General features: G+C 71.8%; 44 protein-coding genes, 2 tRNA genes, 1 other RNA gene and 3 pseudogenes (1 of these 50 only partly in view). 29 read left to right on the top strand and 21 right to left on the bottom strand.

Annotated elements, in window-relative coordinates; genetic code table 11:
- Positions 1–114: 114 nt before the first annotated feature.
- Positions 115–1,124, bottom strand: a pseudogene (locus ACZ7RU_RS09195) (IS5 family transposase).
- Between the two features lie 137 nt (positions 1,125–1,261).
- Here ACZ7RU_RS09195 and ACZ7RU_RS09190 point away from each other — a divergent pair.
- Complete coding sequence (locus ACZ7RU_RS09190) at positions 1,262–2,527, top strand: IS701 family transposase (RefSeq protein WP_470340214.1); 1,266 nt, start codon at positions 1,262–1,264, stop codon at positions 2,525–2,527.
- Positions 2,528–2,688: 161 nt separating this feature from the next.
- Here the strand turns inward: ACZ7RU_RS09190 and ACZ7RU_RS09185 are convergent, their stop codons facing one another.
- The gene (locus tag ACZ7RU_RS09185) at positions 2,689–3,144 is read right to left on the bottom strand and encodes a hypothetical protein (RefSeq protein ID WP_401113769.1); all 456 of its coding nucleotides are present in this window, start codon (positions 3,142–3,144) and stop codon (positions 2,689–2,691) included.
- A gap of 147 nt (positions 3,145–3,291) precedes the next feature.
- Between ACZ7RU_RS09185 and ACZ7RU_RS09180 the strand changes: the two genes are divergently transcribed.
- Together ACZ7RU_RS09180 and ACZ7RU_RS09175 are read left to right on the top strand one after the other, a co-directional pair.
- Positions 3,292–3,828 (top strand): helix-turn-helix domain-containing protein, encoded by a 537-nt coding sequence (locus ACZ7RU_RS09180; RefSeq protein WP_470340237.1) that lies wholly within the window; start codon positions 3,292–3,294, stop codon positions 3,826–3,828.
- Positions 3,829–4,128: 300 nt separating this feature from the next.
- Positions 4,129–4,503 (top strand): annotated as a pseudogene (locus ACZ7RU_RS09175) (transposase); the annotation flags it as partial.
- A gap of 170 nt (positions 4,504–4,673) precedes the next feature.
- Here ACZ7RU_RS09175 and ACZ7RU_RS09170 read toward each other — a convergent pair.
- Both ACZ7RU_RS09170 and ACZ7RU_RS09165 read right to left on the bottom strand, forming a co-directional pair.
- On the bottom strand, positions 4,674–5,624 hold the full coding sequence (locus ACZ7RU_RS09170) for a hypothetical protein (protein ID WP_470340213.1): 951 nt from the start codon (positions 5,622–5,624) through the stop codon (positions 4,674–4,676).
- 414 nt (positions 5,625–6,038) lie between these two features.
- Complete coding sequence (locus ACZ7RU_RS09165; protein ID WP_470340212.1) at positions 6,039–7,328, bottom strand: ParB N-terminal domain-containing protein; 1,290 nt, start codon at positions 7,326–7,328, stop codon at positions 6,039–6,041.
- 330 nt (positions 7,329–7,658) lie between these two features.
- Between ACZ7RU_RS09165 and ACZ7RU_RS09160 the strand changes: the two genes are divergently transcribed.
- From ACZ7RU_RS09160 to ACZ7RU_RS09150, 3 genes are all read left to right on the top strand, one after another.
- On the top strand, positions 7,659–8,903 hold the full coding sequence (locus ACZ7RU_RS09160; protein WP_470340211.1) for a hypothetical protein: 1,245 nt from the start codon (positions 7,659–7,661) through the stop codon (positions 8,901–8,903).
- Positions 8,903–10,231, top strand: a complete 1,329-nt coding sequence (locus ACZ7RU_RS09155) for a hypothetical protein (RefSeq protein ID WP_470340210.1) — start codon at positions 8,903–8,905, stop codon at positions 10,229–10,231. The genes ACZ7RU_RS09160 and ACZ7RU_RS09155 overlap by 1 nt, the downstream gene beginning before the upstream one ends.
- A gap of 109 nt (positions 10,232–10,340) precedes the next feature.
- Complete coding sequence (locus tag ACZ7RU_RS09150) at positions 10,341–10,709, top strand: hypothetical protein (protein ID WP_470340209.1); 369 nt, start codon at positions 10,341–10,343, stop codon at positions 10,707–10,709.
- 852 nt (positions 10,710–11,561) lie between these two features.
- Here the strand turns inward: ACZ7RU_RS09150 and ACZ7RU_RS09145 are convergent.
- A complete protein-coding gene (locus ACZ7RU_RS09145) occupies positions 11,562–12,005 on the bottom strand; it encodes an ImmA/IrrE family metallo-endopeptidase (RefSeq protein WP_470340208.1) in 444 nt (147 codons plus the stop codon).
- Positions 12,006–13,003: 998 nt separating this feature from the next.
- Between ACZ7RU_RS09145 and ACZ7RU_RS09140 the strand changes: the two are divergent.
- The 3 genes and pseudogenes from ACZ7RU_RS09140 to ACZ7RU_RS09130 all read left to right on the top strand — a co-directional run bounded on the left by ACZ7RU_RS09140 (position 13,004) and on the right by ACZ7RU_RS09130 (position 15,144).
- Positions 13,004–14,195 (top strand): annotated as a pseudogene (locus tag ACZ7RU_RS09140) (PP2C family protein-serine/threonine phosphatase).
- 156 nt (positions 14,196–14,351) lie between these two features.
- Positions 14,352–14,843 (top strand): DUF5994 family protein, encoded by a 492-nt coding sequence (locus ACZ7RU_RS09135; RefSeq protein ID WP_470340207.1) that lies wholly within the window; start codon positions 14,352–14,354, stop codon positions 14,841–14,843.
- 55 nt (positions 14,844–14,898) lie between these two features.
- On the top strand, positions 14,899–15,144 hold the full coding sequence (locus ACZ7RU_RS09130) for a hypothetical protein (RefSeq protein WP_470340206.1): 246 nt from the start codon (positions 14,899–14,901) through the stop codon (positions 15,142–15,144).
- Between the two features lie 86 nt (positions 15,145–15,230).
- On the opposite strand, the gene ACZ7RU_RS09125 is transcribed toward ACZ7RU_RS09130, so the two are convergent.
- Entirely contained in the window at positions 15,231–15,824 is a 594-nt protein-coding gene (locus tag ACZ7RU_RS09125) for a DUF5994 family protein (protein ID WP_470340205.1), read from the bottom strand.
- Between the two features lie 116 nt (positions 15,825–15,940).
- Positions 15,941–16,387, bottom strand: a complete 447-nt coding sequence (locus tag ACZ7RU_RS09120) for a DUF5994 family protein (RefSeq protein WP_470340236.1) — start codon at positions 16,385–16,387, stop codon at positions 15,941–15,943.
- A gap of 264 nt (positions 16,388–16,651) precedes the next feature.
- On the opposite strand from ACZ7RU_RS09120, the gene ACZ7RU_RS09115 reads away from it, so the two are divergent.
- Positions 16,652–17,077 (top strand): CBS domain-containing protein, encoded by a 426-nt coding sequence (locus ACZ7RU_RS09115; RefSeq protein WP_470340204.1) that lies wholly within the window; start codon positions 16,652–16,654, stop codon positions 17,075–17,077.
- A gap of 157 nt (positions 17,078–17,234) precedes the next feature.
- On the opposite strand, the gene ACZ7RU_RS09110 is transcribed toward ACZ7RU_RS09115, so the two are convergent.
- Positions 17,235–17,319: transfer RNA gene (locus tag ACZ7RU_RS09110), tRNA-Ser, on the bottom strand.
- A 107-nt stretch (positions 17,320–17,426) separates the two neighbouring features.
- Between ACZ7RU_RS09110 and ffs the strand changes: the two genes are divergently transcribed.
- The 10 genes from ffs (at position 17,427) to ACZ7RU_RS09060 (ending at position 27,479) form a co-directional block, all read left to right on the top strand.
- Positions 17,427–17,523: signal recognition particle sRNA small type (gene ffs / locus ACZ7RU_RS09105), an RNA gene on the top strand.
- A 66-nt stretch (positions 17,524–17,589) separates the two neighbouring features.
- The gene (locus tag ACZ7RU_RS09100) at positions 17,590–19,752 is read left to right on the top strand and encodes a DNA polymerase III subunit gamma and tau (protein ID WP_470340203.1); all 2,163 of its coding nucleotides are present in this window, start codon (positions 17,590–17,592) and stop codon (positions 19,750–19,752) included.
- Between the two features lie 159 nt (positions 19,753–19,911).
- A complete protein-coding gene (locus ACZ7RU_RS09095; RefSeq protein ID WP_387753174.1) occupies positions 19,912–20,250 on the top strand; it encodes a YbaB/EbfC family nucleoid-associated protein in 339 nt (112 codons plus the stop codon).
- A gap of 150 nt (positions 20,251–20,400) precedes the next feature.
- Positions 20,401–21,000, top strand: a complete 600-nt coding sequence (gene recR, locus ACZ7RU_RS09090) for a recombination mediator RecR (RefSeq protein WP_148644037.1) — start codon at positions 20,401–20,403, stop codon at positions 20,998–21,000.
- Positions 20,993–21,706, top strand: coding sequence for a DUF5063 domain-containing protein (locus ACZ7RU_RS09085; protein ID WP_470340202.1), 714 nt, complete (start codon positions 20,993–20,995; stop codon positions 21,704–21,706). Before recR ends, ACZ7RU_RS09085 begins: the two co-directional genes overlap by 8 nt.
- A gap of 396 nt (positions 21,707–22,102) precedes the next feature.
- Positions 22,103–23,383, top strand: a complete 1,281-nt coding sequence (locus ACZ7RU_RS09080; RefSeq protein WP_401105805.1) for an aspartate kinase — start codon at positions 22,103–22,105, stop codon at positions 23,381–23,383.
- Between the two features lie 60 nt (positions 23,384–23,443).
- Complete coding sequence (locus tag ACZ7RU_RS09075) at positions 23,444–24,520, top strand: aspartate-semialdehyde dehydrogenase (RefSeq protein ID WP_470340201.1); 1,077 nt, start codon at positions 23,444–23,446, stop codon at positions 24,518–24,520.
- Positions 24,521–24,810: 290 nt separating this feature from the next.
- Positions 24,811–25,356, top strand: a complete 546-nt coding sequence (locus tag ACZ7RU_RS09070) for a SigE family RNA polymerase sigma factor (protein WP_350517356.1) — start codon at positions 24,811–24,813, stop codon at positions 25,354–25,356.
- Positions 25,349–26,590, top strand: a complete 1,242-nt coding sequence (locus ACZ7RU_RS09065; protein ID WP_470340200.1) for a hypothetical protein — start codon at positions 25,349–25,351, stop codon at positions 26,588–26,590. The genes ACZ7RU_RS09070 and ACZ7RU_RS09065 overlap by 8 nt, the downstream gene beginning before the upstream one ends.
- 109 nt (positions 26,591–26,699) lie before the next feature.
- Complete coding sequence (locus ACZ7RU_RS09060) at positions 26,700–27,479, top strand: SURF1 family protein (RefSeq protein ID WP_470340199.1); 780 nt, start codon at positions 26,700–26,702, stop codon at positions 27,477–27,479.
- Between the two features lie 22 nt (positions 27,480–27,501).
- Here the strand turns inward: ACZ7RU_RS09060 and ACZ7RU_RS09055 are convergent, their stop codons facing one another.
- The 4 genes from ACZ7RU_RS09055 to ACZ7RU_RS09040 form a co-directional block, all read right to left on the bottom strand.
- Complete coding sequence (locus tag ACZ7RU_RS09055) at positions 27,502–28,104, bottom strand: hypothetical protein (protein WP_470340198.1); 603 nt, start codon at positions 28,102–28,104, stop codon at positions 27,502–27,504.
- Entirely contained in the window at positions 28,101–30,005 is a 1,905-nt protein-coding gene (locus tag ACZ7RU_RS09050) for a S9 family peptidase (RefSeq protein WP_470340197.1), read from the bottom strand. The genes ACZ7RU_RS09055 and ACZ7RU_RS09050 overlap by 4 nt, the downstream gene beginning before the upstream one ends.
- A gap of 142 nt (positions 30,006–30,147) precedes the next feature.
- Positions 30,148–31,593 (bottom strand): MFS transporter, encoded by a 1,446-nt coding sequence (locus ACZ7RU_RS09045; protein WP_470340196.1) that lies wholly within the window; start codon positions 31,591–31,593, stop codon positions 30,148–30,150.
- Positions 31,594–31,755: 162 nt separating this feature from the next.
- Entirely contained in the window at positions 31,756–32,133 is a 378-nt protein-coding gene (locus ACZ7RU_RS09040) for a nuclear transport factor 2 family protein (protein ID WP_470340195.1), read from the bottom strand.
- A 180-nt stretch (positions 32,134–32,313) separates the two neighbouring features.
- Here ACZ7RU_RS09040 and ACZ7RU_RS09035 point away from each other — a divergent pair, with 180 nt between their 5' ends.
- A complete protein-coding gene (locus ACZ7RU_RS09035; RefSeq protein WP_470340194.1) occupies positions 32,314–35,100 on the top strand; it encodes an ATP-binding protein in 2,787 nt (928 codons plus the stop codon).
- A gap of 186 nt (positions 35,101–35,286) precedes the next feature.
- Here ACZ7RU_RS09035 and ACZ7RU_RS09030 read toward each other — a convergent pair.
- From ACZ7RU_RS09030 to ACZ7RU_RS09015, 4 genes are all read right to left on the bottom strand, one after another.
- Positions 35,287–35,360: transfer RNA gene (locus ACZ7RU_RS09030), tRNA-Pro, on the bottom strand.
- 99 nt (positions 35,361–35,459) lie between these two features.
- On the bottom strand, positions 35,460–36,404 hold the full coding sequence (locus ACZ7RU_RS09025) for a metallophosphoesterase (RefSeq protein ID WP_470340193.1): 945 nt from the start codon (positions 36,402–36,404) through the stop codon (positions 35,460–35,462).
- On the bottom strand, positions 36,404–37,150 hold the full coding sequence (locus tag ACZ7RU_RS09020) for a CGNR zinc finger domain-containing protein (protein ID WP_470340192.1): 747 nt from the start codon (positions 37,148–37,150) through the stop codon (positions 36,404–36,406). Before ACZ7RU_RS09020 ends, ACZ7RU_RS09025 begins: the two co-directional genes overlap by 1 nt.
- A 149-nt stretch (positions 37,151–37,299) precedes the next feature.
- A complete protein-coding gene (locus ACZ7RU_RS09015) occupies positions 37,300–38,586 on the bottom strand; it encodes a helix-turn-helix domain-containing protein (protein ID WP_470340191.1) in 1,287 nt (428 codons plus the stop codon).
- A 759-nt stretch (positions 38,587–39,345) separates the two neighbouring features.
- On the opposite strand from ACZ7RU_RS09015, the gene ACZ7RU_RS09010 reads away from it, so the two are divergent.
- Positions 39,346–39,798 carry a GatB/YqeY domain-containing protein gene (locus tag ACZ7RU_RS09010; protein ID WP_470340190.1) on the top strand — a complete coding sequence of 151 codons (453 nt, stop codon included), beginning with the start codon at positions 39,346–39,348 and terminating at the stop codon, positions 39,796–39,798.
- Positions 39,799–39,975: 177 nt separating this feature from the next.
- On the opposite strand, the gene ACZ7RU_RS09005 is transcribed toward ACZ7RU_RS09010, so the two are convergent.
- The gene (locus tag ACZ7RU_RS09005; RefSeq protein WP_470340189.1) at positions 39,976–42,243 is read right to left on the bottom strand and encodes a transglycosylase domain-containing protein; all 2,268 of its coding nucleotides are present in this window, start codon (positions 42,241–42,243) and stop codon (positions 39,976–39,978) included.
- Between the two features lie 501 nt (positions 42,244–42,744).
- Here ACZ7RU_RS09005 and ACZ7RU_RS09000 point away from each other — a divergent pair.
- Complete coding sequence (locus tag ACZ7RU_RS09000; protein ID WP_030240986.1) at positions 42,745–43,068, top strand: WhiB family transcriptional regulator; 324 nt, start codon at positions 42,745–42,747, stop codon at positions 43,066–43,068.
- A 47-nt stretch (positions 43,069–43,115) separates the two neighbouring features.
- On the opposite strand, the gene bagB is transcribed toward ACZ7RU_RS09000, so the two are convergent.
- Both bagB and bagA read right to left on the bottom strand, forming a co-directional pair.
- Entirely contained in the window at positions 43,116–44,360 is a 1,245-nt protein-coding gene (gene bagB / locus ACZ7RU_RS08995) for an ATPase BagB (protein WP_470340188.1), read from the bottom strand.
- Entirely contained in the window at positions 44,357–45,430 is a 1,074-nt protein-coding gene (bagA, locus tag ACZ7RU_RS08990) for an ATPase BagA (protein ID WP_470340187.1), read from the bottom strand. Before bagA ends, bagB begins: the two co-directional genes overlap by 4 nt.
- Positions 45,431–45,642: 212 nt before the next feature.
- On the opposite strand from bagA, the gene ACZ7RU_RS08985 reads away from it, so the two are divergent.
- The 5 genes from ACZ7RU_RS08985 to ACZ7RU_RS08965 all read left to right on the top strand — a co-directional run bounded on the left by ACZ7RU_RS08985 (position 45,643) and on the right by ACZ7RU_RS08965 (position 48,376).
- Positions 45,643–45,801 carry a DUF4177 domain-containing protein gene (locus tag ACZ7RU_RS08985; RefSeq protein WP_094743074.1) on the top strand — a complete coding sequence of 53 codons (159 nt, stop codon included), beginning with the start codon at positions 45,643–45,645 and terminating at the stop codon, positions 45,799–45,801.
- On the top strand, positions 45,798–46,265 hold the full coding sequence (locus ACZ7RU_RS08980; protein WP_470340186.1) for a RidA family protein: 468 nt from the start codon (positions 45,798–45,800) through the stop codon (positions 46,263–46,265). Before ACZ7RU_RS08985 ends, ACZ7RU_RS08980 begins: the two co-directional genes overlap by 4 nt.
- A 116-nt stretch (positions 46,266–46,381) precedes the next feature.
- The gene (locus ACZ7RU_RS08975) at positions 46,382–47,248 is read left to right on the top strand and encodes an NUDIX hydrolase (protein WP_470340185.1); all 867 of its coding nucleotides are present in this window, start codon (positions 46,382–46,384) and stop codon (positions 47,246–47,248) included.
- A 121-nt stretch (positions 47,249–47,369) separates the two neighbouring features.
- On the top strand, positions 47,370–47,543 hold the full coding sequence (locus tag ACZ7RU_RS08970; protein WP_470340184.1) for a hypothetical protein: 174 nt from the start codon (positions 47,370–47,372) through the stop codon (positions 47,541–47,543).
- On the top strand, positions 47,540–48,376 hold the full coding sequence (locus ACZ7RU_RS08965; RefSeq protein WP_470340183.1) for an MBL fold metallo-hydrolase: 837 nt from the start codon (positions 47,540–47,542) through the stop codon (positions 48,374–48,376). The genes ACZ7RU_RS08970 and ACZ7RU_RS08965 overlap by 4 nt, the downstream gene beginning before the upstream one ends.
- Positions 48,377–48,488: 112 nt before the next feature.
- On the opposite strand, the gene ACZ7RU_RS08960 is transcribed toward ACZ7RU_RS08965, so the two are convergent.
- Entirely contained in the window at positions 48,489–49,163 is a 675-nt protein-coding gene (locus tag ACZ7RU_RS08960) for a Crp/Fnr family transcriptional regulator (RefSeq protein WP_030288117.1), read from the bottom strand.
- Between the two features lie 189 nt (positions 49,164–49,352).
- Positions 49,353–50,360: an ArsR/SmtB family transcription factor gene (locus ACZ7RU_RS08955; protein WP_470340182.1), complete on the bottom strand. Its 1,008-nt coding sequence runs from the start codon at positions 50,358–50,360 to the stop codon at positions 49,353–49,355.
- A gap of 133 nt (positions 50,361–50,493) precedes the next feature.
- On the opposite strand from ACZ7RU_RS08955, the gene ACZ7RU_RS08950 reads away from it, so the two are divergent.
- Positions 50,494–51,209, top strand: the 5' portion of a protein-coding gene (locus ACZ7RU_RS08950) for an isocitrate lyase/PEP mutase family protein (RefSeq protein WP_470340181.1). Its footprint extends 118 nt past the window's final position; the window shows 716 of its 834 coding nt (coding positions 1–716); it begins with the start codon at positions 50,494–50,496; its stop codon lies beyond the right edge, outside the window.

Here is a 51,209-nt window from a genome sequence, read left to right as displayed (position 1 = left end):
AGCTACCTCGCCGGCCTCCACCTCCGCGCCTCGATGATCTGGATCGACGACCTCCTGCGGACGACCGACTGATCACAACCTCACACAGGCCCTAGGAGCTGTTCGAGGTTCGGATCATGTGGTTGAGGTCAGGGACTTCAACCACATGATCGATCCGCGAAGGTGCAGGCCTGCCGTGTTGCTTTCCGGGCTCTTGTCGTACCGGGTCGCCAGGCCGCGCCAGGTCTTGATCTTCTGGAAGCATCGTTCGACGTGGTTGCGCCGTTTGTAGCGCTCGGGATCGAAGGTGACCGGCCGGCCGCCGGCGGAGCCCTTCCGTTTCCGGTTCGCCGCCTGGTCCGCCTTCTCCGGGATCACCGAGGTGATCCCGCGTCTGCGCAGGTAGGCGCGGTTTGCCTTCGAGGAGTAGGCCCTGTCGGCGGCCACCGCGTCAGGGCGGGTGCGCGGCCGACCGACCGGGCCGCGCACCCGGACGTTGTCGAGCACGGTTTGGAACTGCTGGCAGTCCGCCGCCTGGCCCGGAGTCAGGACGAACACCAGTGGCAGGCCTGCGGAGTCGGCAGCGGCATGGACCTTGCTGCTCAGTCCGCCTCGGGACCGGCCGAGTTCGGCCTTCTCGGCCCGGGCCTTGCGTCGACGGCGTGCCTGGGCACGAACCTGGCCGGGGTCGGAGGTGTCGTCCGGTCCCGCTGCCTCATCACCCTCAGCACGGCCTTCTGCCGTGGCAGTGGAACCCCCTTTTCCTCGGTCAGGGCCTGCTCAAGCGCGTCCAAGGTCTCCCCGGCGACCGCCAGTCCGGACGACTCGTGATGGGCCCGAACGATGGTCGAGTCGACGCTGACCAGTTCCAGCCCGACCTTCCCCCGCGAGGCGGCCTCCGCGATCAACGCCTCCATCAAGGCCTGGAAGAAGCCGGAGGCCACCCAGCTGCGGAACCGGGAGTAGACCGTCGTCCAGGAACCGTAGCGCTCGGGGATGTCCCGCCAGCCGCTGCCGGTGCGAAACCGCCACAGGACCCCGTTGAACTGGTCCCGGACCCGCCGCGGCAAGGGACCGGTGGCAGCCACCGGCACATGCGGTTCGATCAAGGCCCACTCGGCATCCGTCACGTCAAAACGCGCCACGACCCCGAGTTCTACCAGAGGCACCGGCCCACCTTCGAGCCATACCAAGATCCGAACCTTGAACAGCCCCTAGTAGGACTTGGTCAGGTATCTGCGGGGGTGGCGTGTCCTGCTGGAGCTCTGCGCGTTGATCGTGTGTGACACCTGGGGAGTTGGATCAGGTCCGGGAGGATCTGGTGGCGTTCACGGCGGAGATGTTCGAGGCGTTCACGCACACCGATCAGCACCGCTGGGGGCAGGCGTACGTGCGCGGGCTGCTGCTGGACGGGCGGCGCAAGTCGGTGGAGCCGATGGCGGCCCGGCTGGGCGGGGACGGCAACCGGCAGGCTCTGGCCCACTTCGTGACCTCCAGCCCGTGGAACCGGGCTCATGTGCGGGCGCGGCTCGCGTGGCGGATGCAGGAGGAGATCGATCCGACCGTGCTGGTCGTGGACGACACCGGGTTCCTCAAGGACGGTGACGCCTCCGCCTGCGTATCGCGGCAGTACACCGGAACCGCGGGCAAGGTCACCAACTGCCAGGTGGGAGTGTCGGTGCACCTGGCCCGCGACCACGCCTCCGTGCCGGTAAACTGGCGCCTGTTCCTGCCCAAATCCTGGGACCCGGTCTCGGATCTGGCGGACCCGGTCAGGGTCGCCCGACGGGAACGCTGCGGCATCCCCGCCGACATTGGCCACGTCGAGAAGTGGCAGCTCGCACTCGACATGATCGACGAGACCAGATCCTGGGGAGTGGACGTCCCCCTTGTCCTGGCCGACGCCGGCTACGGCGACAGCGCCGCGTTCCGGCTCGGCCTGAAGCAGCGAGGCCTGCGCTACGTGGTCGGGACCTCCAGCACGCCGACCGCCCATCCCGCCGGCGCCCGCCCGGTCACGCCTCCTTACAGCGGTACCGGGCGGCCGCCGGTGGCCAAGTACCCCGACCCGGCCCGCTCGGTCAAAGCCCTGGTCATCGAGGCCGGCCGGAGTGCGGCCCGGCCAGTGCAGTGGCGCGAAGGGTCCCGCCCCGGTACCGGACGCACCGGTTACAAGCGGATGTACTCGCGTTTCGTGGCCCTGCGGATCCGTCCGGCCGGACGGGAGATCCGCGACGCCACCCAGGGTGTGGAACTCGCCGAGTGCTGGGTGCTGGCCGAATGGCCCGCCAACGAATCCGAACCGGTCCAGTTCTGGCTCTCCGACCTGCCCACCGATACCCCGCTGACCACCCTGGTCCGGATGGCCAAACTGCGCTGGCGCATCGAACACGACTACCGCGAGATGAAGCAGGCCCTGGGTCTGGCCCACTTCGAGGGCCGCACTTTCAACGGCTGGCACCACCACGTCACCCTGGTCTCCCTCGCCCATGCCTTCTGCACCCTGCGCAGACTGGCCACCGCCCCCAAAGACGCGGCGCCGGCCTGAGTCTCTACCAAGTCGTCCGCGAGCTGCAGTTACTCCTCGCCACCTGGGCCGGCGCCTGCCCCACCTGTCACCGCGATATCACCGGACACAGTCGAACACCGGGGTCGCGGCCAGCGTTCGGGCGACTTCGGATATCCGACACAGGCCCCTGGAAACGGGTCCTACTGACTCCACGGATGCAGGGCACTCCAGGTGCCGCCTGCTGCCGCGAAGACGAGTTCCGATCCCTCAAAGACTTCCTCGGAACTCGCGGGCCGTGGGCCGTCAAAACGCTCGGCGCAAAGATCCACCTGCAACAGTCCATCGAAGTGCGTGAATAGCGGTGACTCGTAGAGCACCCAGCTGAACCCGACGCTCTCGTCGATGCGAAACCGCCGGACATCCACGAGATCCAGGCACACGGGCTCCCAGCGCAGCTCATCACTGACAACCCTGGCATCGATCACAAGCCTGACGACCCGTCCTCGTGCTGCCCGGGGACCGTATTCCTGATCAAGGATAACGCGCCGGAGACAGGAGTCACCGAACTCATAACGCGCCAGCAGGGACGCGATTCCGTCCTCGTCCAACGGATACGGCCCAAGCTTTCGCCCCGGAACTGGCGTGGTGAGCTCCACTGTCCTCCCTCATCGGTGCTGCAAGCCTAGGAGAGAGCCCGTACTCCAGCCTCATTGGGCCTCGAAGCGTCCCTCGTCTCGCATGTGGCGTGATCGAGACGGCTCGGGACACGCCACCATTCTGTCGACCTGACCAAGCCCTACTAACTGGCGGACGTTGGTTACACATGGGTCTCCGACCACGACGGAGATCTGCCATGCTCCCCTTCGCCGCCACAGCAGCAGGACCGCCAGACCCGGCGACGTCTCGCGGTCCTGCGACACACCGAGAAAGTCTCCGGGAACGTCTCGCTGACCTGCCGGTACTACGGGATCACCGGCCACTGTTTCTACAGGTGGCAGCGACGCCACCAGGAGGAGGGCATTGAGGGCCTGCGCGACCGCTTCAATGCACCGCACCACAGCCCAAACGCCACCGACGCCGACATCGTGAACAAGATCGTCTACCTGCGGCAGAACTACCACTTCGGCCCGATGAAGATCCAGATGTACCTCAAGCAGTACCACTACATCGACATCTGCCCGAGCAGCAGCTTGGCGACAAGGCCGCGAACGCGGTCCGCATTCTGGCCTTGGTCGCCGGCAGGACGTCGAGCCCGCCGACGACCCGGACGGCCGCGACGGACGCTGGCACATCACGCGTGGCACCATGTCGGACCGCATCGTCTGCACGGTCGACCCTGAAGCCCGACACGTCGACCAGAACCGTACCCGGTAGCAGGACGGCGACAAGGCCCACCTCGCCGTCGAAACCCGAGACGGGCCTGTTCACCGCTGTCACCCTCGCCCCGGGCAGTCGGCCGCGAGCACTGTGAAGCCGCCGTTGCACTGGACCTGCTCGCCGATGAGAGCAAGCCGGTGGGCGTGTTCGGCGACACTTCTACTCCACCGGACTGACCCGCCGGGCTCTGCGGGAGTTATGGCATCGACTGTTTCTCAAGCCCGTACCGCTGACGACCGCTGTGGTCAGCGAGTTCAGCCTTGATGACTCCGCTATCGGCACCACCAGCGGCACGGCGGCTTGCCCTTGCCGGGCACACCGTCCCGCAGTCCGTACCATCCGGACGGTACTTGCAGCGCAAGGCGGTCTTCATCGACCAGTGCATCGGCTGCCCGCTACGCGGGCAATACAGCCGGGCCAAGGTCAGCGGATCGTCACCGTCTGTCCCGACCACGGACCTCATGGCCGCGGCCCGCCGGGCCGCGAGCGACCCGAGCTGGCAACGCGCCTACCGCCGCTGGCGCCCATCGGTCGAATGCGCCATCGCCTGGCCCGTCGCCCACGGAAACCGGCGACTACGACATGTCGGCACCATCCCGAACGTCGCCTGGTTCCACCCTCGCACCGCCGCCCTCAACCTACGGACCCTGATCAACCTCAGGCCCACTCCCACTCAGGCCCACTCCCAACGGCGCCACCTGGCAAATCGGGGCTGTCGCCTGACGGCGGCAGCCCCGATCACACCAAGATCTTCATTCTGGAACCCAAGTCCGTCGCGGTCGGCCCGGACCTCTGGTGGTGGCCGTACTCAGCCGGTGCCGCTGCCCTTGAGCCATGTGTCACTGACGTCGAGCGTCTGCGGAACGACCTCCGGGTACCGGTCTGCGAGGTACTCCTGCTCGATCTCCTCGCCGGTTCGCCGATCCATGACTGTCTTCACGCCACCCATCTTCATCTTCTTTAGGGTGCCGATGGACTCGCCCGTGACGAGAGCGTTGAAGGCCTTGATGGCTTGGGCCGACTGCTGCACGCTGTCCCGGCTGATGACGCCGCGGTTCACGTTGATCATGGTGTTCGTGTAGAGGGCCCGGGGATCCTTGCCGACGAACTCTTGACTGGCCTCGCCGATGCCGTCGAAGAACTTGTTCGCGACGTGCTCCGGCCACTCCTCAGTGATGATCTTGTAGGCGACGACCAGCCCGGTGGCGCTGGCGTGACACTGCTTGCCCTTCCCTACCATGCGGATGATCAGGTCCTCCTCGATCGGCCACGTGAGTACCAGTTTCTGCAGCTTTTCCGCGGTCAGCCGGCCAGTGGTCCAGCGGGTCCAGTGGAGCTGCGCGCTGCGGTTGTCGAGGACCTTCAGGGCGGCCGCGTATACGTTGGAATTGGCCTGCTTCATCTCGGTGATCTGCGCGACGAAGTCCCCCGCGGTGCGGATGCGGCCGCCGTCGATGGCGGCGAATGTGTCCGGGTTGAGGTTGTACGTCACCTGGGCGGTCACCGTGGCACCGGTCTCGATGATCGCGGCGGCACGATGCTGCCCATCGATCAGGCAGCCGTGCCAGTCGAGCGCGAACCCCTGGTGCGTGGTGCGGTACTGGCCGCTACGCAGGATGTTCTTGAATTTGTCCACATTGGACCGCTTCAGGGGAACGCGGTTGCACGTCCTCTTGTTCATCCAGCTGCTGCACTTGTCGGGAGTCACTTCGGTGATCTCGGTGTAGACGGGTGGGCTGGTGCGGATTTCATCGGTCATGGTGCTATTTCCTTCTCGGAGCATGGCGAAGAGATGCGTGACTCGAAGGTATTCGGTGGGCCGTTCGTCTAGCTTTTCTCGGGGCGAGGCTAGAGGTAGATGTCGTGAGGCAGTGCCTGAAGTCGACTATTGCGAAGAGGCGATTAGCCTCACATAGTTTGCTGTCGTAAATTATGCAAACTCTGATCGAATTTGATCGTATATGGGTGCTCATTCTGGAATAGGCAGGAACCATAACGGGCGGACGCCCGCGGGCAGTACCTTCGGGTGGGTGTTCCGCGCCGAGGGATCGACGGCCGCCGTCGGCAAGGGCCCAGGCCAGACATCGGTGGAGCCGGTCTCGGCGGGTGGACGCTACCTGGGCACCTCCGGCCCTCAATGCGAGTCGCTCGAGGGCCGGGGTGGCAAGCCGCGCTAGTTCGTGGTCGGGACGACCGCCGATTGGACAGAGCCGCGGACTTGCCGGTACCGAGGTGAAGCCGGATCCTCCAGCGCGGCAGCCGTCTTCGAGCCGCTGTCCTTGACGCCACCGGCAAGCGAGAGCGTCGGCAGGCCGGTGCGTGCGTCAGTCGTCGCCTTGCCCACGATGCCGTCCCAGATCCTGGGGTCGCGTGCCCACTTGACCTCCGACAGCAGCTCGATCAGCGCCTCGGGACTGCGCCGAGGCTCGGGGCTCCATGGCATCGACCGGTACGTAACGGCACCGAGAGCGGCGAGCATGGCGGGGGCGGCGATGACCGTCTCCGTCCGGCGTGCGAAGTGGTGGGCGAAGGATCCGAAAATCAGCTCGACTGCCGCTCCGATGTGCTGATTGGCGAGCTCAGGGGTGCACCCTTCGGGCAGGGCGGAGATGGGACCGCTGGTCTTGTCGAAGCCTGGCCGGCCGAAGATCGCCGTCACCACGAACGCGCGGAACGAGGACAGCGTCATCCACTCAGTGTCCATGGTCTTCAGCTGACGGGGGCGCGCAGAGACCACCCGGCTGAGCGAGGTCTCATGGCCTCCGGCCGAAGCCGGAAGAAGTACACTCTCCAGCAGCGCGAAGGTGATGTCGGTGGCGAGGTTGCTGGAGTCCGAGGCGAGCGCCACGTTCTTATTGGGGATGACTCCGAGAAGGTTGCGGTCGTGGAAGATCTGGCGGGCACCGCGCAGGCTGATTTGGTGGTAGATCTCCACGCTGACCAGCCGCTGAGACACTTGCCCCTTGGTTAGTCCGTAGGCCGCTGGTTCCTCCTGGAGCAGGATGTGCGCAAGGTGCTGAGTCTCGGCGTCCACCAGGACGCCGGTGGCATCGAACGGCATGTAGGCCAGTAGGTCGTCCCCGAATGGGGTCCTGAAGCGGACGATGTCCATGTCGCCCGGCAGCCAGAGAGCGAACGGGGGCGTGGCCCAGCGCTCGCCGCGGGAGCCGCGCAGGCCCTCGGCGATGTATCGGGCGTAGTCCTTGGCGTTGGCCTTCTTCCTCGTCCCCTGGATAGTCCGCTGGATCTCGTTGCGCAGCTCGGCCTGCTCTCGCTGCGCGGCGGAGAGGTACTGCCTCATCCGGGGCATCTCGGCCTGGCGCGGGTCGGGCACGATGCCATGCAGCTGACCCCACGGCATGATTGCCAAGTAGCGCTGATCAGAGACCTGTTGGAGCCGCATGGGCCGCCCGCGGGTGAGGTCCACCTGGGCGACGTACTCGGGCTCGCGCGGGTCGGTCATTGGGTGCCTCTCGGATCGGCTCGGATGCTGGGCGCGCACCAGATCGAGGCCGGAGTCCGGAGGGCCTGTGCGCTGGCCTGAACTCTAGGTCGGCCATGGGTGTTTGGTCCGTGAGAATCGCCAATCTTGGCGTTTTATATGGATGTTGCGGCTCTCATGGCCTATGAGAGCCGCAACATCTTTCTAGTCATTGCCAATATGCCTGCGGCTGTGATCAGTTGACGACGACAACTCGCGGATCTGGCCCAGGGAGGCTTACGTGTGCATGCTCGAGGATCCCGATCGACTGCAGGGCAGTTGCGGTTCGCTCCGCCAGATCGGGGCCGACAGGTGAGCGCCGGCGGCTCCGGCATCCCCCGGCTCCAGGATCTGGCCTACATCGAGGTCGCGGCTCAGGCGGTTGCGGAGGGCCGCACCTTCGACGAGATCCGCTGCGCGCTGGTGGGCCAGGCGGCAAAGATGGCCCGGGACAGCGACACTGACGGCTCATTCGACGAGCGGAAATGGGATCGGCTGCGGGCCGACGGAAAGCGCCACGTGCACAACACGGTCGATGTGCTCAAGGAGCTGATGCGGCTCGGTTGGGTTGAGCGCCACATCCTTCCTTCGACGCCCAACTCGGCTTATGCCCACGCCGACGTGACGTTCAGGCTGACCGAGAACGGCGTCGAGTGGACCGCCCTTGTCGGGCGTGACCGACTGGCGGCCTACAACGTCCTGATCGGAGTGATGCTGGACGCCCATCCGCAATTCGAGGGCTTCCTGCGCCTGGTCGGGGCTCAGCCGGACCGCCTCTCCACCCACTTTACGATCCCGTTGCTCAAATTCGACAACCGTACGCACCACTCCCACCAAGACTTCCTCGGAGACTTCATCGACTATGCGGTGGATGCGGTCACCCAGGGCCATCTCGGCTGGAGTGCCGAACGGGAGGTGGTCGACCACGGAGTGCGCAGGTACGTAGGTAGGGCTGAACAACGTCTGAGCGCTCGAGAGCGGGTCATGAGTCGCAAACTCTTCATCACGACCTGCGAGGAGGCTATGGTGCGGGTGGCGTTCAGTGCCGCTGGCTGCAGCCTCGACTACATCAGCCATGAACTGCTGCGTCGCTGGACCAGGTTCCTCGGGCTGGCCAACTTCAGCTACTACGCGCCCGGGCCGCCCGCCCTTCGCTTCTGGGCGACGTCCGAGGTATCGGGTCGGGGAGCGAACGTGGTCATCCGGCGATCGGTCGGTAAGGAGGCGCGCCAGGCTGCGTTGGAGGCGATGCCGCAGATCTGGCTCCGCCAGCGCGGCGACGCGGCGGGTGACATGTACCTCCCGGTCTGGAGACTCCGCGCGGCGGTCTGCTGGCACCAGCGGATCAGCGATGACGAGTTCGACGCGGCCGTCCTCGGTGCCCTCCGAGGGGACTATCCCGGCCTCGGTTTCCGAGTTCACCTGGACCAGGCCACCCACGGCGCGACGCCGCCCTCCACCAGACCACTGGTGATGTCGGCCCAGGGCGGTATGCCTCGTGTCTTCAATATCATCCGCGTCGATCTGACGTATCAGAACGAGGAGGCCCATACCTGATGACCACACCTGTAACGCTGCCCGGTCCGGTATGGATGAAGAAGCGCTGGAGCCTGCGCAACAACCCGTTCCCGATCACCGGAATCGCACGCCTGGGCGGCTCCGACCTCAGGGAGAACGGCCTGTTGTACGAGCCGGACGTCAACGCCGAGCAACTCCAGGAATCGATCAACAAGTTCGTCCTCGGAGCGGCGTACTCCGGTCTCAAGTTCGGCTACCTATGGTCGACGGGAACCGCGCCCGGGGACTCGGATGCCCGCGGCTTCGGCAAGTCCGTGCTCATGCAGCACCTGACCGGGTTGCTCAACAAGGACTTCGGCAGGACCGCTTACCTCTCGACCGGGCTGGACGATGAGGACGCCGCCGAGATTCCGATCTGCGGCCTGCTAACCAGCTTCGACACTGCGCAGATCCGTTCGCTCGGTGCGGCGCTGTTCACTGCGGTCGAGTACGCTACCGACTTCCGGATCGGTGACGAGCCGACCCTCGCTCAGCGACTACGGCTGGAGCTAATTGCACGGGCCGAGAGCGACGACCCACGGGCGCTCCTCAAGGTAGTGGCCGACGTCCACCGGTCGCTACGGGGGCGAACATTGGGGCCGCCCGACGACAAGCTGATCGTGGCGCTCTGCGACGAGGACCCGAACATCGCCGCGGAATACCTCGATCGGATTAAGCCGGCCTCGCGCACCCGTAACGGTGCGGTTTACCTTGCGACCTTCCTCCTGTTCGCGGCAGCCGCGGGTATGAAGCACGTCCTGCTCTGCTGCGACCAGCTGGAGGACCTGGCAAGCACCACGATGGCCCGGGCGAAGCGAGCTCTGGAGACCGAACGCTTCCGTGACGTGATCGTGGAGACCTTGCCGATGGCGGACATGCTCAGTGTGGTCGTCACCATGCACCCCAGGGCCGCGCTGACCATCGGGACCGCTTGGGAGCTGGCCGACCTTCCGAGCTTCGACACCACGGCGGCGAACCAGCGCAGCACGGTGATCCTGCCCGGCCTGCGAAACGTTGCGGAGGCGGGAAAGCTGCTGACCAGGTACCTCGACGCAGCTGTGAAGCCCGGCTCGGCAAGGACGCCCGGTGACCTCTATCCATTGACTAAGGCGGCGGTCTCGGAGCTGTTCGGCAGGTCCAACCGCAAACCGCGTGACGTGCTCCGCAAGGCGCACGTCGTCCTCGAAGCGGCAGCAGCCGAGAATCTCGATGGCATCGACGTGGCCGACGTATGCCGCTTTCTCGACACCCTTAACTCCGACGTTTCCGATGACCCCGGGGCGGGATTCCCAGCAGGTCCTGTGGCGCTCGACTGGAGCCGTGGATGATGCAGGCCGCGACTTACCGGCACGACCGCCTGGGAGAGGTGCATTGAACGCGGTTGACCCTGGAACGGACGACGAGGACCCCTGTAGCGACTGCGGATCGGAATTGGGAGTGTGGGAGCTCGATCGCTGCGGCTGCCGCGGACCGATCGGACGGAGCCAGGCGGACATCCTGTACGCGGTGGCCTGCTCCGTTTCCGCACCCGTGCATGTGAGGGACTTGGTACGACTGGCCCAGCTAGACCATGGTCGCCGGATCGCGGAGGCATCCGCGAAGGTGGCGGTCGCCGGTGACCGGCGGTTCTGCTGGGCCGGAGCCGGTGTGTACGGCCTCTACCGGCACGGACCGATGCCTGGCCCGAGGACCCTTGAAGATGCCGGCCGGCTGGTACTGGCCGCGGCCGATCGACCGCTGACCGCCGCCGCGCTCGACTACTGCCTCAAAGGATTCGGCTACCGGTACAACGTGGCGTCGCTCTGAAACGCACTGCGGCAGTCGTCCCGGATCGAGAGCCGGTCGGACGGTCAGTGGTGGACCCCGCGAGGGCCGACCGCCGAGCAGCTGCTACTCACCGAGATCCCGGTCGTCCCACGATGCAGGGATATGGACTGGGCACGCCTGCGGGAGCGGCTGGCCAACCGGATAGCGGTGGCCTTGGCCGACCGGGACGAACGCCTTCGGGTCCTGGCCGAGTCCCGTCCTTGCGGCCTGGACTGGGGCGGACAGCTGGCATTCCTGCCGTGACGCCACACCCCGGCGATGCCCGCGCCCGGGAACGGCCAGAACGGCTAGGGCGGAGGCGCCCGGCGGGCGCGGTGCGCCTATCCATCGTGGCCTTGAGCCGGTGGGTAGTAGCGAAGTACTGCGCCAGCCCGAGACAGCTGCGGGACGACGCAGCCCGCCTAGTCCTCGGGCTGCGTCGACGACAGCAGCTCGAACATCTGATTGCAGCCGAACATGCAGGTCAGTGAATCCGTTGCGCCTGGGAATAACGGCAATCGTGCTGCCCAGGCTGGAGATGGGGGCGGCGCCATCCGGACGACTCAGACAGCGTGAAGGGTGAGCGCGCCGCCGTGCTCGGATTTGAATTCGCGAACCTGAAGGCCCATGACCTTGGCCCGCGCCCGGTCTGAGTACCCTTGATCCAAGCAGTGCGTCTCCAGGATATTTCCGAGAATCCCAGGTTGTTCTGGTTCCGGCTCTGCTGGCTCGTTCTGCGGTAACCGTGCTGGGACAGTCGGACTTGGAAGCTGCTGTAGCGTTTCTCGTCGATGCGTTCCAGATGCTTGGCCACCCGCAAGACGGCGGTCATTGCCGCATTGCAGCGCTGCTTCAGCTGGACCATTCGCTGGATGGTGAGGCCGGACAGGTGCGGCCCGATGAGCCGACTTGGCATGAGGAACGGGAGGCGAACACATCCGCTTCCTGTTCCCCGTTGTTGCTCGAGAGTTGGTACATCACCAAGTGGCCCAGTTCGTGAAGCACTGTGAAGCGCTCGCGAGTCGGGGGAATTCCCGTGTTCAGGATGATCACTGGCAGGCTGTTTGGCGGCCTGACGCTGAGACCAGCGATCTTGGGTGGCTCTAGGTCGTGCCGTACTACAACGATCCCGGCTCGTTCTACTCTTCGGATCGCGCCATGAATAGGGCCGTCGGGAACGAGCCAGCTCGCCCGTAGCTTGGTTGCTGCCTCCTCCGGGGGAGTGCTCGTCAGCCTCCAAGACGGGCAGCCGGTAGATCGGCTCGATGTCCACACTCGCCTCAAGGGGACGCCCATGGTTGTCCTCTGGCTCGCCTGTCTCTCCGCCCGCGATCATGCCTTGCTCGGCGATGGCGAGGCGACCCGCGCGGCCATCCCGTGTGCCGAGGACGCCTGTACCGTGGCCCAGCCCGACGACTCGGTGAGGATCCCGCGCTCGGCGAGAGCCAGACCGAGGTCGCCGTCGCCGCCTACCACACCCGCATCATCGATTGCGCTCTCCACTCGGCGGAGTGGGGCAAGGGGCTCGGCACTGAGACCGTCCATCTCCTGTATGAGCTCGGCTTCGACCTCCTCAGCCTGCACCGGATCTGGGCCGCCTGATCACCGTTCAACGAGGTGTCCGTGCCGACGGCTCCTGCGCGCCGGTAGGACCAAGGACGGGCGCATCCGCGACCACGTCTTCGTCCAAGGGGCGCGGCGGGACGCGATCACCTACTCGAACCTGCAACACGGGTGGACTCCGAGCGACGAATTGTGGGCCCTTGGCGCGATGGTGCTCGGTGCCGGGGAGACCGCGGCTTTCGCCCAGCGCCCGCGCCGGGCATGTGAGAGCCAAGGTCGTGAGCTGAATTTGGAGTCACCCTGCTCACTGAATCTGGGCGAGCCGCGGCTGCTGCAAGCAGAGACGACGAAGGCCCGGGCCGCTGAGCCTCCCAGGCCTTCGATCAAGGCGGAGGATACGAGATTCGAACTCTCCCGAACCCCGTTCGCTGGGGTCCATACCCGTTCTGAACTGTGGCGAAGTGTCTGGCTGAGGGCGGTTGAACGGGGCCGTACGGCGGTGAACGAGACCAGAACTGAGACCAGGATCGGCGGTCTCCGCAGCGCATCGGGGTCGTGCCCACAGTCTGCAGGGCCGATTTCTCGGCTGGGGTCGTCCCGTGGGGAGAGGCGCGCCCGGGGGCGGAATGCATCGCCCTCGGGCGGAATGGAAGGACCGGCCCGGTGAACGGCACCGGAGCGCCGGGGTTGATCGCGCCCGTGCCGACCCGTACGGGAACAGGAAGGATCCGATGGTGGGCAGGGACGGCGAGCGGCGCCTGGACTGGGTGGAGGGATTCGGCGAGCACCTGCTGGGCGCGCTGCTCGATCAGGCCCATGAGCTGCAGCCGTGGCGCATCGATCCGTTGGTCGCCGAAGCGGTGACGAGGGCCGGTGGCCGTGCCCCGGCCGCCCTGCTGCAGGACTACGGTCATCTGGTGCCGCTGCCCGGCCGGGGACTGGCTGCCGGTGAGCCGGTGCCGATCGACGGCTCGCCTGCGGGCGCGGCCTTCCTGCGTCGTGTACCCGTCGAGGAACCGCTGGCCGACGGGGTTGCGGGTGTACCTGCCGCTGCTGGACGGTGGCGACGAGGTGGGGTGCTGGCCCTCACGCTGGATGGTGTCGATGACGACGCCCGGCGGCTCCTTCGCCGGTTCGCCTGCTTGGTCGCGGACCTGCTGGTGACCAAGGCCGGCTACACCGACCGGATCTTCCAGGCCAGGCGTCTCCAGTCGATGAGCGTCGCCGCGGAGATCCAGTGGTCGCTGCTACTACCGCTGTCGATGACCGTCCCCCGGGTCGCGGTGGCGGGCAACCTCGAACCCGCCTACCACGTGGCCGGGGACAGCTTCGACTACGCGCTCAACGACGAGGTGTTGTACGTGGCCACGATCGACGCGATGGGCCACGGGCGGACGCCGCGACCATGGCGACCGTGGCCATCGGTGCGTACCGGCACGCCCGGCGCACCGACATCGGACTGGCCGAGATATACGCGTTCATGGACCGGGCCGTCGCCGAGCAGTTCGGGCCGGACCACTTCGTCACCGCGCAGATGATGCGCCTGAACACTGTTACCGGCCACCTGCAGTGGGTCAACGCCGGTCATCCCCAGCCGCTGCTGATCCGCGACTACGTCGTCGTCGAGCGGCTGGAGAGCGCCACCACCCTGCCGGTCGGGTTCGGCGGCGAGCAGCCGGTGATCAGCGAACGGGCGCTGCGGCACGGTGACCGGCCCTGTGCTTCACCGACGGCCTGGTCGAGTAGCGCGAAGCCGGCGGGGAGCACTTCGGGGAGGAACAGCTCATCGACTGGGTCAACCGCGTCGAGCGTTCGCAGGGCGCGGTGCGAGCCGTGGTGCGCGCGCTCTCCCACGTCCTGAAGGAGAAGCGGGGCGGTCGCACGTGCGACGACGCCACCCTGTTCCTGATCGAGTGGTGCTGAGAGGGCCGGTACCCCGCGCAGGCTCTCGTGACCGGCCGGGTCGGCGAGGTGCGGGCGGAGTACCGTGGGGATATCGGGGCGGTCCGGCGGCCGTTCCCCGATGGTCGGCCCTCGCTCCGTGCGGTCGGTCCGCGTCCACGGAACAGGTGGCGAGCCATGTCGGACGAACCCGGCGCCGCGCTCCCGGGACTCCTGCCGGACCGGTTCCGGCAGGCCGCGAAGCCGGGGACGGTGCTGCTGCGCCTGGAGACCACACAGTCGCGCGAGGGTGTGCTCGACGGTGCGTGGTGGCCGCGTTCACGCGATGTCGGCGCCGAACTTCCCGGTCTGGTCAGGGCGTTGGCCGAACGCATCGGCCCCGTGGTGAGCGTCGGCCTGGACACGGATGCCTGGGACGACGTGCCGGCCCGGCTGGTCGTCGACGGCCGGTCGGTGCACATCGACCGGTATCCGGTCGGTGACGACACGGTGATCGTCACGCGGGGTGACCGCGATCACTTCAGCCTGCTCGTCGTACCACCACAGGCGAGCCGGGAGGCGGCCCTGGCCGCGATGGCACGCGCGGTCGAGGCCGGCGGAACCGACTCGGCAGGGCAGATCCTCGTCGCCACCGGCATCGGTCCCGAGCCGTCGGCCGAAGCGTCCTGAGGGACGGCCCCGCAAGCCGGGTTCCTCGGGCAGACAGGAAGGGCGGGACGGAGAGATGTCCGTCTACGTGAAACTCTCGGCCGAGGCCCGGGCGCCGGCGGAGCCGTCGAAGGGGCCGTTGGACATGCAGTACGAGGACGGTGCGGACGGCGTCACCTTCGAGTACGACCTGCACCCGAGCGGTGCGCTGCGCGTCCTGCGCGTCTTCGAGGACACGCCGTACCGGATCGAGGTCTGCTTCGGCCCCGGGGCGTGGCTCCAGGTCGCGGGCAGCTACCTGCGACGCGGCGCCGAGTACTGACGGTACTGAGTACCGAAGGTACCGACGGCGGTCCGCCGGGAGCGAATGAGCGAACGACCGGGAGGTGGCGTCACCGGTGGTCGGCGTCATCCGGCGGTCGGCCCGGGGCCCGTGCCGGAACGCCCGGGCGAAGACGACGGCCCGCCCCACCGGGCGGAGCCCCACGCCGAGACCGATGGGTCGCGTACCGGCCAGACGATTCCCCGCGGTTCCGACACCCTCGCGGACGGCTCCTCGGCGAGCAGCTCGCTCGCGGTCCTGGTGTTCGCGGGATCGGCGGCCTCGGCCATCAGTCGGGCGGCCGCCACGGCTCCCGTCCGCGGCGGGACGACCAGCAGGGTCAGCCGACGGGGAAGGTGTGAGCGGACCGAGATCGTGTGCTGGTCCTGCACGGCGGTGGACCCGTCCGCGTGGACGGTGTGGGCCACGTGGACGGTGCGGCCCGCGATCGAGATCCGTCGGGGGACGGTCGACCACTGGGCGGGGTTCACGGTGATTCCGGCGACCCGGCCCCACCGCTTGTCCAGTTCGGCGGCCAGGACGGGGAGTTCGAAGGGAAGGTCGTGCGATCGGGGCCACCAGGCCCCGTCCAGCCGTCCGGCTCGCGGGCCGTCCGGTGCCAGGGAGAACCGCAGGGCGGGTTCGGGAGCGGCAAGCGTCGCGCCGTCGGTCTCGGTCATGATCAAGGACCTGTCTCCGGACCTGACCAGTGCCAGGTCCGGGATCGCCGTTCGCCGGAGACGAGGCCGGTGTCCGGTGCCGACCTGCGAGGTGCCTTCGGTGGTGTCCGGGCCGCTCAGCCGAGCAGGAGTTCCGCGGCCGGGGTGTGGTTTCCGGTCGCCGAGGCGCCGGCCATGGCCGAGGCGGCCGTCGACGGGGCGGTGCCGGGCGGTACCACCAGGAGGAGGAAGTGGTCCTGGAAGCCGCGGGTGACGCTGATCGTCGCGTCGCTGCCGGTGAACCAGTTGATCCTCGTCGTCACGCCGCTCGCCGTGATGGACCTGGGCACGTCGTCCCAGGCGGAGGTGTCGAGGCCGACCCGGACGATGCGTCCGAAGTGGGCGCCGAGCGCGGTGACCAGGTCCGGCAGTTCGGCGAGGACGTGGTTCGAGCGGGGCCACCAGGCACCGTCGAAGACGCCCTCCCGAGACATCGTCGGCTCGAGTTCCAGACGGGGCAGCAGCGGGGCGCCGGGCACCGTCCACGGCCTGGAAGCGGAAGAGTCGGGGAGAAGGATCGGCATCATGCGAAGCCGCCCGTCCGGTCCGCGAGGGACCCGTCATGACCCAGGGCGACGTCGACGCTGATGCCGGTGTACGGAGTGTCCTCGGTTGTCTCCCAGGCTACTCCGCAGCGGTGCGCCGGGTCCGCCCGGTCCGCTCGCCAGCGGAGTAGGGTCGTGGACATCCAGGGCATCACGCATTCCGGTACCCGTTCCGGCTTCGTCTTGGGTGAAGGAACCCGGCAGCCCCCGGAGGGCGAACCGGAGACGGGAACGGTGAGCGCCGTGACCACCCACTCCCCGCAGTCGGTACGGCCCGGCCACGGCCTCACGGTCGCCGACGCCATGGACCCCTGCGACCACCGGATAGCCGACGACAGCACCGTCGACCAGGCCGACGGCGTCCTCCGCGGCGCCCACCTCGACTACCTGCTGGTCCTCGACCACGACGGCCGGTGCGAGGGGTTGGTCACCCGCACCGGACTCCACCCGTTCCTTAACCGCTCCCGGTACCCCGGACGGACCGCGATCAGCGCCACCGCGCACCAGCGCGGCCCGTTCGCCTGGCCGACCATGGGCCTGGCCCTGGCCGCGATCGCCATGCGGGTCAAGCACCTGGCCATCTGGCCCGTCGTCGACGAGGACGGCTACATTCTCGGCGTCCTCGTGGCGGACCGTGTCACCAGCCTCCTGGCGTGCAAGCCCGCCTGAGCCGCCGCCTCCGTCGGAGCGCTTCGGGTGGTGGCCCCGCCCCTTCGTCGTCACCGCGACGTGTCCCACGTCGACGGCGGCGGTTGTCCGGGCGGATACGACGAAGGCCCCGACCGGAAACCGGTCGGGGCCTTTCGTTTGCCCTGGCGGGCGAAGGCGGAGGATACGAGATTCGAACTCGTGAGGGGTTGCCCCCAACACGCTTTCCAAGCGTGCGCCCTAGGCCTCTAGGCGAATCCTCCGTGGGAGAGCTTAGTACATGTTTCGGGGTGCTCGCGACCACCGATCCCGCAGGCGGGAGGGCGGGGGTGCCTGTGGATCGTCGGGCCGGGGATCCGGTAGTGTGGGGGTCAGCCCCTCGTGTGGCGTCATCTCTCTGAACCCCCCCAGGGCCGGAAGGCAGCAAGGGTAGGAGGGCTCTGGCGGGTGCACGAGGGGTCTTCGCGTTCCCGGGGCCCGGGTGGGAGTGAGGGGCGACGCGTTTGTCGGTCCGTCCCGATATCGTCGGGGGTGTGTCCCTAGCCCTGTACCGCCGCTACCGCCCCGAGACCTTCGCGGAGGTCATCGGGCAGGAGCATGTGACCGCTCCGCTCCAGCAGGCCCTGCGCAACAACAGGGTCAACCACGCGTACCTGTTCAGCGGGCCGCGCGGCTGTGGCAAGACGACGAGCGCGCGCATCCTGGCCCGTTGCCTCAACTGTGAACAGGGGCCGACGCCGACGCCCTGCGGGGAGTGCCAGTCCTGCCGCGACCTCGCGACCGGGGGGCCCGGGTCGATCGACGTGATCGAGATCGACGCCGCCTCGCACGGTGGTGTGGACGACGCGCGCGAGCTGCGCGAGCGGGCGTTCTTCGCGCCGGTGCACAGCCGGTACAAGATCTTCATCCTGGACGAGGCGCACATGGTGACCTCGGCCGGCTTCAACGCGCTGCTCAAGGTGGTGGAGGAGCCGCCGGAGCACCTCAAGTTCATCTTCGCGACCACCGAGCCGGAGAAGGTGATCGGGACGATCCGGTCCCGGACGCACCACTACCCGTTCCGGCTGGTCCCGCCCGGCACGCTGCGCGACTACCTGGCGGAGGTGTGCGGCCGGGAGGGGATCCAGGTCGAGGACTCCGTGTTCCCGCTGGTGGTGCGGGCGGGCGCCGGGTCGGTGCGTGACTCGATGTCGGTCATGGACCAGCTGCTGGCCGGCGCAGGTGAGGGCGGCGTCACGTACCAGATGGCCACCGCGCTGCTCGGGTACACCGACTCCGCGCTGCTGGACGAGGTGGTGGACGCCTTCGCCGCGCACGACGGGGCGACGGTGTTCCAGGCCGTCGACCGGGTGGTCGAGGGCGGGCACGACCCGCGCCGCTTCGTCACGGACCTGCTGGAACGGCTGCGCGACCTGGTGATCCTGGCCACCGTGCCGGACGCGGGGGAGAAGGGGCTGATCGACGCCCCGGCCGACCGGGTCGCGGTGATGCAGGCGCAGGCGGACGCGTTCGGCGCGGCCGAGCTGAGCCGGGCCGCCGACATCGTCAACACCGGGCTGACCGAGATGCGCGGCAACGCGGCGCCCCGGCTTCAGCTGGAGCTGATCTGCGCCCGGGTGATGCTGCCGGGCGCGTACAGCGACGAGCTGTCGTTGCAGGCGCGGCTGGACAAGCTGGAGCGGCGGGCGGCCGCGGGCGGGTTCGCCGCGCCGATGGCGGCCCCCGGGGGCCTGCCGACGGCGGCCCCGACGGCCGTCGCCCCGGCTGCGGTGGCCCCGGGCCCGGCCGCGGTGGCCGAAGCGCCGGTCCAGCCCGCTCCCGTGGCGACCGCGCAGCCCGTGCAGGCCGCCCAGCCCGTGCAGGCCCCGCCGCCCGCCACCGCGCCCGCCGGGCCGGCGCCGGGCGCCTGGCCGATCCCGCGCAGCTTCCCGCCCGCCGGTGGTGCCCCCGCCGCGGCTCCCGCGGCGCCCCCCGCGGCGCAGCCGCAGGCGGCCCCGGCCCCGGTCCCGGCTCCGACCCCCGCGCCCACCCCCGCCCCCGCGGCTCCCGGCGGGCAGCCGTCGGCGTCCGCGCAGCAGGGCGCCGCGCAGGTGCGGCAGCTGTGGCCGCAGATCCTGGAGGCGGTGAAGAACCGCCGCCGCTTCACCTGGATCCTGCTCAGCCAGAACGGCCAGGTGGCCGGGTTCGACGGCAGCGTGCTCCAGGTGTCCTTCATCAACGCCGGCGCCCGGGACAGCTTCGTCGGCAGCAACAGCGACGACGTGCTGCGCGCCGCACTGGCCGACGCGCTGGGTGTGGACTGGCGGATCGAGTGCATCGTCGACCCGTCCGGCGGCACCGCCGGCCCGGGTGGTGGCGCTCCGGGCGGTGCCCAGGGCGGCGGGGGCTGGGGAGCCCCGGCGCGTCCGGCGGCCGCCGCGCCGCCGATGCCCGCCTCCGCTCCGGCCCCGGTGCAGGCGCCGCCGGTCCAGGCCGCGCCCGCGCCCGTCCAGGCCCCGCCGGTGCGGCCCGCGCCGGTGCAGGCCCCGCCGCCCGTGGCGGCGCCGGTCGGTCCGGTGCGGTCGGTGGCGCCGGAGGACGACATCCCGGAGGAGGACGACCCGGACCTCAAGGAGGACGTGTTCTCCGGCCAGGAGCTGATCATCCGCGAGCTGGGGGCGACGGTGCTGGAGGAGATCCACCACCAGGGCTCCTGACCCCAGGGCTCCTGACCCGCGCCCCGGTCCCCCGGAACGACGGGCCCTGAGGCGCCCCTGAACCGGGCCCCGATCCGGGGCCCGGAGCGGCGGGCAGCACGTAGGCTCGGCGGTGACGAACGAAGCACGCTCGACAGCCGTGACAGCAAGGAGACAGCCGTGTTCCCCGGTGGTGGCCAGCCCAACATGCAGCAGCTGATGAAGCAGGCGCAGAAGATGCAGCAGGAGTTCGCGAAGGCCCAGCAGGAGCTGGCCGACACGAAGGTGAACGGGACGGCGGGCGGCGGCCTGGTCGAGGCGACGGTGACCGGTGCCGGTGAGCTGGTGGCGCTGACCATCGCCCCGGCGGCCGTGGACCCGGAGGACACCGAGACCCTGGCCGACCTGATCCTGGCGGCCGTCCGGGACGCCAACCAGACCGCGCAGAAGATGCAGGCCGAGCGGATGGGCCCGCTGACCCAGGGCCTGGGCGGCGGCATCCCCGGGCTGCCGTTCTGATGTCGGGCTTCCCCGCGCAGAAGGTCTGAAGTTCAGACGACAGACCCATGTGATTTATGTGGGAGTCGGGCGTCGGGCGCTGTGTCCGACGCCCGATTCGTTGGATGATGGCACCGGAACACCACCGACCATCCGAAGGAAGGCGCGACGTTGTACGAGGGCGTGGTTCAGGACCTGATCGACGAACTGGGCAGGCTGCCCGGCGTCGGGCCCAAGAGCGCCCAGCGGATCGCCTTCCACGTGTTGCAGGCCGACCCGACCGACGTGCGCCGGCTGGCGCACGCCCTGCTGGAGGTCAAGGACAAGGTCCGCTTCTGCGCGGTCTGCGGCAACGTGGCGGAGGCCGAGCAGTGCCGGGTCTGCCTGGACCCGCGCCGCGACCTCGCCGTCATCTGCGTGGTGGAGGAGTCCAAGGACGTCGTCGCCATCGAGCGCACCCGTGAGTTCCGCGGCCGCTACCACGTGCTGGGCGGCGCGATCAGCCCCATCGAGGGCGTCGGCCCGGACGACCTGCGGATCCGCGAGCTGCTGGCGCGCCTCGCGGACGGCACGGTCACCGAGCTGATCCTGGCCACCGACCCCAACCTGGAGGGGGAGGCGACCGCCACCTACCTGGCCCGGCTCTGCAAGCCGATGGGCCTGAAGGTGACCCGTCTGGCGAGCGGCCTGCCCGTCGGCGGGGATCTGGAGTACGCGGACGAGGTCACCCTCGGCCGCGCCTTCGAAGGGAGACGACTGCTCGATGTCTGACCGGACGATCAACCAGCAGCCCCACACCCCCCACCAGCAGTCCCACGGGGTCCCGGGGGCACACGCCTCGCACACCCACGGCCACGGTTCGGAGCCGGACGACTTCGCCGTGCAGATCGCCGACTCGGTGGAGAGCTTCGTGCTCGCCGTCACCGAGGTCGCCAAGGGCGACGAGCCCGGCAGCGCGGTCTCGCTGCTGCTCCTGGAGGTCTCGCAGCTGCTGCTGACCGGCGGCCGGCTGGGCGCGATCGAGGACGTCGTCCCGGAGGACCGGTTCGAGCCGGACGCCGGTCCCGAGCCGGACGGCGAGCAGCTGCGCGAGCGCCTCGCCGAGCTGCTCGCGCCGATCGACGTCTACCACGAGGTCTTCGACCCGTACGGCCCGCCGGAGAAGCCCAACGCCTTCCGGATCTCGGACGACCTGGCCGGCGTGGTCAGCGAGCTCCAGCACGGGCTGACCCACTACCGCGAGGGCCGGGTCAGCGAGGCGCTGTGGTGGTGGCAGTTCTCGTACCTCTCCAACTGGGGCACGACCTGTACGGCGGTGCTGCGGGCCCTGCAGTCGCTGATCGCCCACGTCCGGCTGGACAGCCCGATCGGCGCCGTGCCGGACGGTGCGGACACCGACGACGACGGCCTCACCGACGAGCAGCTGGAGCAGCAGGCGGGCGACCTGATGGCGGCCGAGCTGGGCCTCGGGCGGTAGCGGTAGTTCCGTCGGGCGCGTCGGGAGCACCGGGCGCGTGGCCCGGCCGGCCGCGACACGGCCGCGCGCGGCTCGAGCAGGCAGCCGGCGGGCGGTATTCCGCGACGGCGTCCACGGATTGTGACGAATGCCTCAGCGGCCCGGTCGGAAGAGAAATCCGGTCGGATCACCGTCCCCCGCTCCGCCGATTCTTCGGAGCCGTCCCGGATCCCCCGCAGACCTGACGGCGGAGGGCCCCGCACCGCCGTTCACGTGCTGAAACTACCGTCTCACCATATGGAAAGAGCCGGTCGGAGCACCCCTGCTCGGTAGACTGACGACGACCGCACCCCCCTCTCCCCAGGGGGGTACGGGGGCCCGCAGCCCCCGGAAGAGACTTCGAGTCGAGGAGCGCACGTGGGCCTTGTCGTGCAGAAGTACGGCGGCTCATCCGTTGCGGATGCCGAAGGCATCAAGCGCGTGGCCCGCCGAATCGTTGACGCCAAGAAGGCCGGCCATGAGGTCGTCGTCGTGGTGTCCGCGATGGGCGACACGACGGACGAGCTCATCGAACTCGCGGAGCAGGTGTCACCGCTGCCTGCCGGCCGTGAGTTCGACATGCTGCTGACCGCTGGAGAGCGCATCTCCATGGCGCTGCTGGCCATGGCGATCAAATCGCTGGGGCACGAGGCGCAGTCCTTCACGGGCAGCCAGGCCGGCGTCATCACCGACTCCGTCCACAACAAGGCGCGCATCATCGACGTGACGCCCGGTCGCATCCGCACCGCCCTGGACGAGGGCAACATCGCGATCGTGGCCGGCTTCCAGGGCGTCTCCCAGACCAGCAAGGACATCACCACGCTGGGCCGGGGCGGCTCGGACACCACCGCGGTGGCGCTCGCCGCCGCGCTCAAGGCCGAGGTCTGCGAGATCTACACCGACGTGGACGGCGTGTTCACCGCCGACCCGCGCGTGGTGAAGAAGGCCCGCAAGATCGACTGGATCGCCTACGAGGACATGCTGGAGCTGGCCTCGTCGGGGTCCAAGGTGCTGCTCGACCGGTGTGTCGAGTACGCCCGTCGCTACAACATCCCGATTCACGTACGCTCGTCCTTCTCGGGTCTTCCCGGGACGATCGTCAGCAACGACAACCCGAACCAGCCCGAAGGGGGCGAGATGGAGCAGGCCATCATCTCCGGAGTCGCCCACGACACCTCCGAGGCCAAGGTCACCGTCGTCGGTGTGCCCGACAAGCCGGGCGAGGCGGCGCGCATCTTCCGCGCCATCGCCGACGCCGAGGTCAACATCGACATGGTGGTGCAGAACGTCTCCGCCGCGTCGACCGGCCTGACCGACATCTCCTTCACCCTCCCCAAGACCGAGGGCCAGAAGGCCATCGACGCGCTGGGCCGGGTCAAGGAGGGCATCGGCTTCGAGTCGCTGCGCTACGACGACGCGATCGGCAAGATCTCGCTGGTCGGCGCCGGCATGCGCTCCAACCCGGGCGTCACGGCGACCTTCTTCGAGGCGCTGTCCGCAGCGGGCGTCAACATCGAGCTGATCTCCACCTCGGAGATCCGGATCTCGGTGGTCACCCGCGCCGAGGACGTGCCGGAGGCCGTCCGCGCCGTGCACAGCGCCTTCGGCCTGGACAGCGAGAGCGACGAGGCCGTCGTCTACGGCGGCACCGGGCGATGACCCGGGCGCGGAACGGGGGCACCGGGCGATGACCCGGGCACCGGGCCGGGACACCGGGCGATGACCCGGCGTCCGAACCTCGCCGTCGTCGGCGCCACCGGCGCGGTCGGCGAGGTGCTGCTCGGACTGCTCTCGCTCCGCCAGGACGTCTGGGGCGGGATCCGCCTCGTCGCGTCCCCGCGCCCGGCCGGCCGCAAGGCGGTGGTGCGCGGGGAGACCGTCGAGGTCGTCCCGCTGACCGAGGAGGCCTTCGCCGGGATCGACGTCGCGGTGTTCGCCGTGCCGGACCCGGTCTCCGCCCGGTGGGCGCCGATCGCGGCGGCCAAGGGCGTCGTGGTGATCGACGACTCGGCCGCCTTCCGCACGACCGAGGACGTGCCGCTGGTCGTCCCGGAGGTCAACGCTGCCGCCCTGCGGATCCGCCCGCGCGGCATCGTCGCCAGTCCGGCCGGCACCACCCTCGCGATGATCGCCGCGGTGGGCGCGCTGCACGCCGAGTACGGGCTGGCGCAGCTCGTGGTCGCCTCCTACCAGGCCGCCGACGGCGAGGGCCGGGCCGGCGAGGCGGCGCTGCGGGCCCAGTCCGCGCTGGTGGCGGGCACCGAGGTCGGCCGGCAGACCGGCGACCTGCGCGCCCTGATCGCCGATCAGGGGCCGTTCGCCGCCCCGCTCGCGCTCAACGCGGTGCCCTGGACCGGCGGGCTGCGCGAGGGCGGCTGGTCCGCCGAGGAGATGGGCATCCGCGACGAGTCCCGCAAGGTCCTCGGCCTGCCCGCCCTCAAGGTCTCGGCGACCTGCGTCCACATCCCGGTGGTCCGCACCCACGCGCTGGCCGTCCACGCGCGGTTCGAACGCGAGGTCACCCAGGAGCACGCGCAGGACATCCTGCGGGACGCGCCGGGCGTGGTCCTCTACGACGACCCGGCGGCGGGCGAGTTCCCGACGCCGAACGACGTGGTCGGGACGGATCCGGTCTGGGTCGGGCGGGTCCGGCGGGCGCTGGACGAGCCGGAGGCGCTGGACCTCTTCCTGTGCGGGGACAACCTGCGCAAGGGGGCGGCGCTCAACCTGGTGCAGCTGGCCGAACTGGTGGCGGCGGAGCTGACGGCGGGTCGGCCGGCGGAGCCGGAGGACTAGCGTTCCGGGGCCCCGCACGTCCCGATGTGCCCGCTTGTGTCCACAGCTGTGTCCATACCTGTGTCCGCTCCTCGACACAATCTGTCCGGAATCCCGTGGGAATCCCCTGGAGGCCTCTTCCGCCGATGCGGAAGAATGGGCCCGGGGCCGGGCAACCATGACAGGGGATCGAGTGTCCAACGTGCGTGGCGAACGTGATGGTGGGGGCAAGGGCGGGCATCCCGGCGAGATCCGCGGTGTCCTTCCCGTCGCGCGCCCCGTGGCCTGCGAGTAGGCCGGAAGAAGACCAGATGACGGCGGCCGCACCCGGTGCGGCGGACTCCGGCGCCGGTACCGACGCGGGTACCAGCGAGGACCTGCTCACCGAGACCTACCAGGCTCACTACCGCTCGCTGCTGCGGCTCGCGGCGCTGCTCCTCGACGACCTCTCGACCTGCGAGGACGTCGTCCAGGAGGCGTTCATCCGGGTGCACGCCGCCCGGCGCCGGGTGCGCGAGCCCGAGAAGACCCTGGCGTACCTGCGGCAGACGGTCGTCAACCTGTCCCGCTCCACGCTGCGCCGCCGCATCCTCGGGCTGCGCCTGCTGCCGAAGCCCATGCCTGACATGGCCAGTGCAGAAGAAGGTGCCTACGATGCCCTGGAGCGCGACCAGTTGAAGGCCGCGCTGCGTGGTCTGCAACGCCGTCAGCGGGAGGTTCTGGTGCTGCGTTACTTCGTGGACATGACGGAGGCGCAGGTCGCCGAGACCCTGGGCATCTCACTCGGCTCGGTGAAGGCCTACGGCTCGCGCGGACTCGCCGCCCTCCGGGTCCAGATGGAGGCCGGACATGGCTGAGGCGGACGGCGGCCGACGGCGACCGGAGGACGGGCTTCCGAGTGCGAAGGTGCCCGGTGCGCCCGGGCCCGGGGAGCATGGTGCGGGCGGCCCCGCCGGCGAGGTCCCGGAGCTCCTGGACCTGTCCACCGAGGAACGGGCACTGCGCGAGCTGTTGCACGGCGCCGTCTCCGGCATCCAGCCCGCGGCCGGCGGGCTGCCGCGGATCCGGCGGGCCGTACCCCGCCGCCGGGCCGCCCGGCGCGGCGCCTGGACCGGAGCGGCCGCGCTCGCCTTCGTCGTCGCGATCGGCCTGCCCGTCCTGCACGAGGAGGAGCACCTCGGGCTCTCCGGCGGCCCCGGCTCGGCGGACACCAGGAGCCCGGCCGCCGCCTCCCCCAGCGGCACCGCCGGTACCGTCGGCGGCACCGGTACGGCCTCGCACGCCGACCCGAGCGGCACCGGCGGCGTCACCTCGCCACCCGGTACGGCCTCGGCCCCGCACACCCCCGGCGGCGGGCTGACCCACACCGACGTCGGTGCCGCGCCCACCGGGACCTCCGGCGCCGGCGACGGCGGCCTCGTCCTGCTCTGCACCCGCGCGGACCTCGGCGAGGGCGCCGCGCAGGTCGGCCCGGCCGACGGCGCCGGGCGGATCCACGGCTCGTTCACCGTCTACAACGTCTCCGCCCACAGCTGCCGGCTCGGCGGGCCGGGCTCGGTGGCGGTCACCGCCGTCAGCGGCGGGGACCGCGGCCGCGTCCGCACCGCCGACCACACCCCGGGCGACCCGGCGGACGGCCTGCCCGCGATGGACGGGGAGCCGCCGGTGCTCGCGCCGCGGGCCGGGTACCAGGTGCCGTTCGCCTGGATCCCCGACCAGACCTGTACCGGTTCCGGCACGCTGACCACCCCGTCGAACGGCGTCAACCAGGTGGCCCTGCGGTCGGACGTCCCCGCCGTCCAGTCCGGCGCCCCGGCCTCCGCGCCCACCGACGCGCCCAGCGCCAACCCGCCGGCCTCCTCGTCCCCGTCGGCCGGCCCCACCACGGCCCCCAGCCCGACTGCCACCCCGAGCGGCAACCCGACCACCGCGCCCGCCGCCGTGACCATCGCCCACACCCCGGCCCCCGGCAGCCCGGCGGCCGCCACCGCGACCCTGCCGGTGTCGTGCGGCGGCACCGTCTACCGCGGCGGCGTCCAGGGCCTGGGCGGCCCGGCGCCGCAGCCGTCGGGCTCGTCGACGGCCGGGTGACCGCGGGCGGCGACGCGCGACCCCAGCGGTAGGCCGAGGCGGGTCGTCGGCCGCCGTCTCCGGGGGCCCGGGGGGCCGGGCGGGTGTGAGGAGTGGTTACCGTGGGGGTGTGTACCGGTTCCTCCTGACTCCGCGCTGGCTCGGCGGCACCGCTGTGGCCGTGGCGGCCGTGGCGGTGTGCCTGTGGTTGGGCTCCTGGCAGCTCGGCCGGTTCGAGGACCGGGTGTCCACGCACCAGGAGGCCAAACAGGCGGTCACCGCTTCGGGTGACGCCCGGCCGATCGACGCGCTGCTCAACCAGGCGACCCCGCAGGTCAGCACGGAGACCGTCGGCAAGACCGTCACGGTGACCGGCAGCTACGACACCGAGCACCAACTGCTCGTCCCCAACCGGGTGGTGGACGGCAAGCAGGGCTACTACCTGCTCACCCCGCTGCGCACCGCCGACGGCCACGCCGTCGCCGTGGTGCGCGGCTGGGCGGCCGGGGACCCGGCCGTCGCCGGGCCGCCGCCGGGCGGTCAGGTGACGGTGACCGGGCGCCTACAGGCCAACGAGTCCGTGGGCAGCAACGGCGCGGTGGCGGGCGGTCTGCCCGCCGGGCAGCTCGGCATGATCAACCGGGCGTCGCTGCTGAACGTGCTGGAGTACGACGGCTGGTACGACGGCTGGGTGGCCGCCGACGACGCGCCCGCCGGACTGGCCCCCGTACCGACCGTGCAGCCGCAGGGCGGGGACGGGCTCACCCTGCGCGCGTTCCAGAACCTGGGCTACACCCTGGAGTGGTTCGTCTTCGGCGGGTTCGTGGTCTTCATGTGGTACCGCCTGGTGCGCCGCGAGGCGGAGGCGGAGCAGGACCGGGCCCTCGGGCTGGACCCGGTCCTGGACTGACGCTGCCGAGCGGCCCCGGGCCTCAGCGCTTGGCCGACGGGGCCACCGGCACGGGAACCGCCGGCTTCGGCGGTGCGGTCGGCACGGACGTCGCGGCCGGCGGCGCGGTCGGCAGGGGCACCGCCGGTGTCCCGGTGGGTGCGTGGGACGGCGTCCAGGTGCCGGTGGGCGCCGGCGTCGGACCGCCGACGCAGTTGCGGCCGTTCCCGCTGCCGTTGCTCGAGTTGTAGTTGTCGGTGTGGTGGTGCACGGTGCGGCCGGTCTTGGACCCCTTCGACCCCGAGCCCTTCGAACCGGACGAGCCGCTCTTGCCGCCGCCGCCCCCCTTGGCGAGCTGCACCGGCTCGTCCCCGTCGACCGACGCGTACGCCGCCCGCAGGACGGTCGCCCCCGCGACCCCGCCGCCCGGTGCGCTCGCCTTGGTGGCGGTGGCGGTGGCGGTGGCGGTGGCGGTGGCAGCGGCGGTCGCGGTCGCGGCCGGCGTCGGCACGACGGCCGAGGAGCTCGGCGCCGGCGGCCCGGCGGGCGGCGGGCAGGAGGCGTTGTTCTGCTGCGATCCCGAGCAGCCGGTGAGCACCAGGGCCCCGGCCACCGTCGCCCCCGCGAGTATCAGCAGGCGTCTCACGAGGTACCCCCGGCGCCGCCCGCGCCGGCCGGGCTGTCCGCGCCGGCCGTGCTGTCCGCGCCGGCCTCGTCCGACGCCGCGCCCAGGTGCCGTCGGACGAAGTCGATCTCCAGCCGCAGCTGCCTGATCCGCTCCTCCACCACCAGCGATCCGTGCCCGGCGTCGTAGCGGTACACCTCGTGCGGCTTGCCGAGCTGCTCCAGCCGCTCGACGTAGTTCTCGATCTGCCGGATCGGGCAGCGCGGGTCGTTGACCCCGGCGCTGATGTACACCGGCACCCGCACCTGCTCGACGTAGGTCAGCGGCGAGGAGGCGGTGAAGCGCTCCGGGACCTCCTCCGGGGTGCCGCCGAAGAGCGTGCGGTCCAGCGACTTGAGCGCCTCCATCTCGTCGGCGTACGCGGTGTGGTAGTCCGCGACCGGCACGGCGGCGACGCCCAGGGCCCAGTTGTCGGGCTGGACGCCGAGGCCGAGCAGGGTCAGGTAGCCGCCCCAGCTGCCGCCGGAGAGCACCAGCCGGGCCGGGTCGGCGAGGCCGCTGTCGACCGCCCAGGCGCGGACCGCCGCGATGTCCTCCAGCTCGATCAGGCCGACCCGCTCGTGCAGCGCGTCCGTCCAGGCCTGGCCGTAGCCGGTCGAGCCGCGGTAGTTGACCCGGACCACCGCGAAGCCGTGGTCCAGCCACGCGGCCGGACCGGCGGCGAAGGAGTCGCTGTCGTGGTAGGTCGGGCCGCCGTGGATCTCGAACACGGTGGGGTACGGGCCCTGCGCGGGCGTCGCCGGCCGCTGCACCAGGGCGTGCACCCGCCCGCCGGGCCCGTCCACCCAGACGTCCTCGACCGGCACCGAACCGGGCGGCACCGAACCGGGTGCCCGCAGCACGACCGTCCCGGCGGTGGAGCGGACGGCGGAGGGCTCGGCGGCGGAGGACCACAGGTACTCGACGGTGCCGTCCGGACGGGCGGTGGCGCCGCCGACGGTGCCGCGCGGGGTGTCCAGGCGGGTCAGCCGGCCGTCGGCGAGCCGGTACGAGAACAGCTCGCTGCGCGCCTCGTACTCGTGCTCCACCAGCAGCTCGCGGGCGCCGGGGCGCCACTGCGCGGAGACGTCGCCGGGCAGCTCGCGGCCCTGCTCGTCGCGCAGCGGGAGGGCGGTCTCGGCGCCGGTGGCGACGTCCCAGATCATCGGCTCCCAGCGGCCGGTGCGCTGGTGCGCGACCAGCAGCCGGGTGTCGCCCTCGACCGGAGCGAAGCCCAGGCAGGCGACGCCGCGCGGCTCGTCCCGGCCGGTGGCCTCGTCCAGCTCGGCGACGGTCTCGACGCCGCCGGTCCCGTCGAGGCGCACCACGCGGATCGCGGAGTGCATCGCGTCGCCGTGCTCGGTGTGGTCGATGGCGAGCAGCGTGGAGTCGTGGCTGAGGTCGCCGATGCCGCCGTACTCCTCGTGCCGGTAGATCTCCACCGGCTCGGTGTCGCCGGGGCGGCGCAGGTGCAGGGTGGTGCCGTCCTCGTCGGTGGAGCGGCCGACGACCACGGTGCCGTCGCGGCCGAGGGCCAGGCCGGCCGAGTAGGAGGCGGCGAGGCCGGGCACGGCCTCCTCGTCGGGGCCGCCCGCGAACGGCTGGCGGCGCCAGACGCCGAACTCGTCGCCGTCGTGGTCGTCGAACCACCAGATCCACTCGCCGTCGGGGGACAGCTCGGCGTCGGTGGTGCCGTTCGGACGGTCGGTGACCTGGCGGTGGGCGCCGGTGGCGCGGTCCCAGGCGTAGACCTCGTAGGTGCCGGTCGCGTTGGACACGTACAGCGCCCGGTCGGGGGCGTCCTCGGCCCAGTCGGGCAGTGACACCCGGGCCGCCCTGAACCGCTGCTCCCACGCCGGTACGGCGCTCTTCTCCTCGCTCATCCGACCATCCAACCCGATCGGGGCGAGGGAAGGGAACGGGCGGGCGGGCTCCGGCCCACCCGCCCTGAGTGCCGGGACCCCGCCGTGACTTCGTGGGGACCACGACGGGCCCGCTCGGGACCACGCCCGGCCAGCTCGGGGATCAGCCCCGGCGCGGTGCTCCGGGCGGCAGGAACCGGACCAGGCCCACCAGTACCAGCTCCAGCACTGCCAGGGCGAGGACGCTGTGGCCGAAGGCGGCGGTCGGGTCGCCGGCGCCGTAGTAGACCAGGCCGATCAGCGCGATCCCGAGCGCCCCGCCGACCTGCTGCACGGTGGACACCACCCCGGCCGCGGAGCCGGCCAGCCGCGGCTCGACGCCCGCCAGGACCACCGAGGTCACCGGCGCGATCACCAGGCCCATGCCGAGCCCGTCCACGAACAGCCCGGGCGCCAGCCACCACACGCCGCCGTCCGCGGCCTGGTAGCCGGCGAGGGCCAGCAGGCCGAGCCCGAGGGCCATCAGCAGCCCGCCGGACGCGATGGTGCGGCGGTCGCCGAGGCGGGCGGTGACCCGGTGGGTGGTGTTGGAGGTGATCAGGTAGCCGAGGCCGATCGCGGTGAAGACCAGTCCGGCGCCGAGGGCGTCCAGGCCGCGGCCGAGCTGGAGGTGCAGGGCGAGCACCAGGAAGAACGAGCCCTGGCCGAGCCAGAAGGCGAGTTGGGCGAGCAGGCCGGCGCTGAAGGAGCGGCTGCGGAAGAGCCGGGTGTCGACCAGCGGGGTGGCGGCGGCCGACCCGGTGGCCCGGTGCTGGTGCACGGCGAAGGCGGCCAGCAGGGCGACGGAGGCGCCCAGGCAGAGCCCGGTCCACAGCGGCCAGTCCAGCTGGGGGCCCTGGATCAGCGGCAGCACCAGGCCGGTCAGCGCGGTGGTGACCAGCAGCACGCCGACCGGGTCCAGGCCGGGCCGCTGGGGAGCACGGGACTCCGGCAGGCTGCGGCGGACCAGCAGGAGGGCGGCCAGGCCGATCGGCAGGTTGATCAGGAAGCAGCTGCGCCAGCCGAGGCCGAAGAGGTCCGCGCGGATCAGCAGGCCGCCGATCAGCTGGCCGAACACCGCGCCGACGCCCATGGTCAGCCCGTACCGGGCGAAGGCCCGGGCCTGTGCGGCGCCGCTGAACGCGGTCCGCAGGATCGCCAGCACCTGCGGGCCCATCAGCGCCGCCGACAGGCCCTGCGACACCCGGGCGCCGACCAGCGTGGCCGCGGTCGGGGCGAGGCCGCAGGCGGCGGAGGCGAGGGTGAAGAGGGCCAGGCCGAGCCCGAACACCCGGCGGCGGCCGTAGCGGTCGCCGAGGCGGCCGGCGGTGACCAGACCGGCCGCGAGGGCCAGGCTGAAGCCGGCCATCACCCACTGGACGGCGGCCGGGCCGGCGCCGAGGTCGCTCTGGAGGGAGGGGAGGGCGACGTTGACGACGAAGATGTCGAGGGCGGTCATGAAGGTGGCGGTCAGGACGACCGGCAGCAGCCCCTTGGGGACCGGCGCCGGTGCGGCCGGTGCGGCCGACCCGGCCGGGGCGGGCCGCCGGGTGTTCAGGGCGGTGCTCATCTCGGGCTCTCCTCAAGGGGGGCGGTGGGGCCGGTGGCGGGGGGCGGGGCGCGGTGGGGCGCGGCCCGCCCCCCCCCGGGGCGGTGGCGGCGTCGGAGGTGCGGAGGTGCGGAGGTGCGGCGGCAGCGTGGTGGCAGCGGAAGCGGCGGTGGCGGCAGCGGCTCAGGCGCCCGGCACGCGGTCGAGGAAGCCGTACACCGCGCCGATCCGGCCGTCCGGGGTGGCCGTCAGCACGTCGAAGCCGATCACCACCGGCTCCGCGCCGGCCGGGCCGAGGTTCCAGGTGAAGCGGGCGATGTCGTGGTGCGCGTCGACCGGTCCGAGGGTGAACTCCAGCCCCGGGAACTGGGCCTGGGCGGCGCCGATCAGCGCGTCGATCGCGTCCCGGCCGGCGACGGCGGCCAGCGGGTCGGTGTAGCGGCCGTCCTCGGCCCACACCTCGTCGATCAGCTTGCGGCGGGCCGCCGGGTCGGTCTCGTTCCACACCGCGAGGTAGCGCTCGGCGAGCTGCTGGAGGGCGGCGGTGGTGGTCTCGGTCATGGTTTGTCTCCCGTGTTCCGGTGGGTGGTTGGCCGGGTCGTTCCCGGTGCTCACCAAGGTAGGGAAGGGCGGCCGGCGGCGAATCCGTCACGTATAGGCATGGGGGTACGTAGCCCGCGCGGGGGTGTACCGGTGCCTCCGTCGTCGGCGGCGCGCGGCCTGGGTGGGTAGGGTCGGTCCATGCTGTACGGGAGGGAAGACGAACAGGCCGCCGTGGAAGCCCTGTTGGACGGGGCGCGGGCCGGCCGCAGCGGGGTGCTGCTGCTGCGGGGCGAGGCCGGCATCGGCAAGACCGCGCTGCTGGACGACGCCGTCGCGCGGGCGGGGGAGTCGTTCCGGGTGATCCGGGCGGCCGGCGTCGAGTACGAGGCGGAGCTGCCGTACGCCGGGCTGAGCCTGCTGCTGGCACCCGGCCTGGACCGGCTGGACGCCCTTCCCGGACCGCAACGGCGGGCGCTGGAGGCGGCGTTCGGCCTCTCCGACGACAGCGTCCCCGGCGGCGTCTCCGGGGACGGCCCCGCCGGTGACGGCCTTCCCGGCGGCGGTCGCGCCGACCGGCTGCTGGTCGGGCTCGCCACCCTCGGACTGCTTGCCGAACTCGCCGCCGACCGACCGCTGTTGTGCGTCATGGACGACGTGCAGTGGCTGGACCGGGCCTCACTGGACGCGCTGCTGCTGGCCGCCCGGCGGATCCAGGCCGAGGGGGTGGCCCTGCTCCTCGCCGCCCGCACCGGCGGCGCGTCCGGGACCGGCGACGGCCCGGCGGAGCGCCCGCTGGGTCTGCCCGAACGGGAGGTGACCGGCCTGTCCGAGGCCGACGCCACCCGGCTGCTGACCCTGCGGGTCGGCCCCGGCCTGCCCGCCGCCGTCCGCGACCGGCTGCTCGCCGAGGCGGCCGGCAACCCGCTCGCCCTCACCGAACTCCCGGTCGCCACCGGCCCGCAGACACCGGCGCCGGGCGGCCTGCCGCTCACCAGCCGGCTGCTGATCGCCTTCCACGGCCAGGTCACCGGCCTGCCCGCGGCCACCCAGACGCTGCTGCTGGCCGCCGCCACCGAGGAGAGCGGCGCGCTGGACGTCGTCCTGCCCGCCGCGGCCGCCCTCGGCGTCACCGCCGAACACCTCACGCCCGCCGAGGAGTCCGGACTGGTGACGGTCACGGCCGACCGCCGGATCGCCTTCCGGCACCCCCTGCTGCGCTCCGCGATCCTCCAGCGGGCGCCGCACCACCAGAAGGTGACGGCCCACCAGGCCGTCGCACGGGCGCTGCCGGACGGCGACCGCCGCACCTGGCACCTCGCCCTCGCCGCCACCGGTCCCGACGCCGCACTCGCCGACGCGCTGGAACGCACCGCCGTCCGCGCCGAGCGCCGCGGCGGCCACGGCGGCGCCGCCGCGTACGAGCGCGCCGCCCGACTCACCCCGGACCGCGACGGTGCCACCCGCCGGCTCGTCCTGGCCGCCGAAGCCGCCACCGAGGAAGGCGAGTTGGCCCGGGCCGAGGTGCTCGCCGACGAGGCCGCCGGCCGTACCGACGACGTCCTGGCGCACGCCCTGCTCGACCAGGTCCGGGCCACCGCGCACTTCTGGCGCGGCGCGTACCCGACCGCCCACCGGCTGCTGCTCGACGCCGCCGGCACCGACATCGACCCGATGTACGCCGCCCGGATGCTGCTCCAGGCCTTCCACGCCGCCTGGTACGCGGGGGAGGAGCCGGTGGTCGCCGTCCTGGACCGCCTGGCCGTCCTGCCGCTCGCCGACGACGACCCCCTCGCCCCGCTTGCCCGCCACCTGCCCGCGGCCGTCCTGCCCGCGTTCGGCCGGCCCGCCGGGCCGCTGGCGCCCGTCCGGGAGGCCGTCGAGGCCGCCCGCCGGGCCGGCGCCGAGAGCCCGGTCGACCTGGTCCAGCTGTGCGGCGCCACCCTGGTCCTCGGACGTGACGAGGAGACCGCCGAACTCGCCGCCGAACTGGTCGCCGAGGCCCGCGCCAAGGGCACCGTCGGCGTGATGCCCACCCTGCAGTTCTTCCTCGCCGAGGCCGAACTCTTCCACGGCCGCCACCGCGACGCCGAACTCACCGCCACCGAGGGCCTCGGCCTCGCCCGGGACACCGGCCAGCACCAGTGGGTCAGCCAACTCACCGCGCTGCTCGCCTGCCTGGCCGCCCTCGACGGCCGCGCCGACCGCTGCACCGAACTCGCCGCCGCCTCCCTCGCCACCACCGGCCCGCAGACCGCGGCCCCCGCCGCCGGCCAGGCCTGGGCGCAGTGGGCGCTCGCCCTGCTCGACCTCGGCCAGGGCCGCGCCGGCGACGCCGCCGACCGGCTGCACGCCCTCACCACCGGCCCGCACCGGCACCACATCAGCGCCACCCGGGCCGTCCCCGACCTGGTCGAGGCCGCCGTCCGCCTCGGCACCCCCGAACGCGCCGCCGAACCCTACGAGCGCTTCGCCCGCTGGGCGGCCGCCGCCGACCGCCCCTGGGCCGAGGCCCTGCGCCTGCGCTGCCAGGCCCTGCTCGGCCCCGACGAACTCGCCGAGACCACCTACCGCGAGGCCCTCTCCCGGCACGAAACGGCCCACCGCCCCTTCGAACAGGCCCGCACCGCCCTCCTCTACGGCGAGTGGCTGCGCCGCACCCGCCGCCGCACCGACGCCCGCCCCCACCTGCGCGCCGCCCTGGAGACCTTCGACCGCCTCGGCGCCCACCCCTGGGCCGCCCGCGCCCGCACCGAACTCTCCGCCACCGGCACCCCGGCCCCCACCCCAGCCACCCCCGCCGGCACCCCGCAGTCCCCCCTCACCCCCCAGGAACTCCAGATCGCCCGCCTCGCCGCCCAGGGCCTCACCAACCGCGACATCGCCGCCCAGCTCTTCCTCAGCCCGAGGACCGTCGCCCACCACCTCTACAAGGCCTACCCCAAGCTCGACATCACCTCCCGCACCGAACTCACCACCGTCCTCTGACGGGACGGCCCACGGGGCCGAGAGCGGATCGAGGAGCACGCCGAAAAGGCCGACGCCCGCCGGGCCATCAGGCCGCAGCGACGGAACGCCGGGTGAAGCCGGACCGGCTGAGGCACGGTCACCCGGCCGGTCGGACACAACGACAGAGGCCCTGCCGGATTTCTCCGGCAGGGCCTCTGCAGTGGGTCGGGGTGGCGGGATTTGAACCCACGGCCTCTTCGTCCCGAACGAAGCGCGCTACCAAGCTGCGCCACACCCCGGTCTTTCTGTTTGTCGCTCCGTCTCCTTCGCGACGAGTAGAACTCTACCGGACGCTCGCCGAGACACGAAATCCGGTTTCGAGCGGGCGTCCGGTGGGGTCAGCGGGGGGCCGGGGTGAGGGTGAGGAGGGTGGCCTCGGGCGGGCAGGCGAAGCGGACGGGGGTGTAGCGGTTGGTGCCGCAGCCGGCCGAGACGTGGAGGTAGGAGCGGTGGCCGCCGGCGGTGTGGGTGGAGAGGCCCTTGACCCGGCGGGTGTCGATGTCGCAGTTGGTGACCAGCGCGCCGTAGAAGGGGATGCAGAGCTGGCCGCCGTGGGTGTGGCCGGCCAGGATCAGCGGGTAGCGGTCGGCGGTGAAGGCGTCGAGGACGCGCAGGTAGGGCGCGTGGACGACGGCGAGGGAGAGGTCGGCGTCGGCGGAGGGGCCGCCGGTGACCTCGCTGTAGCGGTCGCGGCGGATGTGCGGGTCGTCGAGGCCGGTGAACTCCAGGTCGAGCCCGTTCACGGTGAGCCGGCCGCGGGTGTTGGTGAGGTCGAGCCAGCCGGCCCCGTCGAAGCCGTCGCGGAGCTTCTCCCAGGGGTTGTGGACGGCGCCGGAGATGCCCCGGCGGGCGGTGCCGTCGGGGTTGTTCATGCCGTGGGCGCCGCTGCGCATGGCCTGGAGGTAGCGCGCCGGGTTCTTGCGGGCCGGGCCGTAGTAGTCGTTGGAGCCGAAGACGTAGACGCCCGGGAACTCCATGAGCGGCCCGAGCGCGTCGAGGGTGGCCGGGACGCCGAGCGGGTCGGAGAGGTTGTCGCCGGTGTTGACCACCAGGTCGGGGCGCAGGCCGGCCAGGCTCTTCAGCCAGCGCTGCTTCTTGCCCTGCCCGCTCACCATGTGGATGTCGGACACCTGGAGGACCCGGATCGGGCGGGCGCCGCGCGGGAGGACGGGGACCTCGATCCGGCGGAGGCGGAAGGCCCGGACCTCGTACCCGGCGGAGTAGGCGAGACAGGCGGCGCCGGCGGCGGCGATGCCGAGGGGAACGGAGTACAGCGGTCGCATCAGCCCATGCTCTCAGACGGCGGATCAGCCGGCGCACGTCCGGAGCCGGCGGGGACGGAGGCGGTGAGGGCGGCGGTGAGGATGGCGGCCGGGGAGGCCTCTTCGGACTCACGGCGGGCGCGCAGGGAGCGGACCTTGTGGCGGTTGCCGCAGCGCTCCATCGAGCACCAGCGCCGCCGGCCGGGCCGCGAGGTGTCGACGAAGATCAGCTGGCAGTCGTGGGCACCGCACTCCCGGACCCGGTCCGCGTACGGGCCGGTGAGCAGGGCGATGGCGTCCCGGGCGAGGGTGGAGGCCAGTTGCGCGCCGTCGGCGGGCAGCGGGGCGGCCGCGGTGCCGTCCGGGGCGATCCGGGGGACCAGCGGCGGGTGCTCGGCGGTCCGGTTGAGGACGGCGTAGTCCTCGGGTTCGCCCGGGGTGCCGTGGGCGCGGGCGGCGGCGAGCCGCCACAGCGCGTCGCGCAGGGTGCGGGTGCCGGCGAGCTCGGCGGGGGAGACCCGGACGGCGTCGGCGGGCAGCCGCAGCCGGGACAGCGGGAGCCAGGCGGCGAGGTCGGCGGGCCGGTGCAGCACCTCGTACCGGGCGTAGGGGCCGGGGCCGCCGGTGGTGAGCAGTTCGAGGCAGAGGGCGCCGGGGTCGAAGTGGAAGCTCCCGCCCGCGGGGGTGGTGAGGACCAGCCCGGGCGGGGTGCTCCGGTCGGCGGTGTCGGCTGCGTTCCGGGTGGCTGGGTCGGCTCCGTCGGTCATGCGACCCAGGATAGGCGTAACCGGGAAGAGGGGTTACGGTGCTGAAGGGGCAGGGAGGGCTGACGTCGGCGCAGAAGCACCCCGCCACCCCGCCACCCCCGCCGGACCCGGAGCGGGACTCCGGGCCCGGCGGTGCGAGCCGGCCGACCTCAGGCCGGGATGGCGTTGACGTACTCGCGCATCATCCGGGGGACCCGGTACGCGTAGTGGTGGCCGCGCTTCACCTGGACGACGGAGAGGTCGACCAGCTCGGCCAGGACGTCGAGGTTGCGGGAGGCCTCCCGGCCGCCGTCGACCGGCTCGCGCCGGACGTCGTCGATGGAGAACTCCTCGGGGAACCGGGAGAGCCGTCTGAGCGCCCGGCGCTGCCGCTCGTCGAGCAGCCCGTACGCCCAGGCGAGGCTGCGGTGCAGCGAGCGGTGGTGGGAGAGCCCGCCGACCTCCTCCTGGCCGAGGATCGGCAGCACCCGGCACTCCTCCATCAGGACGTGCAGGGGCACCGAGCGCATCCGGACGGCGGCGTTCTCGATCGCGAGCGCCAGACCGCCGAGGCGCCGGCAGAGCTCGACCACCTGCGGCATCTGGTCGCCGAGGTCCAGCGTCGGGACGACCGAGTGCACCCGGCGGCAGAACAGCTCGGCGGCGGGCGGGCAGCCGTACGGGCCGTCCGGGTGGTCGACCGACAGCGGTGAGACCTCCCACAGGTCGGCGGGCACCCCGGCGGGCGCACGCAGCGAGGTGATCACGATGTTGAGCGCCGGGTGCCGTGCCAACAGCGCCCTGACCAGCCGGGCCACCGTGTCGATGACGTGCTCGGCGTTGTCGACGACCAGCAGCATCTGCAGCTCGGGGTTGGTCCGCGGGTCGCGGTCGAAGCCCCGGAAGAGGGCGTCGAGCGCGCGCTGGGTCTGGGCCGAGGCGGCTGCCGGGTCGACGCCCTCGGGGGTGACCGAGCCGAGCTCCAGGACCACGACGCCGTCCCGGAAGCGGTCCAGCAGGTGGGCGGCCGAGTCCAGTGCCAGGCGGGTCTTGCCGACCCCGGCCGGCCCGGTGAGCACCAGCGGGCGGCCCGGGCGCAGGGCGGTCACGACGTGCAGCAGGTCGGCCTGGCGGCCGACGGTGATGTCCGTCTTGGGACGGAGCCCCTGCCACCGCGCGTCGTCCGGGAGTTCGGAGATGTGGGTCGGCGCCCCGGGCCCCGGCCGGCCGGGCAGCAGTCCGGCCGGGGCGCCCGACCGGACGGCTTGGGAGAGCAGGGTGTCGTCCCGGCCGGTCGCCGCGGAGAACAGTGCGCCCACCAGGAGTTCCACGGAACTGCGCCGCGGATTCTTGATGGCCCCGGTTTCCAGATTACGAATGGTGCGGACGCTGACCGTGGAGTGCTCGGCTAATTGCTCCTGGCTCCAGCCGACCATCTTCCGTTGTGTTACCAACATCGAGCGAAGCTGATTGTTGTCCATTCCCCCGCGCTTCCTGCTGTCGTGAGCAGAATAAAAGTCAGAACTCAACGCGCCGTGCTGTGGTGTGCAATCACTCGGAAAACGATCACTGCCGGTCCGGGCGTTCGGGCAGCCGGGTGGAGGGTGGCCTCGAGCGCTCGGACCGGCGTGGCGTGCACGGTGCCCGGGCCGCAGAGTGTCAGGGCTGCAAGGGGCCTGGGCGGCAGTGTGTCAATGCCTGGAATAATGAAGCAAGGACGTGTTGACGGTTTGTCTCAGTTGTTCGTGGCGGTCTTCGAGGGCGATTCGACGGTGATTCGACGGTGAGGCGATCGCCGCCATCCGACTGCTCAAGCGACGCGCGAACGAGTGTACTACGCCGACTATTTTCGGCGAAGCGGTCACAACGTTCGATTTGCCCCGACAGGACCGGCAACTTCGCTCCGGACCGGGCAATTTTCGGCATTTCGGCCGAGATTGGGCGAGCGTTATCGGCCACCTTGGCCGAATCCATTCGCCCGATCCCCGCCTGGATCGTCGATTGTTCACGGACTTGACCACCGCCCGTTCCCGGCCCGGATCGCCGGGCCCGGCGCACCGACGGGCGGCAATGGGCGTCGCCGGGCGCCGCCTGGCGGCGGCGGGTGACGGCGCGTCGGGATCGTCGGGGGATACTCGTTCAACTGCGGAAACCCCGGTGGACGCCCACCGGAAACCTGGTTGAGCCCACCCACAGCCGAAGGATAAGAAGAGGAAATGACAACGCTCAAGGAGCAACTGCAAGAGGACCTCACGGCTGCCATCAGGGACCGGGACGAGCTGCGCTCGTCCACCATCCGGCTCACGCTGGCCGCCGTCACCAGCGAGGAGGTGGCGGGCAAGCAGAAGCGCGAACTGTCCGACGCCGACGTGCTGAAGGTGATCGGCCGCGAGGCGAAGAAGCGCCGGGAGGCCGCCGAGGCCTTCGGCACCGCCGGTCGGACGGAGCAGGCGGCCCGGGAGCTGGCGGAGGGCGAGGTGCTGGCGACCTACCTGCCCAAGCAGCTCTCCGACGAGGAGCTGGCCGCGATCGTGGCGGCCGCCGTGGCCGAGAGCGGCGCGAGCGGCCCGCAGGCGATGGGCGCCGTCATGAAGCTGGTGAAGCCCAAGGTCGACGGTCTGGCCGAGGGCGGCCGGGTCGCCGCCGCCGTGAAGGCCGCCCTGGCCTGAACCGAGTACGGGCTGCCACTGTGCGCCGCCCGGCCGCCCGGCGCCGACACCGCGAGCCCCGGCAACGCGGGCAACACGGGCAACACGGGCAACACGCCGAAGGGGCGCCCTCCGTACTGGAGAGCGCCCCTTCGGCGTGTGACCGGCCGGTGCACCTGGTCCGGCCCGGGAGCCGCGTCAGCCGTTCCCGTTGCCGCCGTGCCGGCCGCCGTTCCCGTTGCCGGGCAGGGGCGGGAAGGTGAACCCTCCGGGGAAGCCGCCGGGCAGCCCACCGGGCAGACCGCCGACCTGGCCGGTGTTGCCGCCGGGCTGCTGCGGCGGCGGCGGGGGGTTGCCGCCGGGCTGCGGAGCGTTCGGGTCGGCGGCCGGCGGGGTGGCGCCCGCCGGGGGAGTGGCCGGCAGCGGGTCCGGGATGTTGGCGGTCTGGATCGGCTCCAGCGGCGTGCCCTTGAGCGCCTGGTTCATCGCCAGCGCCCAGATCGGGCCGGGGCCGGTCGCGCCGAACACGTCGTCGAAGTGCTTGCCGCCGATGTTGATGTTCTTCATCTTGACGCCGCCGGCCGGGCCGCCGAGCCAGACCGCGGTGGCCAGCGACGGGGTGTAGCCGCTGAACCAGGCGGCCTTCTTCTCGTCGGTGGTACCGGTCTTGCCGGCGATCTTGCGGCCGTCGTCCATGGTCAGGGCGGCGGCGGTGCCCTTCTCGGTGACGTTCAGCAGGACGGCGTTGAGCGAGTCCGCGGTGCTGTCGGAGAAGACCTGGCTGCACTGGGCCTGCGGGACCTGGACGTTCTTGCCGTCCACCGTGGTGATCTTGTTGATCGCGACCGGGGTGCAGTACTTGCCGCGGGCGGCGAAGGTCGCGTAGACGTTCGCCATGGTCAGCGGGGAGAGCTCCAGGGTGCCGAGGACCATCGAGGGCACCTCCTGGAAGGCGTCGCCCTTGGCGGACTGGGTGATGCCCAGCTTGTTCGCCATCTGCTTCATCGCGCAGAGGCCGACCTGCTGCTCCATCTGCACGAAGTAGGTGTTGATCGAGCGGGCCATCGCCTCCTTCAGCTGGTACGGCCCGACCTCGCTGTCCTGCTCGTTCTTCACCGTGGCCTTGGGCTTGTCGGTGTTCTTCCAGGTGCCCGAGCAGGTGGACATCTGCGGGTACTCGATCTTGTTCTCGGACGGGAACGCCTGGGTGTTCGACATGCCCGACTCCAGCGCCGCCGCGGCCAGGATCGGCTTGAAGGTCGAACCGGTCTGGAAGCCGTTGCCGCCGCCCATCGCGGCGTCCACGTTGAGGTTGACGACGGTCTGGTTCTTGTTCGGGTCCAGGCCGTACGGGCGGGTCTGGGCCATCGCCAGGATCTTGCCGGTGCCCGGCTCCATCATGGTCGCGGCCGCCGACACCTGGTCGGTCACGTTGACCTTCGTGGTGACGGCGTTCTGGGCGGCGGCCTGCTTGTCCGGGTCCAGCGTGGTGTAGATGTTCAGGCCGCCGGTGTTCCAGAGCTTCTTGCGCTCGTCGGAGCTCTTGCCGAAGGCCGGGTCCTGCTTGACCACGTGGCGCACGTAGTCGCAGAAGAAGCCCATGCCGGCCTGGGCGGTGATGCAGCCGTTCTGCGGGTCCTTGTACTTCAGGCCCAGCGGGGCGGCCTTCGCCTCCTTCGCCTGGTCGGCGGTGATGTGCTTGTTCTCCAGCATCTTGTCGATCACGACGTTGCGGCGCTTGACCGTGTTCTCGGGGTAGCGCACCGGGTCGTAGGACGACGGGTTCTGCACCATGCCGGCCAGGGTGGCGGCCTCGGCGACGGTCAGGTCCTTGTTGCTCTTGCTGAAGTAGCGCTGGGAGGCGGCCTCCACCCCGTAGGCCTGGTGGCCGTAGAAGGTGATGTTGAGGTAGTTGGTGAGGATCTGGTCCTTGGACAGGTCCTCCTCCAGCTTGATGGCGACCTTGAGCTCCTGGATCTTGCGGCCCAGGGTCTTGCGCTGGGCCTCCAGGACGGCCGCCTGGTCGTCGCCGGCCTTCTCCACGTTGACGTTCTTCACGTACTGCTGGGTCAGCGTCGAGGCGCCCTGGGAGGCGGTGCCGCTCTCGGCGTTCTTGCTGACCGCGCGGAGGATGCCCTTGAGGTCGACGGCGCCGTGCTCGTAGAAGCGGGCGTCCTCGATGTCCACCTGGGCGTGCCGCATGAACGGCGACATCTGATCGGCGGTCAGGACCGTGCGGTCGCGCTCGTAGACCTTGGCGATCAGCCCGCCCTTGGCGTCGAAGATCTGGGTGGCCTGGGTGAGCGGCGGCGTCTTGAAGTCGTCGGAGATGTTGTCGAAGCTCTCCGCCGTGTCCTTGGCGGTCAGGCCGATGGCGCCGACGGCGGGCAGGGCGAGCCCCGCCAGCAGGACTCCGGAGAGCACGCTGACACCCAGGAACTTCACGCCGTTGCCGGCGTGCTCCAACGGTGATCCGCCGGTCCTGCCGCGCGGAGCTCCGGGGTTGCCTGGGGCCTGGGATGCCTGTGGGCGCTTCGGTGCCATGAGGAGAACCCTACGTCGCGGATTCCCGCACACCGCGGCAGGTGTTCGCCTAGGCTTGTCACAAGCTTGCGACAGCTTCGGTGCGTCAACATCGTTCACTCTTGTGGGCGAGGAGACCTGCCCGGATTGCCCGCCTATGACCGGGTTTTGAGGCAGCTGTGGCCTGCTGTACCCCTGTGACTGGTTGCGCTGCGTGACGACACCTGTGGCGAGAGTGCCGGTCCCGCATTTGGCAAGGTGCGCGACCTGCGATCACTCCAACGAGTGAGCTGATCGATACCCATAGTCCAATCGGGTCATTCGAGATTGAGCCCGAAGGGGCTGTTGCAAGCTGTCGTTCTTCCGTAACGTCCTCAACTGGCAACGGTGAATATGCCGTTGCCGCCGTGGGGGAGCCTCGATATGGGAGAGGACGGCGCCGGCATGGGCTGGGTAGACGACTGGAGTGCGCAGGCCGCCTGCCGCACGAGTGATCCGGACGAACTGTTCGTCCAGGGGGCGGCACAGAACCGGGCGAAGGCCGTGTGCAGCGGCTGCCCCGTCCGGACGGAGTGCCTCGCGGACGCCCTGGACAACCGGGTGGAGTTCGGGGTCTGGGGCGGGATGACGGAACGCGAGCGCCGGGCGCTGCTGCGCCGCCGCCCGACGGTCATCTCGTGGCGGCGGCTGCTGGAGACGGCGCGTACCGAGTACGAGGAGTCCCTCGCGACCGGCGTGATACTGACGGACTACGCCCAGGCGGGCTGAGCCCGGCCGTACCGCGGCAGTCCGGGCCGGTCGGCCCCGGGCGCGGGCTACACCGCGCCGTTGAGCCGGTCCCCGATGGCCCGCAGTCCGTCCAGGTCGTGCACGTCGCCCGGCAGCGCCGGCACCTCCACGATCGGCACGTCCGGGTACACCGAGACGAAGCGGTCGCGGGTACGGCGTTCGCGCCCCATGATCTGCATCCGCTCGGCGTGCAGCCGAAGCAGCCCGGCCGCGAGCAGCTCCGCCTCGGGTGAGGCGTGCTCCGAACCGTTCTCCTCCAGGGCCTCGGCGGCCGCCAGCGCCCGCTCCGCGGTGAGCTGCGGCGCGCCCGTACCGTGCACCCGGTTGAGCACCAGCCCGGCCAGCGGCATCCGGTCCGCGGCCAGTCGGTCGACGAAGTACGCCGCCTCCCGCAGCGCGTCCCGCTCCGGCGCGGCCACCACCAGGAACGCCGTGCCCGGCGCCTTGAGCAGCTGGTACGTGCGGTCCGCGCGCTCCCGGAAGCCGCCGAACATCGAGTCCATCGCGCTGACGAAGGTCTGCACGTCGGTGAGCAGCTGGGCGCCGAAGATCTTGCCCAGGGTGCCGGTGAGCAGGCCCATCCCGACGTTCAGGAAGCGCATCGCGCTGCGTCCGCCGACCTTGGCCGGGGCGGTGAGGATCCGGATCACCCGGCCGTCCAGGAAGGACCCGAGCCGGTTGGGCGCGTCCAGGAAGTCCAGCGCCGAGCGGGACGGCGGGGTGTCCACGACGATCAGGTCCCACTCCTCGGCGGCGCGCAGCTGCCCGAGCTTCTCCATCGCCATGTACTCCTGCGTGCCCGCGAAGCCGGCCGACAGGGACTGGTAGAAGGGGTTCGCCATGATCGCCCGGGCCCGTTCGGGCTCGGCGTGGGCCAGCACGACCTCGTCGAAGGTCCGCTTCATGTCCAGCATCATGGCCTGGAGTTCGCCGGTGCCGGTGACCCCCTTGACCACCCGGGGGGTGTTGTCGAGCTCGGTCAGGCCCATCGACTGGGCGAGCCGGCGGGCCGGGTCGATGGTCAGCACCACGACCTTGCGGCCGCGTTCGGCCGCCCGCAGGCCGAGGGCCGCGGCGGTGGTGGTCTTGCCGACGCCGCCGGAGCCGCAGCAGACGATGATCCTGGTCTTCGGGTCGTCGATCAGCTCGTCCACCGCGAGCAGCCGCCCGGTGCTCCGGACCCCGTTGCCGACCGCGCCGGTACCGGTCGTGCCGCCGGCGGTCGTGCCGTGGCCGGTCGTACCACTGGAGGTCCTGCCGTCGGTGGTCATGCCGCCCCCTGCCGCTTCAGTTCGCCCGCCAGCCGGTACAGCCCGCCGAGGTCCACGCCCTCGCCCAGCAGCGGCAGTTCGTAGGTCGGGAGCCGCAGCTGCTGGACGTCGGCGCGCTGCGCGCGCTCCAGCTCGACCCGCTCGGCGTGCTCCCTGGCCTGCTCCAGCAGCGGGTCGAGCAGCGGCTCCACCGCCGCCCGGACCTTCTCCGCGGCCCGGGTGCGGCCGCCGAGCCCGGCCTCCCCGAGCGCCAGGGCGACCTCCTCCCGGTGGTCCCCGTCCACCGCGGCCACCGCCGCCGCGTCCAGCAGCGGCGGCCGGACCATGTTGACCATCACCCCGCCCACCGGGAGCTTCGCCTCGCGCAGCTCCTCGATGCCGTCGACCGTCTCCTGCACCGGCATCTCCTCCAGCAGGGTGACCAGGTGCACCGCGGTCTCCGGTGACTTCAGCACCCGCATCACGGCCTGCGCCTGGGTGTGTATCGGGCCGATCCGGGCCAGCCCGGCGACCTCGGCGTTGACGTTCAGGAAGCGGGTCAGCCGCCCGGTCGGCGGGGCGTCCATCACCACCGCGTCGTAGCGCCGTCGGCCGTCCTGGTCCTTGCGCCTGGTCGCCTCGCAGGCCTTGCCGGTGAGCAGGACGTCCCGCACGCCGGGAGCGATGGTGGTGGCGAAGTCGACGAAGCCGACCTTCTGGAGCGCCTTCCCGGCCCGGCCGAGCTTGTAGAACATCTCCAGGTACTCCAGCAGCGCCAGCTCGGTGTCGATCGCCAGTGCGAACACCTCGCCGGGCCCGCCCGGTCCGGCGGGCAGCGACAGCTGGGCGCGCGAGACCGAGGCGATCCGGCGCTCCTCGTACGGGAGCGCGGCGATCCCGAACAGCTCGGCGATGCCCTGCCGGCCCTCGACCTCGATCAGCAGCACCCGTCCGCCGTCGGCGGCGAGGGCCAGGGCCAGCGCCGCGGCCAGCGTGGTCTTCCCGGTGCCGCCCTTGCCGCTGACCACGTGCAGCCGGACGCCCTCCCAGTCGGGGTCGCGCCGGTCCGCCTGGCCGGGGGTGCGTGCCACGCTCCGTCTCCGTCCGTCTCCGTCCTACGGGCGTCCCCTCCTGACGAGGGTGCCCCTCCTCAGGGTGCCCTCTCGCGAGAGTAACCAGGGAGCGCACCGGATGCCCGGAGCACCTGGGCCGTCAGGCCCGATCATGCCCTGTTTGTGCCCCACCTCACACACCCCGGGGTCGGCGGCGCCGATCGCCGCGACGGCTCGTCTAGAGTCTGGCCATGACCAAGTGGGAATACATGACGGCGCCCCTGCTGGTGCACGCGACCAAGCAGATCCTGGACAACTTCGGCGAGGACGGCTGGGAGCTCGTCCAGGTCGTGCCCGGCCCCAACCCGGAGCAGCTGGTGGCCTACTTCAAGCGGGAGAAGAACGCATGAGCAAGGTCGAGGAGAAGCTCGCCGAGCTGGGCCTGACCCTGCCGCCGGTGGCCCCCCCGGTCGCCGCCTACGTCCCGGCCCTGCGGACCGGCGACCTCGTCTTCACCTCCGGCCAGCTCCCGGTGGTGGGCGGCAAGCTGCCGACCACCGGCAAGGTCGGCGCCGAGGTCTCCCCGGAGGAGGCCAAGGAGCTCGCGCAGATCTGCGCGCTGAACGCCCTGGCCGCCGTGAAGTCGGTGATCGGCGACCTCGACCAGGTCGAGCAGGTCGTCAAGGTCGTCGGCTTCGTCGCCGCCGCCCCCGACTTCATCGGTGTCCCGGCCGTCGTGAACGGTGCCAGCGAGCTGCTCGGCGCGGTGCTGGGCGACGCGGGCAAGCACGCCCGCAGCGCCGTCGGCGTCGCGGTGCTGCCGCTGGACGCCCCGGTCGAGGTCGAGATCCTGGTGAAGGTCAAGGCCGCCTGAGCATGATCGCGGAGGCGGGGTCGGAGGTCCTCCGGCCCCGCCCCGGTGTTGCCGGAGGGTGTCCGACCGATCCGTGAGCCTGGCGGGAATTGTCGGACACGCCCTAGCATCCGGGCATGGACCATCGAGCGACGACGCTCCCGATGCCGCCCGGTTGGCCCGCCCGGATCCGGGCGGTCGCATCCGGCGCGGTGACCCCGCCGGTGCCCAGGGCCGCCGCCACCGTCGTGCTGCTGCGCGACGCCGCGGACGGGCCGGAGGCGTACCTGCTGCGCAGACGCACCTCGATGGCCTTCGCGGCCGGGATGTACGCGTACCCCGGCGGCGGGGTGGACCCGCGGGACGCCGAGGTCGAGCCGGGCTGGGCCGGGCCGGCGCCCGAGGAGTGGGCGCGGCGGCTCGGGGTGGACGCCCGGACGGCGCGGGCGGTGGTCTGCGCGGCCGTCCGCGAGACCTTCGAGGAGGCCGGCGTGCTGCTGGCCGGCCCGGACGCCGACAGCGTCGTCGCGCCGCGCGACTGGTCCGCCGAGCGGGCCGCGCTGGAGGCGCACGAGCTGTCCTTCGCCGAGTTCCTCCGGGACCACGGCCTGGTGCTGCGCAGCGACCTGCTGGGCGGCTGGGCCCGCTGGATCACCCCGGAGTTCGAGGAACGGCGCTACGACACCTGGTTCTTCGTCGCCGCGCTGCCGGCCGGCCAGCGCGCGGCCCTGGAGGTCGGCGAGGCGGACCGGGTCGCCTGGCTGACCCCGGCCGAGGCGGTGCGGGGTCACCGGGAGGGCCGGTTCGGCATGCTGCCGCCGACCGTGACGGTGCTGCGGGAGCTGTCGTCGGCCCGGACCGCCGCCGAGGCCCTGGCCGCGGCCGCCGGCCGCCGGCTGACGCCGGTCCTGGGCCGGGCCGAGGTCCGCGGCGACCGGCTGACGGTCCGCTGGCCCGGCTACGAGGAGCTGACCATCGACGGGGAGTTCCCCGAGGGCCCCTGACCGTTGCACCCATCGGGACCACCGACAGGCCGGTCCGTGCCACCAGTACGACCCGCACCTTCCGCACCACCCCGTACGAGACGACCCTCCCGTACCGCCGCAGAGAAAGGACCGACGCCCGATGACCCACAACGACGTGGCTCGCCGGACGGCGCCCGAGATGCCCGCCCGCCGCGTGATTCCCCGTAACCCCGCCTGCGAGAGCCAGGTCCCGTTCGTCGAGGTGGCGCAGCGCGCCCTCGTCCGGGCACTGCCGCTGCGGGCCCTGCATCGAGACGTGGGAGGCGGCCGGTGAGCGGACTCCTGCCGGGTGACCCCGCCGCCGCGGTCGGCGGCGAGGCCACCCCTCGGGCGCTGTGCGTGCTGGCACCGAACCCGTCGCCGATGACGCTGGACGGCACCAACACCTGGCTGCTCTCCGAGCCCGGCTCGGACCTCGCGGTGGTGATCGACCCGGGCCCGCTGCACGAGGGGCACCTGCGCCGGGTGATCGACCTCGCGGAGGAGCGGGGCAAGCGGATCGCGCTGACCCTGCTCACCCACGGCCACGCCGACCACTCCGAGGGCGCGGCCCGCTTCGCCGAGCTGACCGGGACCGAGGTGCGGGCCCTGGACCCGGCGCACCGGCTGGGCTCCGAGGGCCTGGTCGGCGGCCAGCGCCTGGACGTCGGCGGCCTGGACCTGCGGGTGGTGGGCACCCCGGGGCACACCTCGGACTCGCTGACCTTCCACCTGCCGGACGACGGCGCGGTGCTCACCGGCGACACCGTGCTCGGCCGCGGCACCACGATGGTCGCGCACCCCGACGGTCGGCTGGGCGACTACCTGGACTCGCTGCGCCGGCTGCACACCATGGCCTCCCACCAGGGCGTGCGGACCGTACTGCCCGGCCACGGCCCGGTGCTCGCGGACGCGCTCGGCGCCGTCGACTACTACCTGGCCCACCGGGCCGCCCGGCTCGCCCAGGTGGAGACCGCGGTGGAGGCGGGCTGCCTGACGGCGTCCGACGTGGTGGCCCGGGTCTACGCCGACGTGGACCGGGCGCTCTGGCCGGCCGCCGAGCTGTCGGTGCGGGCCCAGCTGGACTACCTGGAGGAGCACGGGCTGATCCCGGGCACCGAGGACTGACAGAGGACTGACCGGGGCAGACCGGGACTGACCGGAGCAGACCAGAGGAGACCCGGGGGAGACGCGGAAGGGCCCGTCCGGATCGGACGGGCCCTTCCGCGTGCCGCGGGCGTCAGCGCGAGCGGCGCGACAGCCGCTCGACGTCCAGCAGGACCACGGCGCGGGCCTCCAGCTTCAGCCAGCCACGGCCGGCGAAGTCGGCGAGCGCCTTGTTGACCGTCTCGCGGGAGGCACCGACCAGCTGGGCCAGCTCCTCCTGGGTGAGGTCGTGGGCGACGTGGATGCCCTCCTCGGACTGCACGCCGAACCGGCGGGAGAGGTCCAGCAGGGCCTTGGCGACGCGGCCGGGCACGTCGGAGAAGACCAGGTCGGACATCACGTCGTTGGTGCGGCGCAGACGGCGGGCGATGGCCCGGAGCAGCGCGATGGAGACCTCGGGGCGGGCGTGCAGCCAGGGCTGGAGGTCGCCGTGGCCGAGGCCCAGCAGCTTGACCTCGGTCAGCGCGCTGGCGGTCGCGGTGCGCGGGCCCGGGTCGAACAGCGACAGCTCGCCGATCATCTCGCTGGGGCCGAGCACGGCGAGCATGTTCTCGCGGCCGTCCGGGGAGGCGCGGTGCAGCTTGACCTTGCCCTCCGCCACGACGTACAGCCGGTCGCCCGGGTCGCCCTCGTGGAACAGCGACTCACCACGGGCGAGGGTGACCTCGGTCATGGAAGCGCGCAGCTCGCCGGCCTGTTCGTCGTCGAGTGCCGCGAAGAGTGCGGCGCGCCGCAGAACGTCGTCCACGTGCTTCCTCCTTCTCGGCCGTACGGCGGGTGGGCCGTCCGGCGCAAGTTCCGTTCAGTGTTCTGCGTCACCAAGCATGGCGCATGTCGCTCCGATCATATGAGGAGGGGGTGTGCCGAGGTGTGCCGTGCGGGGCCATTCGCACCGGACGGTCACCGGCCGGGCCCGGCGGCGGGAGCCCGCGGACGGCTACCGGTGGAACGCCTGTCCGTCCTGCTCGAACAGGGAATCGCCCACCGCCGTACGGGCGTACAGGACGGCGTGCCCGGCGCGGTGGGCGCTGGTCAGGCCCGCCGTGCGCAGGGCGGTGAGGTGCTGCGACACGCCGGCCGGGGACAGCCCGGTGCGGCGGGCCAGGTCGGTGGTCGAGGCCGGGGCGTCCAGCTCGGCCAGCAGCCGGGCGCGGGAGCGGCCGAGGACGCCGGCCAGCGCGTCGGTGCGGTCCGCAGGGTCCGGCCGCCGCTCCCACAGCGTCGCCGCGCCACGCGCCGGGTAGCTCAGCTGCGGCGGGTCGGGCGGCAGCACCCGGGTCAGCACCCGCGGCCAGGCGAAGGCCGAGGGCACCAGCAGCAGCCCGGCCCCGGCGTTCAGCCGGGTGACCGCGCAGTGCCGCTGCTCCAGCAGCAGCGCGGCGCCGTCCCAGCGGACCGTCCCGTGCAAGTCGTCCAGCATCCGCGCGGTGCCGTGCTCGGCGGCCTGCCGGGAGCGGTGGAAGACGTCCGCCGCGAGCAGTGCGCGGATCCGGGCCCAGTACGGGGCGAGCGCCCGCTCCCAGTACACCTCGATCTCGGCGGCCAGCCCGGGCAGTTGCCCGGCCGGGTCCCGGTGCAGCGGCTCCAGCACGGCGGGCAGCCGGCCGCCCGCCTCGGCGGCCAGGATGTCGAGGTCGGCCCGCACCTGCCCGGGGGAGGTGGCGGTGATCGCGGCCAGCTCCTCGGCGAGGGCGGGGGAGAAGCCGGCCGGGGCGGGGTTGAGGAAGTCCGGCAGGTGGCCGGCGGGCGGCACGAGGGCGGCCAGCCGTTCCGTCACCGGTCCGGCGGCGTTCAGCTCGCGGACCTGCCCGGCCCAGCGGCGGTACAGCGCCGGGACGGGCGAGTGGGCGAGGACGCGCAGGCTGGTCACCACCTCCTGCATCGGGGAGACGGCGAACCGGGTCAGCGCCAAGTCGTTGGCGGAGAAGTGCAGTTCGGTGCGCATGCGAGCCCCTCCCCGGTGGGGCCGGGCCCCTGGCTGCGAAGATTCGGCCCCAGCTTAATCACTGGCCGGGGCCGTCGGCCGGGCCGCAGGATGCCCGTGTCCCCACCGATCCGTACGAAAGCCGGTGCCGCCCATGTCCACCACGCCTGCCATCTCCGGGACCCGCGACCGGGCGCTGCGGCTGCGCGAGCTGATCGCGGACGGCGTGCTCGTCCTGCCCAACGCCTGGGACGCGGGCAGCGCCGCGGTGATCGCCTCGGCCGGCGCCCGGGCGGTCGCCACCACCAGCGGCGGCGTCTCCTGGTCGCTCGGTCACGGCGACGGCCAGCGGCTCGACCGGGCGGCGGCCGTCGAGGCGGCCCGGCGGATCGTCGCGGCGGTGGACCTGCCGGTCACCGTGGACGCCGAGGGCGGCTACGGGCCGCGGCCCGCCGACGTGGCCCGGACGGTGACGGCCCTGGTCGACGCCGGTGCGGCGGGCGTCAACCTGGAGGACTCGACGGCCGTCGGCGGACCGCTCTTCCCCGTGGCCGAGCAGGCCGAGCGGCTGCGCGCGGCCCGTACCGCGGCGGCCGACGCCGGGCTGCCCGAGCTGGTGGTCAACGCCCGCACCGACGTCTTCCTGTTCGGGCTGGGCGGGCTGGACGACGTGCTGGCCCGGGCCGAGGCCTACGCCGGGGCGGGCGCCGACGGCCTGTTCGTGCCCGGGCTGCTGGACCTCGACGCCCTCGCCGAACTGTGCGCCCGCTCCCCGCTGCCGGTCAACGCGATGGCCGTCGCGGGCGGACCGGGCGTCGCCGAACTCGCCGCCACGGGGGTGCGGCGAGTCAGCGTCGGCACCGGGCTCGC

The sequence above is a fragment of the Kitasatospora sp. NPDC114501 genome (assembly GCF_055633695.1).
The sequence above is the reverse complement of the archived record's forward strand: the minus strand, read 5'-3'. Positions and strand labels throughout refer to the sequence as shown.

Excerpts from the sequence above, each read along its gene's own strand:
- ACZ7RU_RS09170 (WP_470340213.1), bottom strand. The coding sequence starts at position 5,624 with ATGACCGATGAAATCCGCACCAGCCCACCCGTCTACACCGAGATCACC.
- ACZ7RU_RS09165 (WP_470340212.1), bottom strand. The coding sequence starts at position 7,328 with ATGACCGACCCGCGCGAGCCCGAGTACGTCGCCCAGGTGGACCTCACC.
- ACZ7RU_RS09155 (WP_470340210.1), top strand. The coding sequence starts at position 8,903 with ATGACCACACCTGTAACGCTGCCCGGTCCGGTATGGATGAAGAAGCGC.
- ACZ7RU_RS09145 (WP_470340208.1), bottom strand. The coding sequence starts at position 12,005 with ATGGGCGTCCCCTTGAGGCGAGTGTGGACATCGAGCCGATCTACCGGC.
- ACZ7RU_RS09135 (WP_470340207.1), top strand. The coding sequence starts at position 14,352 with ATGTCGGACGAACCCGGCGCCGCGCTCCCGGGACTCCTGCCGGACCGG.
- ACZ7RU_RS09130 (WP_470340206.1), top strand. The coding sequence starts at position 14,899 with ATGTCCGTCTACGTGAAACTCTCGGCCGAGGCCCGGGCGCCGGCGGAG.
- ACZ7RU_RS09125 (WP_470340205.1), bottom strand. The coding sequence starts at position 15,824 with ATGACCGAGACCGACGGCGCGACGCTTGCCGCTCCCGAACCCGCCCTG.
- ACZ7RU_RS09120 (WP_470340236.1), bottom strand. The coding sequence starts at position 16,387 with ATGCCGATCCTTCTCCCCGACTCTTCCGCTTCCAGGCCGTGGACGGTG.
- ACZ7RU_RS09085 (WP_470340202.1), top strand. The coding sequence starts at position 20,993 with ATGTCTGACCGGACGATCAACCAGCAGCCCCACACCCCCCACCAGCAG.
- ACZ7RU_RS09075 (WP_470340201.1), top strand. The coding sequence starts at position 23,444 with ATGACCCGGCGTCCGAACCTCGCCGTCGTCGGCGCCACCGGCGCGGTC.
- ACZ7RU_RS09070 (WP_350517356.1), top strand. The coding sequence starts at position 24,811 with ATGACGGCGGCCGCACCCGGTGCGGCGGACTCCGGCGCCGGTACCGAC.
- ACZ7RU_RS09065 (WP_470340200.1), top strand. The coding sequence starts at position 25,349 with ATGGCTGAGGCGGACGGCGGCCGACGGCGACCGGAGGACGGGCTTCCG.
- ACZ7RU_RS09050 (WP_470340197.1), bottom strand. The coding sequence starts at position 30,005 with ATGAGCGAGGAGAAGAGCGCCGTACCGGCGTGGGAGCAGCGGTTCAGG.
- ACZ7RU_RS09045 (WP_470340196.1), bottom strand. The coding sequence starts at position 31,593 with ATGAGCACCGCCCTGAACACCCGGCGGCCCGCCCCGGCCGGGTCGGCC.
- ACZ7RU_RS09040 (WP_470340195.1), bottom strand. The coding sequence starts at position 32,133 with ATGACCGAGACCACCACCGCCGCCCTCCAGCAGCTCGCCGAGCGCTAC.
- ACZ7RU_RS09035 (WP_470340194.1), top strand. The coding sequence starts at position 32,314 with ATGCTGTACGGGAGGGAAGACGAACAGGCCGCCGTGGAAGCCCTGTTG.
- ACZ7RU_RS09025 (WP_470340193.1), bottom strand. The coding sequence starts at position 36,404 with ATGCGACCGCTGTACTCCGTTCCCCTCGGCATCGCCGCCGCCGGCGCC.
- ACZ7RU_RS09020 (WP_470340192.1), bottom strand. The coding sequence starts at position 37,150 with ATGACCGACGGAGCCGACCCAGCCACCCGGAACGCAGCCGACACCGCC.
- ACZ7RU_RS09015 (WP_470340191.1), bottom strand. The coding sequence starts at position 38,586 with ATGTTGGTAACACAACGGAAGATGGTCGGCTGGAGCCAGGAGCAATTA.
- ACZ7RU_RS09010 (WP_470340190.1), top strand. The coding sequence starts at position 39,346 with ATGACAACGCTCAAGGAGCAACTGCAAGAGGACCTCACGGCTGCCATC.
- ACZ7RU_RS09000 (WP_030240986.1), top strand. The coding sequence starts at position 42,745 with ATGGGCTGGGTAGACGACTGGAGTGCGCAGGCCGCCTGCCGCACGAGT.
- bagB (WP_470340188.1), bottom strand. The coding sequence starts at position 44,360 with ATGACCACCGACGGCAGGACCTCCAGTGGTACGACCGGCCACGGCACG.
- ACZ7RU_RS08985 (WP_094743074.1), top strand. The coding sequence starts at position 45,643 with ATGACCAAGTGGGAATACATGACGGCGCCCCTGCTGGTGCACGCGACC.
- ACZ7RU_RS08980 (WP_470340186.1), top strand. The coding sequence starts at position 45,798 with ATGAGCAAGGTCGAGGAGAAGCTCGCCGAGCTGGGCCTGACCCTGCCG.
- ACZ7RU_RS08975 (WP_470340185.1), top strand. The coding sequence starts at position 46,382 with ATGGACCATCGAGCGACGACGCTCCCGATGCCGCCCGGTTGGCCCGCC.
- ACZ7RU_RS08970 (WP_470340184.1), top strand. The coding sequence starts at position 47,370 with ATGACCCACAACGACGTGGCTCGCCGGACGGCGCCCGAGATGCCCGCC.
- ACZ7RU_RS08955 (WP_470340182.1), bottom strand. The coding sequence starts at position 50,360 with ATGCGCACCGAACTGCACTTCTCCGCCAACGACTTGGCGCTGACCCGG.